At 55.2% G+C, this 43,988-nt stretch carries 43 protein-coding genes and 1 other RNA gene (1 of these 44 only partly in view); 24 read left to right on the top strand and 20 right to left on the bottom strand.

The window, feature by feature from the left end; all coding sequences use genetic code 11:
- Positions 1–189 precede the first annotated feature (189 nt).
- Genes mltC through mutY form a run of 3 tightly spaced genes read right to left on the bottom strand, consistent with a single transcriptional unit; the run spans position 190 to position 2,681 of the window.
- Entirely contained in the window at positions 190–1,269 is a 1,080-nt protein-coding gene (gene mltC / locus N1689_RS20650) for a membrane-bound lytic murein transglycosylase MltC (protein ID WP_161732666.1), read from the bottom strand.
- Positions 1,270–1,323: 54 nt separating this feature from the next.
- Positions 1,324–1,596 carry an oxidative damage protection protein gene (locus tag N1689_RS20645; RefSeq protein ID WP_003853409.1) on the bottom strand — a complete coding sequence of 91 codons (273 nt, stop codon included), beginning with the start codon at positions 1,594–1,596 and terminating at the stop codon, positions 1,324–1,326.
- The gene (mutY, locus tag N1689_RS20640) at positions 1,596–2,681 is read right to left on the bottom strand and encodes an A/G-specific adenine glycosylase (protein ID WP_260060056.1); all 1,086 of its coding nucleotides are present in this window, start codon (positions 2,679–2,681) and stop codon (positions 1,596–1,598) included. The genes N1689_RS20645 and mutY overlap by 1 nt, the downstream gene beginning before the upstream one ends.
- A gap of 154 nt (positions 2,682–2,835) precedes the next feature.
- Here mutY and trmB point away from each other — a divergent pair, with 154 nt between their 5' ends.
- The 3 genes from trmB (at position 2,836) to N1689_RS20625 (ending at position 4,663) form a co-directional block, all read left to right on the top strand.
- Positions 2,836–3,555 carry a tRNA (guanosine(46)-N7)-methyltransferase TrmB gene (gene trmB / locus N1689_RS20635; protein WP_150014222.1) on the top strand — a complete coding sequence of 240 codons (720 nt, stop codon included), beginning with the start codon at positions 2,836–2,838 and terminating at the stop codon, positions 3,553–3,555.
- Positions 3,555–3,881: a YggL family protein gene (locus N1689_RS20630; protein WP_003853403.1), complete on the top strand. Its 327-nt coding sequence runs from the start codon at positions 3,555–3,557 to the stop codon at positions 3,879–3,881. Before trmB ends, N1689_RS20630 begins: the two co-directional genes overlap by 1 nt.
- Positions 3,882–3,946: 65 nt before the next feature.
- The gene (locus tag N1689_RS20625; protein WP_253420000.1) at positions 3,947–4,663 is read left to right on the top strand and encodes a DUF2884 domain-containing protein; all 717 of its coding nucleotides are present in this window, start codon (positions 3,947–3,949) and stop codon (positions 4,661–4,663) included.
- 36 nt (positions 4,664–4,699) lie between these two features.
- On the opposite strand, the gene hemW is transcribed toward N1689_RS20625, so the two are convergent.
- From hemW to N1689_RS20605, 4 genes are read right to left on the bottom strand one after another with little or no spacing between them, the layout of a single operon-like run.
- Positions 4,700–5,839 (bottom strand): radical SAM family heme chaperone HemW, encoded by a 1,140-nt coding sequence (gene hemW / locus N1689_RS20620; RefSeq protein ID WP_253419998.1) that lies wholly within the window; start codon positions 5,837–5,839, stop codon positions 4,700–4,702.
- Entirely contained in the window at positions 5,832–6,425 is a 594-nt protein-coding gene (locus N1689_RS20615) for an XTP/dITP diphosphatase (RefSeq protein ID WP_161732654.1), read from the bottom strand. Before N1689_RS20615 ends, hemW begins: the two co-directional genes overlap by 8 nt.
- 21 nt (positions 6,426–6,446) lie before the next feature.
- Positions 6,447–7,001 (bottom strand): YggT family protein, encoded by a 555-nt coding sequence (locus N1689_RS20610; RefSeq protein ID WP_150014212.1) that lies wholly within the window; start codon positions 6,999–7,001, stop codon positions 6,447–6,449.
- A gap of 12 nt (positions 7,002–7,013) precedes the next feature.
- Complete coding sequence (locus tag N1689_RS20605) at positions 7,014–7,721, bottom strand: YggS family pyridoxal phosphate-dependent enzyme (RefSeq protein WP_161732652.1); 708 nt, start codon at positions 7,719–7,721, stop codon at positions 7,014–7,016.
- Positions 7,722–7,735: 14 nt separating this feature from the next.
- Between N1689_RS20605 and N1689_RS20600 the strand changes: the two genes are divergently transcribed.
- Positions 7,736–8,731: a type IV pilus twitching motility protein PilT gene (locus tag N1689_RS20600; protein ID WP_260060055.1), complete on the top strand. Its 996-nt coding sequence runs from the start codon at positions 7,736–7,738 to the stop codon at positions 8,729–8,731.
- 5 nt (positions 8,732–8,736) lie between these two features.
- Here the strand turns inward: N1689_RS20600 and ruvX are convergent, their stop codons facing one another.
- The 6 genes from ruvX to N1689_RS20570 form a co-directional block, all read right to left on the bottom strand.
- Positions 8,737–9,156 (bottom strand): Holliday junction resolvase RuvX, encoded by a 420-nt coding sequence (ruvX, locus tag N1689_RS20595; RefSeq protein ID WP_161732648.1) that lies wholly within the window; start codon positions 9,154–9,156, stop codon positions 8,737–8,739.
- Positions 9,156–9,719: a YqgE/AlgH family protein gene (locus N1689_RS20590; protein WP_161732646.1), complete on the bottom strand. Its 564-nt coding sequence runs from the start codon at positions 9,717–9,719 to the stop codon at positions 9,156–9,158. Before N1689_RS20590 ends, ruvX begins: the two co-directional genes overlap by 1 nt.
- Before the next feature lie 87 nt (positions 9,720–9,806).
- Positions 9,807–10,751, bottom strand: coding sequence for a glutathione synthase (gshB, locus tag N1689_RS20585; RefSeq protein WP_161732644.1), 945 nt, complete (start codon positions 10,749–10,751; stop codon positions 9,807–9,809).
- A gap of 106 nt (positions 10,752–10,857) precedes the next feature.
- Positions 10,858–11,589, bottom strand: a complete 732-nt coding sequence (rsmE, locus tag N1689_RS20580; protein ID WP_260060054.1) for a 16S rRNA (uracil(1498)-N(3))-methyltransferase — start codon at positions 11,587–11,589, stop codon at positions 10,858–10,860.
- 70 nt (positions 11,590–11,659) lie between these two features.
- Positions 11,660–12,364 carry a deoxyribonuclease I gene (gene endA, locus N1689_RS20575; protein WP_161732640.1) on the bottom strand — a complete coding sequence of 235 codons (705 nt, stop codon included), beginning with the start codon at positions 12,362–12,364 and terminating at the stop codon, positions 11,660–11,662.
- 76 nt (positions 12,365–12,440) lie between these two features.
- On the bottom strand, positions 12,441–12,953 hold the full coding sequence (locus tag N1689_RS20570; RefSeq protein ID WP_161732638.1) for a SprT family zinc-dependent metalloprotease: 513 nt from the start codon (positions 12,951–12,953) through the stop codon (positions 12,441–12,443).
- Between the two features lie 210 nt (positions 12,954–13,163).
- Here N1689_RS20570 and N1689_RS20565 point away from each other — a divergent pair, with 210 nt between their 5' ends.
- Both N1689_RS20565 and N1689_RS20560 read left to right on the top strand, forming a co-directional pair.
- Positions 13,164–14,309, top strand: a complete 1,146-nt coding sequence (locus tag N1689_RS20565; RefSeq protein WP_222925007.1) for a glycosyltransferase — start codon at positions 13,164–13,166, stop codon at positions 14,307–14,309.
- Complete coding sequence (locus N1689_RS20560) at positions 14,299–15,567, top strand: O-antigen ligase (RefSeq protein ID WP_237566680.1); 1,269 nt, start codon at positions 14,299–14,301, stop codon at positions 15,565–15,567. The genes N1689_RS20565 and N1689_RS20560 overlap by 11 nt, the downstream gene beginning before the upstream one ends.
- Before the next feature lie 79 nt (positions 15,568–15,646).
- On the opposite strand, the gene N1689_RS20555 is transcribed toward N1689_RS20560, so the two are convergent.
- The gene (locus N1689_RS20555) at positions 15,647–17,044 is read right to left on the bottom strand and encodes a sugar porter family MFS transporter (RefSeq protein WP_161732634.1); all 1,398 of its coding nucleotides are present in this window, start codon (positions 17,042–17,044) and stop codon (positions 15,647–15,649) included.
- A 532-nt stretch (positions 17,045–17,576) separates the two neighbouring features.
- The gene (gene metK / locus N1689_RS20550; protein WP_010248851.1) at positions 17,577–18,728 is read right to left on the bottom strand and encodes a methionine adenosyltransferase; all 1,152 of its coding nucleotides are present in this window, start codon (positions 18,726–18,728) and stop codon (positions 17,577–17,579) included.
- An 843-nt stretch (positions 18,729–19,571) separates the two neighbouring features.
- Here metK and speA point away from each other — a divergent pair.
- From speA to N1689_RS20535, 3 genes are all read left to right on the top strand, one after another.
- Positions 19,572–21,548, top strand: coding sequence for a biosynthetic arginine decarboxylase (speA, locus tag N1689_RS20545; protein ID WP_161732632.1), 1,977 nt, complete (start codon positions 19,572–19,574; stop codon positions 21,546–21,548).
- Positions 21,549–21,718: 170 nt separating this feature from the next.
- Entirely contained in the window at positions 21,719–22,639 is a 921-nt protein-coding gene (gene speB / locus N1689_RS20540) for an agmatinase (protein WP_161732630.1), read from the top strand.
- Between the two features lie 198 nt (positions 22,640–22,837).
- Positions 22,838–23,248: a YidB family protein gene (locus N1689_RS20535; RefSeq protein ID WP_161732628.1), complete on the top strand. Its 411-nt coding sequence runs from the start codon at positions 22,838–22,840 to the stop codon at positions 23,246–23,248.
- A 64-nt stretch (positions 23,249–23,312) separates the two neighbouring features.
- Here N1689_RS20535 and N1689_RS20530 read toward each other — a convergent pair whose 3' ends face one another.
- Positions 23,313–24,068, bottom strand: a complete 756-nt coding sequence (locus N1689_RS20530) for a M48 family metallopeptidase (RefSeq protein WP_161732626.1) — start codon at positions 24,066–24,068, stop codon at positions 23,313–23,315.
- 271 nt (positions 24,069–24,339) lie between these two features.
- On the opposite strand from N1689_RS20530, the gene tkt reads away from it, so the two are divergent.
- The 7 genes from tkt (at position 24,340) to N1689_RS20495 (ending at position 32,755) form a co-directional block, all read left to right on the top strand.
- Positions 24,340–26,334, top strand: coding sequence for a transketolase (gene tkt / locus N1689_RS20525; protein WP_161732624.1), 1,995 nt, complete (start codon positions 24,340–24,342; stop codon positions 26,332–26,334).
- 314 nt (positions 26,335–26,648) lie between these two features.
- A complete protein-coding gene (gene epd / locus N1689_RS20520) occupies positions 26,649–27,668 on the top strand; it encodes an erythrose-4-phosphate dehydrogenase (protein ID WP_260060053.1) in 1,020 nt (339 codons plus the stop codon).
- A 51-nt stretch (positions 27,669–27,719) separates the two neighbouring features.
- Complete coding sequence (gene pgk / locus N1689_RS20515; protein ID WP_033733685.1) at positions 27,720–28,883, top strand: phosphoglycerate kinase; 1,164 nt, start codon at positions 27,720–27,722, stop codon at positions 28,881–28,883.
- A gap of 104 nt (positions 28,884–28,987) precedes the next feature.
- Entirely contained in the window at positions 28,988–30,067 is a 1,080-nt protein-coding gene (gene fbaA / locus N1689_RS20510; RefSeq protein ID WP_013358958.1) for a class II fructose-bisphosphate aldolase, read from the top strand.
- 192 nt (positions 30,068–30,259) lie between these two features.
- On the top strand, positions 30,260–31,141 hold the full coding sequence (gene mscS, locus N1689_RS20505) for a small-conductance mechanosensitive channel MscS (protein WP_161732618.1): 882 nt from the start codon (positions 30,260–30,262) through the stop codon (positions 31,139–31,141).
- 124 nt (positions 31,142–31,265) lie between these two features.
- On the top strand, positions 31,266–31,889 hold the full coding sequence (argO, locus tag N1689_RS20500; RefSeq protein WP_260060052.1) for an arginine exporter ArgO: 624 nt from the start codon (positions 31,266–31,268) through the stop codon (positions 31,887–31,889).
- A 143-nt stretch (positions 31,890–32,032) separates the two neighbouring features.
- Positions 32,033–32,755 (top strand): oxidative stress defense protein, encoded by a 723-nt coding sequence (locus N1689_RS20495; RefSeq protein WP_150014177.1) that lies wholly within the window; start codon positions 32,033–32,035, stop codon positions 32,753–32,755.
- Positions 32,756–32,787: 32 nt separating this feature from the next.
- Here the strand turns inward: N1689_RS20495 and N1689_RS20490 are convergent, their stop codons facing one another.
- Positions 32,788–33,693, bottom strand: a complete 906-nt coding sequence (locus N1689_RS20490) for a LysR family transcriptional regulator ArgP (protein WP_010248822.1) — start codon at positions 33,691–33,693, stop codon at positions 32,788–32,790.
- 182 nt (positions 33,694–33,875) lie between these two features.
- On the opposite strand from N1689_RS20490, the gene rpiA reads away from it, so the two are divergent.
- On the top strand, positions 33,876–34,535 hold the full coding sequence (gene rpiA / locus N1689_RS20485) for a ribose-5-phosphate isomerase RpiA (protein ID WP_010248819.1): 660 nt from the start codon (positions 33,876–33,878) through the stop codon (positions 34,533–34,535).
- 279 nt (positions 34,536–34,814) lie between these two features.
- On the top strand, positions 34,815–36,053 hold the full coding sequence (serA, locus tag N1689_RS20480) for a phosphoglycerate dehydrogenase (protein WP_161732614.1): 1,239 nt from the start codon (positions 34,815–34,817) through the stop codon (positions 36,051–36,053).
- 344 nt (positions 36,054–36,397) lie between these two features.
- On the opposite strand, the gene N1689_RS20475 is transcribed toward serA, so the two are convergent.
- The 3 genes from N1689_RS20475 to zapA all read right to left on the bottom strand — a co-directional run bounded on the left by N1689_RS20475 (position 36,398) and on the right by zapA (position 37,634).
- Positions 36,398–36,991: a 5-formyltetrahydrofolate cyclo-ligase gene (locus tag N1689_RS20475; protein ID WP_260060057.1), complete on the bottom strand. Its 594-nt coding sequence runs from the start codon at positions 36,989–36,991 to the stop codon at positions 36,398–36,400.
- Between the two features lie 91 nt (positions 36,992–37,082).
- A non-coding RNA gene (ssrS, locus tag N1689_RS20470) (6S RNA) lies at positions 37,083–37,265 on the bottom strand.
- 39 nt (positions 37,266–37,304) lie between these two features.
- Positions 37,305–37,634, bottom strand: coding sequence for a cell division protein ZapA (zapA, locus tag N1689_RS20465; RefSeq protein WP_008925677.1), 330 nt, complete (start codon positions 37,632–37,634; stop codon positions 37,305–37,307).
- Between the two features lie 170 nt (positions 37,635–37,804).
- Between zapA and N1689_RS20460 the strand changes: the two genes are divergently transcribed.
- The 6 genes from N1689_RS20460 to gcvH all read left to right on the top strand — a co-directional run.
- On the top strand, positions 37,805–38,383 hold the full coding sequence (locus N1689_RS20460) for a YecA family protein (RefSeq protein WP_022623836.1): 579 nt from the start codon (positions 37,805–37,807) through the stop codon (positions 38,381–38,383).
- 46 nt (positions 38,384–38,429) lie between these two features.
- Positions 38,430–39,752 carry a Xaa-Pro aminopeptidase gene (gene pepP, locus N1689_RS20455; RefSeq protein ID WP_260060051.1) on the top strand — a complete coding sequence of 441 codons (1,323 nt, stop codon included), beginning with the start codon at positions 38,430–38,432 and terminating at the stop codon, positions 39,750–39,752.
- The gene (gene ubiH, locus N1689_RS20450) at positions 39,749–40,927 is read left to right on the top strand and encodes a 2-octaprenyl-6-methoxyphenyl hydroxylase (RefSeq protein ID WP_260060050.1); all 1,179 of its coding nucleotides are present in this window, start codon (positions 39,749–39,751) and stop codon (positions 40,925–40,927) included. Before pepP ends, ubiH begins: the two co-directional genes overlap by 4 nt.
- Positions 40,928–40,940: 13 nt before the next feature.
- Positions 40,941–42,143, top strand: coding sequence for an FAD-dependent 2-octaprenylphenol hydroxylase (ubiI, locus tag N1689_RS20445; RefSeq protein WP_260060049.1), 1,203 nt, complete (start codon positions 40,941–40,943; stop codon positions 42,141–42,143).
- A 432-nt stretch (positions 42,144–42,575) separates the two neighbouring features.
- Positions 42,576–43,673 (top strand): glycine cleavage system aminomethyltransferase GcvT, encoded by a 1,098-nt coding sequence (gene gcvT / locus N1689_RS20440; protein ID WP_161732606.1) that lies wholly within the window; start codon positions 42,576–42,578, stop codon positions 43,671–43,673.
- A gap of 23 nt (positions 43,674–43,696) precedes the next feature.
- Positions 43,697–43,988: the 5' portion of a glycine cleavage system protein GcvH gene (gene gcvH, locus N1689_RS20435; RefSeq protein ID WP_161732604.1), read on the top strand. The gene runs 95 nt beyond the window's last position; only the first 292 of its 387 coding nucleotides appear in the window; its start codon is at positions 43,697–43,699; the stop codon falls past the right edge of the window.

The following is a 43,988-nucleotide window of genomic DNA, read 5'->3' as shown; positions in this document are numbered from 1 at the left end:
GAGCCGGGGGTCAAGGGGCGCGGCGACTGGCGCCCCTTGTCGGTCGCCTGCAGAGGCGTGTCTGAAACTGCCCAACTAATCAGGCGAACGAAACCCCGCTCATAGCCCGTTCGCGCAGCGAACAAACCCCGGCTTCAGCGCCGCAAGCCCGTTCGCGCAGCGAACAACCCCCCGCTTCAGCGGCTTCGATCAGAATCCCCGATAACTCTTCTGAGCAGTGCTCACCTTATACAGATAACGACGCGACTCCGCCGACGGATGCTGGTTCGCCAGGGTCGAATAGACCTTGCCCGGTGACATGCCGTTAATCATCGAGAACGCGCGATCTTTATCGCTGGAGAAGACGCGCAGCACGCTGCCTGCACCACCGTTATAGGCGGTGATTACTGCATAGCGGCGTGATACCGGATCCTGAATGCCGCCCAGATAGCTGCGTTGCAACAGTGACAGATAAGCCGTACCGGCATCGATATTGTTCTCCGGATCCAGCAGATAGCTGCGGCTCGGCTTGCCCCATTTACCCTTCATGCGGAATACGTCAACACCGGCGGTATGCTGCACCACCTGCATCAGACCCAGCGCATCAGAATGGCTCACGGCGTAGGGGTTAAAGCTCGACTCCGTCTGCATAATCGCCAGGATCAACGAAGCGTCGACACCATACTGCTCGGCGGCTTTACGCACCATCGGCAGGTATTTGTGCGCTCGCTTGTCCAGGTGGTTCGGCACCATCGGAATCGAAATGCTGTAAATCACATGCAGACCCGAGGTGCGGCGCATCAATTTATTCTGAATCAGATAGTCAGCAAAGGCTTCCGCGCGGCCCTGCCAGCGAATCGGCTGACCGGTGTTATCCAGCACCTGACCATAGAGCAGCGGCTCTTTACTGATCTCGATGTCGTTGGCGTCAGAGTAGAGATCGACATTGCCCGGATCTTCGCCAATCAACAGCGTGGTCACGATCGCCTGACGCAGACTGGCCATCGGATCGGTACCAGAAATCGTCTCGATGGTCAGCTTACCGCTTTCAAAGTTGATGTGGCTGCGGGTGTAATAGTTGTCGCTATATTTGACGTAATCTTTAGGTCCGGCGATCAGGACCTCATTGATACCCCAGATATTCTCAATATTGTGAGCAAACTGGCCCATCAGAATATCAAAGCCGTTGGTGTCTTTAACCCACTCCTCGTGGGATTGCTGATTCTTTGACCCGGAACAGGAAACCAAAAGTGGGGCTATCACCAGCAGGGCGATTAATTTTTTATTCATTGGGAATGCAAGCCTGACCTGGATAACCGGCCTCAGCGATGAGGCCCGGAATGTTTACGCTTCTGGCGGTGTATAGCCTTCGATATGAACGTCTTTGCCTTCGAACAGGAAATTGATCATCTCCTTCTCCAGCACTTTACGATCTTCGGGATTCATCATGTTGAGCTTCTTCTCATTGATCAACATGGTCTGTTTCGCCATCCACTTCTGCCAGGCTTCTTTGGAGATGTCGTTGTAAATGCGTTTACCCAGGTCGCCCGGATAGAGCTGAAAATCCTGACCTTCCGCGTCGCGCTGTAAAAAAGTACAAAAAATGGTGCGGCTCATTACTCTTCCTCATTAATCTCACAACTGTCCAAAGCCAGTTGTCGGGGATGGCGCAGCTCGTGTAACAGGCGCTCAACGGGTGCAGCTAATCCCACAGATGGTGGCAGCGCTAAGTTATACCAGAGACCGCCTGCTTCATCCATCGCCGCCCCGGCAGAAGGCCACGACAGCCACATCGGCACGATATCGAGATGGAAATGGCTGAAGGTGTGACGAAACGCAGTAAGCTGCTGTGGTTTTGCATGGATGCCACGCGCTGCCAGCCAGTCATTCAGCGCCGCTTCGGTGGTGAACTGCGGAAAGCAGAACAGACCGCCCCACAGACCCACAGGCGGGCGCTGCTCCAGCCAGACATCATCGCCATCCTGCATCATCAGGAACCAGCCGCTGCGCTCTGGCAGCACCTGCTTAGGCTTCTTGCCGGGATAGCTCGCCCAGCTGTTGCTGGCGTACGCCTCACACCCGCTGTTCAGCGGGCAGATTTCACACTTCGGCTTAGAGCGGGTGCAGACAATCGCACCCAGATCCATCATAGCCTGATTAAACTGGCTGACGCCCTCGGCGGGTGTGACCTCTTCGCTGATCTGCCAGAGCCGTTTCTCGACCTCTTTTTTACCCGGCCAGCCGCTGACGGCATAGCAGCGGGCCAGCACGCGCTTGACGTTGCCATCCAGAATCGGGAAATGCTGACCCAGCGACAGCGACAGGATCGCGCCCGCCGTAGAGCGGCCAACGCCGGGCAGGGCTGAGACATCATCGAAATTACGTGGGAATTCGCCCCGATGAACCTCAACAATCTGCTTTGCGGCTTTATGGAGATTACGCGCCCGGGCGTAGTAGCCGAGGCCGGTCCAGAGATGCAGTACCTCATCCAGCGGCGCCGCAGCGAGATCGGTGACCGTAGGGAAGCGCGCCATAAAGCGTTCAAAATAGGGAATAACCGTGGCAACCTGGGTTTGCTGTAGCATCACTTCGGAGAGCCACACCTTATAAGGTGTTTTCTCCAGCTGCCACGGCAGGGTTTTGCGACCAAAGCGCTGATACCAGTCCAGCACCTGTTGCGCGAACTGCGGCGCTTGCATCATAAGAAGGAAATTTTCCGTGTTTACTCTACACTCAGGCAGGAATTCCAGCACATGCGCACCTGGGTGTAAACCGGAAGATTGCAAAGGCTTGCTTCTGCTTATGAACTTTGCATAATGCCCGTTTCCCGGAACAGGCTAACCAGCAGGCTTTTACATGATTAATGACGTCATCACCCCAGAATTTGATGAGAACGGGCGGCCATTGCGCCGGATCCGCAGCTTTGTGCGCCGCCAGGGTCGCTTAACGAAAGGCCAGCAGCAGGCGCTGGACACCCTGTGGCCGGTCATGGGGGTGGAATATCAGCCGGAGCCTGTCGATCTGCCCGCACTGTTTGGCCGCGAAGCTCCGGTCACGCTGGAGATTGGCTTTGGTATGGGCGCGTCCCTGGTGACCATGGCGCAGAACACACCGCATCAGAACTTCCTGGGTATTGAAGTGCACGCGCCGGGCGTGGGTGCCTGTCTCGCCGCCGCCAAAGAAGCCGATGTACAGAACCTGCGGGTGATGTGTCACGATGCGGTAGAAGTGCTGGAGAAGATGATTCCGGATAACTCACTGCGCATGGTTCAGCTTTTCTTCCCCGATCCGTGGCATAAAGCGCGTCACAATAAACGCCGTATCGTTCAGGTACCTTTCGCCGAGCTGGTGATGCGTAAACTGAAGCCGGGCGGCGTTTTCCATATGGCGACCGACTGGGAAGCCTACGCGGAGCATATGCTTGAAGTGATGAACAGCATCGATGGCTACCGCAACCAGTCAGAGCAACAGAATTACGTGCCGCGTCCTGAGACGCGTCCACTGACCAAGTTTGAGCAGCGCGGGCAGCGTTTAGGCCACGGCGTATGGGATTTAATGTTTGAGAGGGTGAAATAATGGCCACACAACGCAGCCGCCGTTTACGTAAAAAACTGCACATCGACGAGTTTCAGGAACTGGGCTTCTCCGTTGCCTGGCGCTTTCCGGAAGGCACCAGCGAAAGCGAAATCGATGAGACGCTGAACCAGTTCATCAATGAAGCGATCGATCCTAACGGCCTGGCCTTTGATGGCAGCGGCTACCTGGTGTGGGAAGGTCTGGTTTGCCTGCAGAAAACCGGCAAATGCACCGATGAGCATCGTGCGCTGGTCCGCAAATGGCTGGAAGACCGCAAGCTGCAGGATGTGCAGATGACGGAACTCTTTGACGTCTGGTGGGACTAAGTCGTCACACAGTGTCGGGCTGCGGCCCGATCGGAGGGTTTCAGACCCGATCTTAGGGAGTAGATATGATGCGTAAAGCGCTTCTTGCTGTGCTGCTGGTGGCAGCAACTCAGGCTCAGGCAGCCTACGAATGCAGCGTTAAGCCACAGGACGATGTGGTGATTAAACCGCAGAGCGTGCAGGTGGTCGGTGCCAGTGGCAATATGGAAATCTCGCCGCAGGGCGACGTGCAGTTCAACGGCCAGAAAGTTTCGCTGGATATCACTGAACGTCAGAAAGCGATCGACTATCAGAACGCGCTGCGTCGCGATCTGCCGTGGATCGATAGCGGAGCGACATCCCGTCTGGAAAAAGGACGTGCGGCACTGGATCGGGTCATCGTTGAAAAACTGGGCACCGACAGCAACGTGCGTAATCGCCTGACCACGCTGAATGGTCAGCTGAAACAGCAGATGAACCGCATCATTGAACATCGGGAAGACGGTCTGACGTTCCACCATCAGGCGATTGATCAGGTGCGCGCCGAAGGCGAACGGCTGGTGCAGTCAACGCTGGGCGGCGTGATGCAGGATAGTCTGAATGAGATGGGCAGTAAGCAGGGCAGCGGCGGCAGTAATCCGCTGCAGGCAATTATGGGCAATCTGGGCGGTCTGCAACAGTCGATTCAGGCTGAGTGGAGCAAGCAGGAGCAGGATTTCCAGAACTTCGGACACGAAGTATGTAATCGCGTTATTTCGCTGGAAGATCAGCGTAAACAGCTTACCCGCGCACTGAAAAAATAAGTTAACGCCTCAGCCTGCCGGGCTGAGGCGCTTTTGCTACTCTTCCGCTAAAAACAGCTCCAGCAGCGAATTCAGGAACAGCTTCCCTTTCTCCGTAATCTGCCACTGATCAGCGGTTTCCGTCACATAACCGGTGGCAATCGCGGCATCCATCTGCGGACGGATCACCTGCTCTGACAAACCGGTGTAGCGGCTGAACTCGTCGCGCGGCGCGGCCTCCAGCAGGCGAAAGCGGTTCATGAAATATTCAAACGGCTTGTCGCTATCGGCAACCTCATACTGCTTTTCGCGGTAGTTACCCTGCATGAAGCCACGCGGATGACGGGTTTTCACCGTGCGGACAATGCGGCCATCCGGCTGCGTCAGCTTGCCGTGTGCGCCACAGCCAATCCCCAGATAGTCGCCAAAGCGCCAGTAGTTGAGGTTGTGTTCACAGCGATAACCCGGCTTCGCGTAGGCGGAGGTTTCATACTGCTGATAACCCGCCGCCTGAAGTAGCCGATCACCCTGTTCGAAAATATCCCAAAGTGCATCATCATCTGGCAGCACCGGCGGGCGTGAGCCAAACAGCGTGTTGGGTTCGATGGTGAGCTGGTACCAGGAGAGATGCGGGGGGTTAAGCGCAATCGCCTGACGTAAATCGTCGAGCGCTTCCTCCAGAGACTGATCGGGCAGGCCATGCATCAGGTCGAGGTTAAAGCTGCGCAGCGACAGCGACTCTGCCAGTTCGGCGGCGCGTACGGCCTCTTCCGGGCCGTGAATACGGCCCAGACGCTGCAGCTTTTGCGGACTGAAACTCTGTACACCAATCGAAATACGGTTGATACCGGCGCGCTGATAGGCGCTGAACCGGTCCGCTTCCACGGTACCAGGATTTGCTTCCATGGTCACTTCCGCATCAGGGGAGAGCGTCAGACGCTCCCGCACGCCATCCATCAGCATCTGCATCGCGCTGCTGCTCAGCAGGCTGGGCGTGCCGCCACCAATGAAAATCGTGCGCACTTCCCGGTCGCCGATCAGCGGCAGGTCGATCTCCAGATCGCGCAGCAGGTGCTGCACATATTCAACGTGCGGCACCTCATCTTTCAGCGCGTGGGAGTTAAAATCACAGTAGGGGCACTTCTGTACGCACCACGGAATGTGGATGTAGAGACTTAACGGCGGCAGATTAGGCATTACGCATCGCTTCCAGCAACAGCGTCAATGCTTTACCCCGGTGAGAAACCGCACCTTTTTCCGCTTTGCTCAGCTCGGCCGCAGTTTTACCCAGCGCCGGGACAAAGAAAATCGGGTCGTAACCGAAGCCACCGGAACCCGCAGCGGAACGCGTAATTTCCCCCTGCCAGCTGCCGTGAAACACCAGCGGGGTCGGGTCTTCCGCATGACGCAGATAGACCAGTACGCAGTGGAACTGCGCCTGGCGCTGACCGTCAGGGACGTTTTCCAGCGCCTGTAATAGCTTCTCCAGGTTCTGCTGATCGCTGGCCTCTTCACCGGCGTAACGCGCCGAGTAGATGCCAGGCGCGCCGCCCAGCGCATCCACGGCCAGGCCGGAGTCATCGGCGATGGCCGGTAATCCGGTGATCTGTGCCGCGTGACGCGCTTTGAGAATCGCGTTCTCAATAAAGGTCAGGCCGGTCTCTTCTGCCGATTCAACCCCAAGGTCCGTCTGCGCGACGATATCCAGACCAAAGGCGGAGAGTAACTCCGCCAGTTCACGCACTTTGCCGGGATTGCCGGTTGCGAGCACAACTTTTTGCATAACAGTTCCAGTTTGATTCATTTACAGCAGATACCAGAGACCCGGAAACAGGTCCATGCCGAGAAAGTTCAGGGCATACAGCACCAGGATGACGATCATCGCAGAGAAATCGATGCCGCCCATCGCAGGCAGAATACGGCGAACAGGGGCCATCATCGGCTCGGTTAACTGCACCAGCAGATAATCGACCGGGCCACGTCCCTGGCTGATCCAGCTCATCAGAGAGCGTACGATAATGACCCAGAAGACCAGATAGCCGGCGGATTTCACCAGCGACAGCAGGCCGACCAGCAGGTTAGTCGGATCGACCGAGAACACGCCCACCTGAATCAGCAGCAGAATCGGGTATTTCAGCGTGGTCAGCACAAAGGCCAGCAGCAGCGAGGCGGTATCAATCGGCCCCAGCGCCGGCAGTATGCGGCGCAGTGGCTTAACAATTGGCTGTGTCACTTTTACGACAAACTGCGCCACTGGATTGTAAAAATCGCAGCGGGACCACTGCATCCAGATGCGTAACAGCAGCACCATGACGTAGAGATCGATCAGCGTTTTTACTAAAAACGTCAGTGTTAACATGAAGTTCCTCTGTTATTGTTGTGAGTTGTGCGCATAATCTCGTGCGCCAAAAATGGCGGTGCCGATACGCACCATCGTACTACCTGCGGCGATTGCCGCCTCCATGTCATCGCTCATTCCCAGCGAAAGCGTATCTATACCAGAATAGTGCTGTTGCAGCTGCCGGAAGGCTTCCGCCATCTGCTGACACACCGCCAGCTGCCGCTGGTAATCACTCTCCGCTGCCGGAATCGCCATCAATCCCCGCAGCCGCAGTTGCGGCAGGGCAGCGATCTGCTCCGCCAGCCCGGAAACGGCCTCCAGCATGATGCCAGATTTGCTGTTCTCGTCACTGATATTTACCTGAATTAACACATTCAGCGGTGGCAGCGAGGCGGGCCGCTGATCGTTGAGCCGCTGCGCAATGCGCTGGCGGTCAATGGTGTGACACCAGGCGAAATTTTCCGCCACCAGACGGCTTTTGTTGGACTGCAACGGGCCGATGAAGTGCCACGCCAGCTCAGGATGTGCGGCCAGTGCCTGAACTTTTTCAACCCCTTCCTGAACGTAATTTTCACCGAAGGCAATCTGGCCAGCGGCAAAGGCTTCTTCGACCGCGCTCGCAGGTTTGGTTTTACTGACTGCAAGCAGGGTAATTTCTTCTGGTGCGCGGCCGCAACGCGCGGCAGCGGCGGCGATTCGCTGCCGCACTTGCTGTAAGTTCTGCTGGATTGAAGTCATAGTCAGGAGAAATTATGAATCTGGATGAAATGGTGGGGCTTAGTGTAAAGCATAATGCCGCCGATCTGCACCTTTGCTGCGGACATTTGCCCTACTGGCGGCGGCAGGGAAAGCTGGAGGTCATTTCGCAGCAGGGCCCGCTTTCTGCCGCCTGGATGGCAGAGTTTATGACCCGCTGGCTCAGTGACCCGCAGCGGCAGGCGCTGGAACGCGCAAGGCAGCTCGACTTCGCTCTGAGCCTGGCTGGCGGTCAGCGTCTGCGTGCCAATCTGTTTATGCAGCGTAACGGCCTGTCACTGGCGCTGCGCATCATCGCCACGACGAGCCCGACGCTGGAGAGCCTGCAGCTGCCCGCCATTGTGCCGACGCTACTGGAGCAGCAGGATGGCCTGATTCTGGTGACCGGTGCGACCGGAAGTGGTAAATCGACCACGCTGGCGGCGCTGGTCGATGCGCTGAACCGCCAGCAGGCGCGCCATATCATTACGCTGGAAGATCCGATTGAATTTATCCATCACAGCCAGCAGTCGCTGATTCAGCAGCGCGAAATCGGCCTGCACTGCGATTCGTTCTCGCTGGGGATAAAGGCGGCGCTGCGTGAAGATCCCGACGTCATCCTGCTGGGTGAGCTGCGCGACAGCGACACCATCCGTCAGGCGCTGACGGCGGCGGAGACTGGCCATCTGGTACTGGCGACGCTGCATACTCGTGGCGCGGCGCAGGCGGTGGATCGGCTGGTGGATGTCTTCCCGGCGGAGGAGAAGCAGCTGGTGCGTACGCAACTCGCGGGCAGCCTGAAAGCAGTGATTGCACAGCGGCTGGTAACCTCAGTGGCTGGATCGCGGATTGGACTGTTTGAGGTACTGATCGCCACTCCGGGTATCACGAATCTGATCCGGGAAGGCAAGATGCATCAGATCCCCGCGCTGCTGCAGACCGGCGCACAGGCCGGTATGCAGACGTTTGAGCAGAGCCGGCTGGCGCGTCAGGCAGCCGGTCTGATTGAGTAAGCCGATCAGTAATGGTTTTCGAACCAGTCCTGCAAAATGATGGCAGCAGACTGTGAATCGACCGAGCCTTTGTTGAGGGCGCGATAACCGCCGCGCTCAAACAGGCCAGCACGCGCCTCTACCGTGCTGAGCCGTTCATCCTGCAGCTCTACCCGGATGCCAAAGCGACCGTGCAGGCGGTTGGCAAATTTACGCGCGCGGTCAGTCAGCGGCTGCTCGGTACCATCCATATTCAGCGGCAGGCCGACGACGACAAAATCGGGCTGCCACTCTTTCAGCAGCTTTTCGACCACCAGCCAGTCCGGGATACCATCCTGCGCTTTAATCGCGGTCAGCGGACGGGCACTGCCCGTGAGTTCCTGACCTACAGCGACACCAATACTTTTGGTGCCGAAGTCGAAACCTAACAGAGTCTGAGTTGACATCAGGCGTGTCCCGCGTCGCTGGCCATGTTGTGAATATCGACGCCAATACTGCGCGCCGCTTCGCGCCAGCGCTCTGAAATCGGCGTCTGGAACAGGATATTGCTGTTAGCAGGCGTGGTCAGCCAGGCATTTTCCATCAACTCATTTTCCAGCTGATCTTTTTCCCAGGCGCAGTAACCCAGCGCGACCAGCACATTGGTGGGCTGAGACGCGGTGCCAATCGACTCCAGCACGTCACGGGAGGTAGTGATAATCGTGTTATCTGAGACGCGAATGCTGGAGGTAAACGTGCGTTGTGCTGAGTGCAGAATAAAGCCACGATCTTCCGCCAGCGGACCGCCGGTAAACACCGGTTTATCCAGCCTGATGGCCGGGTCGCGATCGTCAGCAGGGATTTTCAGCTTCTTCAGAATGCCTTCAACCGTCAGGTTTTCCATGGGTTTATTGATGATCAGTCCCATTGCACCCTCTTCGTTATGTTCGCAGAGATAGACCACGGAACGTTTGAAGAAAGGATCCTGCAATGAAGGCATGGCAATCAAAAAGTGATGTTGTAAATTCATTCTCACACGATGTACCAAAAAAATAACCGGCACGCGACGGCCGCACCGGTATTGGGTTGATCACGGAGCCACGCCCCGGCTTCTTGCTCAGCCCAGGCGCTTCTCAATGGCATCCATCAACATGCCGGTGATGGAGATCGGGAACGCAGCCTCAATTTCACGAATGCAGGTTGGGCTGGTCACGTTAACTTCAGTCAGTTTATCACCGATGATGTCGAGACCGACAAAAATCAGTCCTTTTGCTTTCAGCGTTGGGCCTACACGGCGCGCAATTTCCCAGTCGCTTTCGCTCAGCGGACGCGCTTCACCGCGACCACCGGCGGCGAGATTACCACGCGTTTCACCACCCTGCGGGATACGCGCCAGGCAGTAAGGGACCGGTTCGCCATCTACAACTAGCACGCGTTTGTCGCCTTCTTTAATCGCCGCAATGTAGTTCTGTGCCATGCAGAAACGGCTCTCATGCTCGGTCAGGGTTTCGGTAATCACACCAAAGTTAGGATCGTCTTTCTTCACGCGGAAGATAGAGGCGCCACCCATGCCATCCAGCGGCTTCATGATGATGTCGCCATGCTCCTGCCAGAAGTCACGCAGCTGCGCTTTGCTGCGGGTCACCAGGGTGTCAGGCGTAAACTCGGCAAACCAGGCGGTGTAGAGCTTTTCGTTACAGTCACGCAGGCTCTGCGGTTTGTTCACGATCAGTGTACCCAGCTCTTCTGCGCGCTCCAGAATGTAGGTTGCATAGATGAACTCGGTATCGAATGGCGGATCTTTACGCATCAGCACCACGTTCAGGTCAGCCAGCGGGATCACCTGCTCGCTGCCGAATTGATACCAGTTGTCAGGATTCTGCTCGACGGTCAGCAGACGGGTGCGGGCAGAGGCCACGCCACCGCGCATGGAGAGATCGTGCATCTCCATGTAGTGAATTTCGTAACCGCGGCGCTGTGCTTCCAGCAGCATAGCGAAGCTGGAGTCTTTTTTAATATTGATGGACGAAACAGGGTCCATCACGATGCCAAGTTTAATCATTATTATCTCCTCGGTGAGGCGGTGTTTACCGCCTCGTCTGGTTCGGTCTGCAGTGGGCCGATCGGTCAGGACATCATGCCTGCGCTCTTTCCGCTGAAAGTATCGCTTAACCCAGGTCGCCAAACCTCACCTGAAGTGCCGTAATGGCCGTCAGCGCGGTGGTTTCGGTACGTAATACCCGTGGGCCAAGCAGAATGTCAGTAAAGTCGTGCTGGGCCGTCATCGCAATTTCGTCCGCAGACAAACCGCCTTCAGGGCCAATCAGCAGCCGTACCCGCTCAACAGGCTGTGGCAGCGTATTGATGCTGTGACTGGCGCGCGGATGCAGGTTGAGCTTCAGACCGCTGTCAGCCTCTGCACACCAGACTTCCAGCGTCATCGCTTCACGAATCTCCGGCACGCGATTACGGCCACACTGTTCGCAGGCGGCAATAGCAATTTTCTGCCACTGCTGGATCTTCTTCGCCAGACGTTCAGCATCAAGCTTTACGCCACAGCGCTCGGAAAACAAGGGTGTAATGACATTCACGCCCAGCTCGATCGATTTCTGGATAGTGAATTCCATTTTTTCACCGCGCGACATCACCTGACCTAAATGCAGATGCAAAGGTGACTCGCGATCGTCCGGCTGGCTCTCTGTGAGCGATACTTTTACACGCTTTTTATCAACATGCGTGATCTCTGCTGCAAAAGTCAGATTAGTGCCATCAAAGAGTTCCAGACGCTGGCCTGCCGTCATCCGGAGTACCCGGCCCACATGATTGGATGCATCTTCATCCAGGGTAATTTCACTGCCGATCTCTAATGGCCCGGCGTGATAGATGCGAGGTATGCGCATAAGGTTCCTGAAACCGGACGCCGCACTGCAGCGGCGTCATGGGAAAAAAAGCTAGTGTAGGGCAGGGATTTTAGCGCTGGCAAGCCTGCTGCACATAAGGATTGTGATTGCCCTGAACCTTTGCAATGCGCTGATCGCGTTCACACTCCCACTTTGTGACGGGATAGAGCTTGTCCCAGGCGGTAAACAGCTGCGTCTGCTGGCGCGAAATGCGCAGATGGTACTGATCGCGCATGTAGAAATAGGTTCGGGCAATAGCTCCCCGCGCCCGTGCGGGTGGCTCCGCCTGTTTGAGTTTAAAGTCGATCTTCATCTCACACTGGCCGTACTGCTTCTCGCTACCGTTCCATTGACTGTAGGCGAAGTTACCACGGTCACCATTCACTTCACCCACTGCAGGCTGAAGGTTATGCAAATCTGTTTCGATGCGGCGATAGTCGGGGTCCTTGCTGCAGTTTTTGCGGCCTCCGTCCTGCCAGCACTGACGCTGATGACCAAACTCCCAGGCCGGCATCACATGTTCCCACTCAATGCGCCCGGCGCGATTGGCGTTCCTGCGCACCTGATAACCACAGCTGTTGAGATCGGGAATGCCCTTTTTGCCCTGCCACTGAATCTTACAGCCACAGTAGAATGAACCCGGCGCATCGGCGTTAATCGCCGCCGCAAAGGTTTTAGCCTGCTGGAAGTTATTTTGATGATAGTTATTCAGATTAAGGGCGTCAGCGGCAGGTGCAAATAGCAGCGCAACCGCCAGACTTAGTATGCGAGACATATTCCGGATTTCTTCCTGGTACGAAAAAGGGCGGCAGGTTAACAGAATGTGGAATAGGGCGGAATGGGGATTGTTCTCAGGAAGCGACAAACTCGCCTGCGACCAGCAGGCTGCCACAGTGCACGCAGCGATATTCACTTTCTTTACGCAGAACACGATTGTGGCGGCGAACCGTCAGCTGATGCTGCTGGCACTGGCAGCGGTAAGCAAAGGTGTTACTGCGTACGGAGGCGATCTCAAACTGATGGGTGCGCCGTGCCGGAACGCCCAGAACCTGCTCCATCATCCACTTCCACTCTTTGCCGTGTGGTGCGACGCGGCCAAACTGTTTCCACACCAGCAGATGCGCCAGCTCATGCGGCACCACTTCATCGATAAATGTCTGCTGATTTTCCAGCAGCAGCACCGGATTGATGCGGATCTCCCAGGACGCCAGCCAGGCGGTGCCCGCCGCCGTACCGCGCTGCTGGTAAAGCAGCTTCGGTTCCGGATAATGGGTTTTCAGTGCCAGATTTGCACGCTCAAGCGACTGGCGCAATGAGCGCATTACGGCCTGCTGCAGGGCAATGGGGAGACGAGGTGTTTTCATGGCGCTCAGAATAATCGCCGTCGTCCAGGAACTCAACGTTACCCGTGAAAACGACAGCGCAGCGACTATACTCTTTCGCCAGTTTCGATCCATACGATCCACCGCGGGAGAGTGGCCAGGAGTGTCCCTGCTATTGGCTGAAATTTCTGGATTAAATATGGTTACGGCCTTTTTTAGAATATCCTGTTGCTAATGTTCACAGCAGAGTGAATGGATCAGAAGCGGAAAGCACAGTGTACGGACAACGCAATGAAAAATAATAACATCAGGAAACAGCGCATTGTGCTGGTTACCGATCTCATGGCTGGCCGCGGCGGTATGGAGAATGTGACCTGCCAGCTGATTACCGCCCTCAATAAGGAATCCGGAACGGAAGCGGGGCTGTTTATTATCAACAGCGGAGAGGAGAGCCTCTCCCGCGCCTGGACTGCCAACGCCGTTTTATCAGAGAGCGTCTGCACGCTGCGGAATAAGAAAATAAAAAATCTTATTCACACGCTGAGAATGGCCGCCTTCTTTCGTCGTTATCAGCCTGATCATGTTCTGACCCTCAACACCATTCCCTGTCTGATGACGCGCCGGGCCATTACGCTCTCAGGACGTAAAATTATGTTGTCGAGCTGGATGCACCTGCCACCGCGTGAACGCTATCGCCCACATTATCTGCTGCGGGCCGATCACCATTTTGCCATCAGTAAGCAGATTAAAGAGCAGTTGGTGGAGTTAGGTGCACGCGCCACTGACGTGGACGTTATCTACAACCCGATCAGGCGTAATGACGTGGTTATCGGCAGGCCGCAGGGGCTGAAGTTTCTCTATATCGGCCGCGTCCATTTTCAGCGGCAGAAACAGCTTAAAGATCTGTTTGATGCGTTAAAGCATCTGGATGCGCCGTGGACGCTGGAAATTGTCGGGGATGGGGAAGATCTGACGCAATGTCAGCATTACGTGTCGGAACTCGGCATTCAGGATCGTATCACCTGGCATGGCTGGCAGGAGAACGCCTGGGAGTATGTCATCCGCCATATCAGACAGGTCACCTGTCTGCTCATGACCTCGAACTTTGAAGGCTTCCCGCTGATCCTGCTGGAGGCGATGTCACGGGGCGTCTACTGCGTCTCATCCGACTGCATCAGTGGCCCGTCAGAAATTATTCAGAACGGTCTCAATGGTCAGCTCTACCCCACCAATGACAGCATGGCGCTTGCCGCTATTCTCAACGCCATGAGCCGGGATTACCCCTTTCCCGATCATCAGGTTATTAAAGCGAGCATCACCGGTTTTTATGAGGAAAATTATATGAAGCACCTGATGAGTGCATTTAACCGTCTGACTGAGGTTAAGCATGACAAATAAAAGCAGCCGTAATGGATTAACGTTAATGGTTAATGCCTCAGTTGTTGCGCTCTGTCTGGCGCTGTCACTGAATATGTTTGTTTCCGGCCTGCCGCAAAAAATATTTTATCTGGTCTCTTATCTCTCCGTCGCGTCTGTGTTGTATGGCGTAGTGCGCAAGCGAGTAGCGTTTAAAGAGAACGGTTTTTATGTCGTCCTGTTTGCTGTGCTGATTATCTTTGCTCTGATCCGTCTGTTCTGGGCAATACACACAAAGGGGATTGAGACCGCGCCCTCAAACGATGCCATGACCAATATCAGCAACTATCTGCTGGGGGCGAAGCGGCTGTTGCTGGGCGCCTTTGTGCTGCTTAGTCTGGCGATTTATGGCAATCGGGTCTCTGCAACCACGCTGCGTATTGGAAAGGTGTTAATTCTGGTCGGTCTGCTGATTACGCTGGGCTTTGGTATTCATGAGCATCTCTATACCGAGAATATCCGCATTAAGCTCACCACCGAAGCGGCCTCCATGTCCTCCTACATGATTCTGTTTATCTACTGCGCCTGGCTGTGGCTGAGCCGTTACGAGACGCACAGATACTGGAAGATTGCCGACATCGCCGTACTGGCGGTGACCTTTGCCTTGCTCTACCTATGCGGCACCCGCGTAACGCTGATTGCGCTGATTGCCGTGGGGCTGCTGTTCCTGTTGCAGACCTGGCGGCTGTCGCTGCTGACCAACTGGCGGATTAGCGCACTGTTAGTAGGCGTACTGGCGGTGCTGATCCTGATGACCAGTAACCGTTGGGTGGAAGGCGTGCAGGACATTGAGAACTACGGATCAAACAGCTCGACCTCTCTGGGCGCACGTGTCGCGATCTGGGGCGGGGCGGTCAACTTTATTGAGCATCATGGCAGTTTTGCGACGCCGGATGCGCGCACTACCGAGGCGCGTCAGTTCATCATGGCGCACTATCCACTGAATGTTGAAGGCTACACCAACGTTAAATACAACATGCACAATGAGTTTCTGGAAGTAACCACGCTACAGGGCTGGCTGGGTACGCTGTCGCTGGTGCTTCTCTATCTGACTGTGGCTGGCGGCATGCTGAAGAAGTGCGATCTGCGCGGCGTGGCGCTGCCAATGCTGGCACTGTTTATCTGCGGATTAACCGATTCGGTACTGCCGTATAATCAGACCGTCACCATTTTCATTATGGCGCTGGCGCTCTGCTGCATACGTCAGCCATTGCCGGCAGGGCGAGTTAACACGCTGTAATCCTGTATTGAACAAATAAAAACGGCGGGGTTTCCAGAGAAACCCCGCCGTTTTTTTTACCGCGTTTTATCCGGTAATGTTAATCGCGTGAACCGATGTCACGCAGTTTTTTACCTGCCATCAGGTTACGTTCGATGTGCTCCAGCGAGACGTTTTTGGTCTCCGGGATCAGCATCAGCGTCAGCAGAATAAAGAACAGGTTAAGCAGTGCGTAGACCCAGAAGGTGTTCGCGTTGCCCAGCGTATTCAGCATCGTAAGGAAGGTCGCACCCACGATCATGTTTGCGATCCAGTTGGTGGTTGTGGAAACCGTGATACCGAAGTCGCGGCCTTTCAGCGGCTGAATTTCGGAACAGAGTACCCAAATCAACGGACCGGCTGACATCGCAAAACCAACGATGAACATCAGCAGCATACCTACTGCGAAGTACTGCGCGCCCGCAGAGTGGATACCGAAATGCAGCATCGTACCCAGCACGCCCATACCGGCTGCCATCACCATAAAGCCCAGAATCAGCGTAGGTTTACGGCCCCAGCGATCCACCAGACCAATAGCGATGAAGGTGGCCAGTACGTTGACCAGACCCACAATCACCGTGCCCCACATCTGCTGGGTGGTGTTGGTAAAGCCCGCGATTTCGAAGATTTTTGGCGCGTAATACATGATAACGTTCATACCGGTAAACTGCTGCATAACCTGCAACAGGATGCCGAGATAGACCGCACGACGGAAGTGGCTGCTGCTGGTGAACAGACCCCAGCCAGACTGCTTGACCTTCAGACTTTCACGAATCTCTTCCAGCTCACGTTTTGCCTGCTCACTGGTATCACGCAGACGATCCAGTACACGTTGCGCATCGCGGAAGTTGCCTCGCGCCGCCAGCCAGCGTGGGCTGTTTGGCAGGAAGAAAACACCAACCAGCAGCAGCAGTGCCGGAATGGTGATAATGCCCAGCATCCAGCGCCAGTTGCCGGTAAAGCTGAAGGCGGTATCAGTAAGGTAAGCACCCAGAATACCGATGGTGATCATCAGCTGGTAAAGCGAAATCATACTGCCGCGAATTTTTTCCGGAGCGATCTCAGAAAGATAAAGCGGGGCAGTATAAGAGGCGATACCCACTGCCAGGCCCAGCAGAACGCGGGCGCTGATCAGCATTTCCGGGTTCGGCGACATTGCCGACCAGAGTGAACCGATAACGAACAGAATCGCACCGGCCATCAGGCTTTTTTTACGCCCCAGGCGGGAAGACATCCAGCCGCTGCCGATAGCACCGACCGCCGCACCAAACATCATGGAACTGACGATCCACTCCTGCTGATGAGGAGTAACGTTAAAGTCCTTTGCGATAAACGGCAGGGCACCGGCGATAACGCCGATATCCAGGCCGAACAGCAGTCCCGCAAGGGCCGCCAGAAAGCAGACAAATAAGGTCATCGCCTTATTTGAAGTTCTGCTTTTGTGTGTATTGCCAGGCATGGGAGCCTCCAGGTTTATCCATCATTGTTTTTATCAATGTTAAAAAACCTTTTGCGGGAAAAAAGTGAGTCTGATCACATCAGTGTAATCGCTTACACACGCTGAAACCCTGAAATTCAGCATATTTTTCCCGGAAAGATTAATTAACCAGTGAGGTATAGCACTCATTAAGTTTCTGACAATGCTCTATTTAGTGGCTATCAGACGACGCTGAAAATAACGCATTTTCAGCATAATAACTACGTGCGTTAATTCCTAAATATCAGAAAAACAAAGCATTTCAATTTGTAATCGTTAACATTTTGTCGTCAGAAAAAGCGAAAGGAAGTGTAGCTGAGAATGGAAAATTTGCTTCAGAGTGAAGGAGATGCCGGGCAGATTTATTTTTATAACGTCTGAAGGTCGCCGGGAACTGCGCGAATATGGCGTTCAGTCTGCGTGCGTGAGAAAAAATTCTCTGGTCAGCTGTGGGGCTGAAAAGGCGATAAAAAACCCCGCCGCAGGGGCAGGGTTTTATTAGCAGTCGCTGATCTTACAGGCCAGCTGCTTCACGCAGCAGGGCTGCTTTGTCGGTTTTTTCCCACGGGAAATGTTCGCGACCAAAGTGACCGTAAGCGGCGGTCTCTTTATAGATTGGGTGCAGCAGATCCAGCATCTGAATCAGACCATATGGACGCAGGTCGAAGAACTCACGTACCAGCAGCGTCAGCTGTTCGGTAGAGATTTTCTCAGTGCCGAAAGTTTCCACCATGATGGAGGTCGGTTCAGCCACGCCGATAGCGTAGGAGACCTGGATTTCACAACGGTCAGCCAGACCGGCAGCCACGATGTTTTTCGCCACGTAACGCGCTGCATAGGCTGCAGAGCGGTCAACTTTTGACGGATCTTTACCCGAGAACGCACCGCCACCGTGACGCGCCATGCCGCCGTAGGTGTCCACAATGATTTTACGACCGGTCAGACCGCAATCGCCCATCGGGCCGCCGATCACAAAGCGACCGGTTGGGTTGATGTGATATTTGGTTGAGGCGCTCAGCCATTCTGCTGGCAGAACCGGCTTGATGATCTCTTCCATCACCGCTTCCTGCAGATCTTTCTGGCTGATGGATTCTGCGTGCTGGGTAGAGAGCACGACGGCATCGATGCCGACGATTTTGCCATCGTCATACTGGAAAGTGACCTGGCTCTTGGCATCCGGACGCAGCCACGGCAATGTGCCGTTTTTACGCACTTCAGCCTGACGCTGCACCAGACGGTGCGCATAGGTCACCGGCGCAGGCATCAGCACATCTGTTTCGTTGGTGGCATAGCCGAACATCAGGCCCTGGTCGCCCGCGCCCTGTTCCAGTGGATCGGTACGGTCAACGCCCTGATTGATATCCTGAGACTGTTTACCAATCGCGCTTAATACCGCACAGGAGTTGGCATCAAAGCCCATATCGGAATGAACATAGCCGATTTCACGTACGGTTTTACGGGTGATCTCTTCGATATCGACCCAGGCGCTGGTGGTGATTTCACCGCCAACCAGCACCATACCGGTTTTAACGTAAGTTTCGCAGGCCACGCGCGCTTTCGGATCCTGTTCAAGGATTGCATCCAGCACAGCATCGGAGATCTGGTCGGCGATTTTATCGGGATGTCCTTCTGATACGGACTCGGACGTAAAAAGGTGTTTAGCCATTCTGTTCTTTACCTTAAATATGGTTTGAGTACGACTGCATAGCGCCAGTGAGGTTGTCTGACCTGACGCCCCTTCAGGCAAAGCCGCGAGCAGTGAGGTTGTGTCAGCACAGCGGGCCAACACCGCCTGGATAGTAACCTGTTTAGATGGAAAACCATCTGGACGGCTATTTTAGGATAGAGGGGAAACCAATTACCAGCCCTTTTTCTGTTTCAGCATTTAACCTGTTAGCGTTATCGACATAATTTGCTGACACTTCACGCAATTCCCGGATAATCTTTTTGCATTTTAGAGCCGTAAACGGTATAAAACGCCGCTGCTTCGAGAGCAGCAGCAAGAATGACGCTACTCTTTGCGTCGCGCCTGTCGGACTCTGATCTGGCTTTCACCCAGGTTGTTTTCCATGTGCCACTGGCATATGCGGAGGTGATACAAGTAATGAACCACGCTTTTTCTCTTTCCGGTTCTCTGCGCTGCGGCGTGGCGCTGGCTCTCTCCCGCTTCCCATCTGTTTCTCTTTTCTGCCGACACAACGTCCGATGCGGTAATTTTACCGACACAGGCGCCGGCTAATCTTTATCTCTGCTCAAGCGATTTTGTCTCTTCTCTGCGCCCGCGCAGCGGAACGACACAGATTATCCATGGTCAATAGTGATCGGTTAAATGTTCTCTGTTTCAACGGAGATGGCCAGGGTGTTTTACACTTAACTCTCATGCGTGAATCGCGCTGACGGCGATGTCAGGTGAACAGGACAGTGCATTTAATGTGGCAACAGGTTTTCAGATTAGCGGCCATAAAGCCGGTTAACAGTTCTATCTTTCAACGGAAAATTGAGGTTCGCGATGTCTGACGACATGAAGAATATCAAAGGTTCGTCAGCTGGCGAACAGGGTACACTCCGCTCCATGCAGGAGGTTGCAATGAACGATCAGGATGCGAGCAAAATGTTGCGTACGTACAACATCGCCTGGTGGGGCAACAACTATTACGACGTTAACGAACTGGGCCACATCAGTGTCTGCCCCGATCCGGATCGTCCGGATGTGCGCGTCGATTTAGCCCGCCTGGTGAAAGAGCGCGAAGCCCAGGGTCAGCGTCTGCCTGCCTTATTCTGCTTCCCGCAGATCCTGCAGCATCGTCTGCGTTCGATTAACGCCGCCTTTAAACGTGCACGTGAATCCTACGGTTACAAGGGCGACTACTTCCTGGTTTACCCGATTAAAGTTAACCAGCATAAACGCGTGATTGAGTCGCTGATCCACTGTGGCGAGCCGCTTGGGCTGGAAGCAGGTTCCAAAGCAGAGCTGATGGCGGTGCTGGCGCACGCCGGACAGACCCGCTCGGTGATCGTCTGTAACGGCTATAAAGACCGTGAATATATTCGTCTGGCGCTGATCGGCGAGAAGATGGGCCACAAGGTCTATCTGGTGCTTGAGAAGATGACAGAAGTACGGTTGGTGCTGGAAGAAGCGGAGCGTCTGAATGTGGTGCCGCGTCTCGGTATCCGTGCGCGTCTGGCTTCACAGGGCTCCGGTAAATGGCAGTCGAGCGGCGGCGAAAAGTCGAAGTTTGGTCTGTCCGCGACCCAGGTGCTGAAGCTGGTTGAGATCATGCGTGAAGCAGGTCGCATCGACAGCCTGCAGCTGCTGCACTTCCATCTGGGTTCGCAGATGTCCAACATCCGCGACATCGCCACCGGTGTGCGCGAGTCGGCGCGCTTCTACGTCGAACTGGCGAAGCTGGGCGTCAACATCAAATGTTTCGACGTCGGCGGCGGTCTGGGCGTCGATTACGAAGGCACACGCTCGCAGTCTGACTGCTCGGTCAACTATGGCCTGAATGAGTACGCTAACAATGTGATCTGGGCGATTGGCGCTGCCTGTGATGAGCACGGTCTGGACCATCCGACGGTGATCACTGAGTCCGGTCGTGCCGTGACCGCGCACCATACGGTGCTGGTCTCCAACATCATCGGTGTGGAGCGTAACGAGTTCAGCGAACCCGAAACGCCGGATGCGGATGCGCCGCGCCCGATCCTCAGCATGTGGGAAACCTGGCAGGAGATGCACGAGCCGGACACCCGTCGTTCGCTGCGTGAATGGCTGCATGACAGCCAGATGGATCTGTCTGATATTCACACAGGCTATGCGTCCGGCACTTACGATCTCAAACAGCGTTCATGGGCTGAGCAGCTCTATCTGAGCATCTGTCACTACATTCAGCAGCATCTTGATCCCAGCAACCGTGCGCACCGTCCGATCATTGACGAACTGCAGGAGCGGATGGCGGATAAGATCTACGTTAACTTCTCGCTGTTCCAGTCAATGCCGGATGCATGGGGTATCGATCAGCTGTTCCCGGTCCTGCCGCTGGAAGGGCTGAACAAGAAACCAGAGCGCCGCGCCGTGTTGCTCGACATCACCTGTGACTCTGATGGCACCATCGATCACTACGTCGATGGCGACGGTATCGCCACCACTATGCCGATGCCGCAATATGATGTTGATAACCCGCCGATGCTGGGCTTCTTTATGGTGGGTGCTTATCAGGAAATCCTGGGCAACATGCACAACCTGTTCGGTGACACCGAGGCGGTGGATGTTTACGCGCGCGAAAATGGCGAAGTAGAAGTGCAGCTTTCTGATGAAGGCGACACCGTGGCTGATATGCTGCGTTACGTGCAGCTGGATCCTAACGAGCTGATGGCGCTGTTCCGCAATCAGGTGCAGGCGTCCGATCTTGACGACGAGCTGCGCGCGCAGTTCCTGGAAGAGTTTGAGAGCGGCCTCTACGGATACACCTATTTGGAAGATGAGTAACCGGCCCCGGCAGCCCGTAATCGCATATTGCAGTTGCCGTTAACTATGTCGATAATCTGAACCACTCAATCCCTTCCTCGTCGGGCCTAACGACGCGGAGGGGATTTTTTTCATCTCAACCTTAATGGCTTGCGGGCCTGGCCCGACTTACGCACATAGAGAGAGCAATTATGTATAACACGCTTGGCAATCAGTACGACAACTCCCTGGTTTCTAACGCCTTTGGCTTCATGCGTTTTCCGCTGAATTTCCAGCCTTACGACAGCGACGCCGAGTGGGTTATCACCGGCGTGCCGTTTGATGCCGCCACTTCCGGTCGTCCGGGCAGCCGCCTCGGTCCGGGCGCAATCCGCCAGATCTCTACTAATCTGGCCTGGGAAGGCTGCCGCTGGCCGTGGGATTTCGATCTGCGTCAGCGTCTGAACGTCGTCGACTGTGGCGATTTGGTTTACGCCTTCGGCGACTCGCAGGATCTCTCAGACAAGTTACAGGCCCATGCTGAAAAACTGCTGGCCAATGGCAAGCGCATGATGACCTTTGGCGGTGACCACTACGTCACGCTGCCCCTGCTGCGCGCTCATGCAAAACACTTTGGCAAGATGGCGCTGGTGCATTTTGATGCCCATACCGACACCTACTCCAACGGCCCGACCTTTGACCACGGCACCATGTTCTTTACCGCGCCGAAAGAAGGCCTGATTGATCCACAGCATTCCGTGCAGATTGGTATCCGTACCGAGTTCGACAAGAGCCTGGGCTTCAACGTGCTGGATGCGGCACAGGTCAATGACCGCAGCGTTGACGATATCCTCGCCGAAGTAAAACGCACCGTCGGCGATCTGCCTGTTTATCTGACCTTCGATATCGACTGTCTGGACCCGGCCCATGCGCCTGGCACCGGCACACCGGTCATTGGCGGCCTGACCACTGATAAAGCGACCAAGCTGATTCGTGGCCTGCAGGGCATGAACATTGTTGGCATGGATCTGGTAGAAGTGGCACCGGGTTACGATCATGCGGATCTGACTGCACTGGCGGCGGCGACGCTGGCGCTGGATATGCTGCATGTTCAGGCTGCGAACAAAGGCTAATTCCGTCTCTGATAAGAGAAGCCTGCCGGGTTTGCCTGGCTGGCATTGCGCCGCTAAGTGAGGCGGCGCAATGCCAACAACTCTGCCCATCCGCTTTTCGCCTTCAGCTTGTCCCCCTTTGATAGCGCACGCACATCAGGCGTAACCGCGCATCAGCAACTAAACTGACGGATATCAATTCTCAACGTGGAGGCAATTATGGGCTTTCTGGATGAACTGGCGGGAGCGCTGCAGGGCAACCAGAGTGACGGGCATCTGCCCGGACAGTTGCAGGCGGTCTGGCACTGGGTACAGGAGCAGGGCGGCATCGAAGTGCTGCTGCAAAAATTCCAGCAGGGCGGGCTGGGTGAGGTATTTGGTTCGTGGATCGGCACCGGGACGAATCAGCCGGTAGAACACAGCGACATCCACACAGCGTTTGGTGAGGCGGAACTGCAGTCACTGGCAGATAAGCTGGGAACCGACGTGAAGGGCGCCGCAGGCACGCTGGCGGTTATTCTGCCGCAGCTGATCGATAAGATGTCACCTCAGGGGCACATGGATGAAGCATCGCTGCACGAGAACAAACTCGATTTAGGTTCGATGGTGGATCAGATATTCAAGCGTTAGGTCAGTGATGTTGACCTGATACGCCTTACAGGCGCATGCACCGTACATGCGCCTGACGTCTCTATTACTTCGCGTCAGCGGCAATACGCTCACGGATGTGCCCGGCGCGCGCTTCAGAAGCAGGGTGCGAGTCAAACATCGAACTCTGACGTCCCTGTTCCAGTTTCGCCAGTTTCTCAAAGCTGGTCACCAGGCCTTCCGGATTGATATTGCGCTTCTTCATCAAATCGTAGGAGTAGTCATCCGCCTGCGATTCCTGCGTCTGTGAGAACTGTGCATTTACCAGTTTTTCACCCATTTCACCCAGCTGCGACTGAGACAGTGAACCGATCACGCCGCCCACGGAGGCCGCTGCCGTGCGGGCTGCGGTCGTGGCATACGCCAGCTGCATTGCCTTGCGCGTATGACCTAACGCCACGTGACCCATCTCATGGCCCAGGACGCCTTCCACTTCATTATCGGTCATCATATCCATCAGGCCGCTGTAAACGCGGATACAGCCGTTTGCCATTGCCCAGGCGTTGACATCTTTGGTCTGATAAACCTTATAGTTCGCCGGAACGCCGTTGATGTTGTCGCCCAGCGCGGCGGCGATCTTGTTCAGGCGCTGCTGATACTCACTGCCTGCAGGCGCAACCTGATTATCTTTGTCCATCTGCTCACAGGATTTATCACTGAGCTGCTTAACCTGATCGTCGCTCAGGGAATAAGCCTGATACGCCTGCGCGCCCGACTGCATCAGCGCATTATTGTCTAAACCCTGACAGCCGCTGAGCAGCGTTGCCAGCCCAAGCGCTAACACCGTTTTCTGGATTTTCATGCTCTATCCCATTCATAACAAGGTAAGAAAAACAAACACCTGAAACTCACTCAGGTGAATAAACGATTTGGTTATAGCGTGCCAGTCTGCACTTTGCTAGCAGAGTTGGCCGGAAAAGCCATACGAAGCGGTTACATTTAGCGTTTTACAGCATGTACTTTTGCCCCGATTTTCATGTACATTGATGGGCAACTTTTTCCTTGTTTTGCCCACTAACTCATTAATAACAATGGGTTAAGGCGCGAAGCATTAATCCGACCTGGAGTAGAAAATGCCCTCTCGTAAAGAGCTTGCCAACGCCATTCGTGCGTTAAGTATGGATGCAGTACAGAAAGCGAAATCGGGACATCCGGGTGCCCCAATGGGCATGGCGGACATCGCTGAAGTACTCTGGCGCGGCTACCTGAACCACAACCCAACCAACCCGCTGTGGGCCGACCGCGACCGTTTCGTCCTCTCTAACGGCCACGGCTCCATGCTGATCTACAGCCTGCTGCACCTGACCGGCTACGATCTGCCACTGAGTGAACTGGAAAACTTCCGCCAGCTGCACTCAAAAACTCCAGGTCATCCGGAATATGGCTACACCGTGGGCGTTGAAACCACTACCGGCCCGCTGGGGCAGGGCATCGCAAACGCAGTCGGCTTCGCCATTGCAGAGCGCACGCTGGCCGCACAGTTCAACCGTCCGGGTCATGACATCGTAGACCACAACACCTATGTCTTCATGGGTGATGGCTGCATGATGGAAGGTATCTCGCACGAAGTCTGCTCGCTGGCGGGTACGCTGAAGCTGGGCAAACTGGTTGCGTTCTATGATGACAACGGCATCTCTATCGACGGTCACATTGATGGCTGGTTCACCGATGACACCGCGAAGCGCTTTGAAGCGTACGGCTGGCACGTGGTGCGCGGCGTTGATGGTCACGATGCGGATGCGATTGCTAAAGCGATCGACGAAGCGAAAAGCGTCAGCGACAAGCCTTCATTGCTGATGTGCAAAACCGTTATCGGCTTTGGTTCACCCAACAAAGCAGGTACGCATGATTCACACGGCGCACCGCTGGGTGATGATGAAGTGGCTCTGACCCGCAAACAGCTGGGCTGGAACCACGCACCATTCGTTATTCCTTCTGACATCTACGCTGAGTGGGACGCGAAAGAAGCGGGCCAGGCGAAAGAATCTGCATGGGATAAGAAATTCGCTGCGTATGCGCAGGCACATCCTGAACTGGCTGCCGAGTTTAAACGTCGCGTCAGCAACGAACTGCCCGCTAACTGGCAGGAAGAGTCGCAGAAGTTCGTTGAGCAGCTGCAGGCGAACCCGGCGAAGATCGCCAGCCGTAAAGCCTCACAGAACGCAATCGAAGCCTTTGGTAAAATTCTGCCGGAATACCTGGGTGGCTCAGCCGACCTGGCACCAAGTAACCTGACTATCTGGTCTGGCTCTAAGCCGATCAACGAAGATGCGGCGGGTAACTACATCCATTACGGTGTGCGCGAGTTCGGTATGACCGCTATCGCTAATGGCCTGGCGCTGCACGGCGGCTTCCTGCCGTATACCGCCACCTTCCTGATGTTCGTTGAATATGCGCGTAATGCAGCGCGTATGGCGGCACTGATGAAGATCCGTCAGATCATGGTCTACACGCACGACTCTATCGGTCTGGGCGAAGACGGTCCGACGCATCAGCCAGTGGAGCAGATGGCGAGCCTGCGTACCACACCAAACATGAGCCTGTGGCGTCCCTGTGACCAGGTTGAATCCGCCGTGGCGTGGAAATATGCCATTGAGCGTAAAGATGGCCCGACGGCACTGATTTTCTCTCGTCAGAACCTGGCGCAGCAGGAACGTGACGCTGCGCAGCTGGCTAACGTGGCACGTGGCGGTTATGTGCTGAAAGATTGCGACGGCACACCTGAGCTGATCCTGATCGCCACCGGTTCAGAAGTTGAACTGGCTGTCGGTGCATGGGACAAACTCACCAGCGAAGGCCGCAAAGTGCGCGTGGTCTCTATGCCGTCAACGGATGCTTTCGACAAGCAGAGCGATGAATACCGCGAATCTGTACTGCCGAAAGCGATCAGCGCGCGCGTCGCTATCGAAGCGGGCATTGCGGATTACTGGTTCAAATACACTGGCTTGAACGGCGCTATCGTGGGTATGACCAGCTTCGGCGAATCTGCGCCTGCGGATCAGCTGTTTGAACTGTTTGGCTTCACCGTTGACAACGTGGTCGCGAAAGCGAAGGCACTGCTGGCGTAAAAACCGCCCGGGCGGGTCTGTTCCCGTCTGGCAGCGAAATAAGAGGGACGAAATTTTCATCCCTCTTATTTATTATTCCTCCAGTAATAACTGACAATGGCTCGAATTTGTGACGCAGATCCAAATTTAAGCAGTCAGATTGATCACAATCATTCCTGTTATTCCTTCCTTCTATTATTGTGGCTGAACCGTTTCAGTTGCCGTGCAGACCGCCCTGATTTCGGACAATGCCGGGTAAGAATCTCCTGTACAAAATGCAGTGAAACGCTCAGGCTAACGGCACGTTTTTTTCAGTCTGACGTGGCAGGAGAGAAATGACGGTACGGGTAGCGATAAATGGTTTTGGCCGGATTGGACGCAACGTCCTGCGCGCGCTCTATGAAACGGGCCGACGTGCAGAGATTACTGTGGTCGCCATTAACGAGCTGGCAGAAGCCATCGGTATGGCACACCTGCTGAAGTACGATACCAGTCATGGCCGTTTTGCTTTCGATGTCCGTCAGGAGCGCGATGTGATGTGGGTGGGGGGGGATACCCTGCGTATTTTGCACCGTGCAGACATTACCGATTTGCCCTGGCGTGAACTCGACGTGGATGTGGTGCTGGACTGCACCGGCGTCTATGGCTCGCGGGCTGATGGCGAAGCGCATCTGCAGGCGGGCGCTAAAAAAGTGCTGTTCTCTCATCCCGGTGGCAACGATCTCGACGCCACGGTGGTGTATGGTGTTAACCAGCAGGCACTGACCGCCAGCGACCGCATCGTTTCCAACGCCTCCTGTACGACGAACTGCATTATTCCGGTGATTAAGCTGCTGGATGATGCGTTTGGAATCGAATCCGGTACCGTCACTACGATCCACTCGGCGATGCACGATCAGCAGGTGATCGACGCCTATCACAGCGATCTGCGCCGCACACGCGCAGCCAGTCAGTCGATCATTCCAGTGGATACGCGTCTGGCGGCCGGCATTACCCGTATTTTTCCGAAATTCAACGATCGCTTTGAGGCAATAGCCGTTCGCGTCCCGACGATTAACGTGACGGCCATTGATCTCAGCGTTTCTGTGCATAACGCGGTGACAGCGTGTGATGTTAACACCCTGTTGCGGAGCGCGGCAGAAGGGGCATTTCGTGGTATAGTTGACTATACGGAATTACCGTTAGTCTCAGTAGATTTTAACCATGATCCGCACAGTGCCATTGTGGATGGAACACAAACGCGGGTCAGCGGTCAACACCTTATCAAGACCCTGGTCTGGTGTGACAACGAATGGGGCTTTGCTAACCGAATGCTCGACACGACGTTAGCGATGGCCGCAAGCGGTTTCAGGTAAGACGCGGTTTGCGTCTGGCAAAACTTATGAGAATCAACGAGAGGGTTCACCATGTCTGTAATTAAGATGACCGATCTGGATCTGGCTGGCAAACGCGTTCTGATCCGTGCCGATCTGAACGTACCAGTTAAAGAAGGTAAAGTGACGTCTGATGCACGTATCCGTGCTTCTCTGCCAACCATTGAAGCGGCGTTGAAACAGGGCGCGAAAGTAATGGTTACCTCCCACCTGGGTCGTCCGACCGAAGGTGAGTACAACGAAGAGTTCTCGCTGCTGCCGGTAGTTAACTACCTGAAAGAGAAGCTGAGCGGCACCAATGTGACCCTGGCAAAAGATTACCTCGATGGTGTTGAAGTCGGCGCTGGCGAACTGGTGGTGCTGGAAAACGTTCGCTTTAACAAAGGCGAAAAGAAAGACGACGAAGCGCTGTCTAAAAAATATGCTGCGCTGTGCGACGTATTTGTGATGGACGCCTTTGGTACTGCGCACCGTGCGCAGGCGTCTACCCACGGCGTCGGCAAATTTGCCCCTATCGCCTGTGCTGGCCCGCTGCTCTCTGCGGAACTGGAAGCGCTGGGTAAAGTCATGAGCAACCCGGAGCGTCCGCTGGTGGCTGTCGTTGGCGGTTCTAAAGTCTCTACCAAATTTGACGTGCTGCAGTCTCTGGTCAAAATCGCGGACACCGTGATTGTGGGCGGCGGCATCGCGAACACCTTCGTTGCTATCGACAACAAAGTCGGTAAATCACTCTATGAACCCGACTTCGTTGAAGCAGCCAAAGGCCTGCGTGATCAGCACGGCATCCCGGTTCCGACTGACTCACGCGTCGGCACAGAATTCTCTGAAACTGCGCCAGCGACCGTGAAAAAGGTTTCGGAAGTGGCGGATAACGAAGAGATTATGGACTTCGGTGACGAAACTGCACAGGCAATGGCTGCTATCCTGAAGGATGCTAAAACCATTCTGTGGAACGGCCCGGTGGGCGTATTTGAGTTCCCTAACTTCCGTAAAGGCACCGAGATCGTGGCTAACGCCATTGCAGACAGCGATGCCTTCTCTGTTGCTGGCGGCGGCGATACCTTAGCGGCTATCGACCTGTTCGGCATTGAAGACAAAATTTCCTACATCTCTACCGGCGGCGGCGCGTTCCTTGAGTTCGTGGAAGGCAAAAAACTGCCTGCAGTTGCTATGCTGGAAGAGCGTGCTAAGCAGTAATCCTTTGGGGGCGATGCCCGTGGCATCGCCTGAAGTCTTGCCCGTCTGGGCGTTTAAATCGACGTTCCTCAAGGGGAACAACGGTCACGAAACAGGACACAATCATGTCTAAAATTTTTGATTTCGTAAAACCCGGCGTTGTCACTGGTGATGACGTACAGAAGATCTTCAAAGTTGCGAAAGAGAACAAATTCGCACTGCCAGCCGTAAACTGCGTCGGCACCGACTCTATCAATGCCGCACTGGAAGCCGCTGCGAAAGTTAAAGCGCCAATCATTATCCAGTTCTCTAACGGCGGTGCTGCATTTATCGCGGGTAAAGGCTTCAAGACTGATAAACCACAGGGCGCGGCCATTTTCGGCGCTATCGCGGGTGCACACCATGTTCACCTGATGGCTGAGCAGTATGGTGTGCCGGTTATCCTGCACACTGACCACTGTGCCAAGAAACTGCTGCCATGGATCGACGGTCTGCTGGACGCAGGTGAAGAGTATTTCCAGAAAAACGGTAAACCACTGTTCTCTTCTCATATGATCGATCTGTCAGAAGAGTCTCTGGAAGAGAACATCGAGATCAGCAGCAAATACCTGGCGCGCATGGCGAAACTGGACATGACGCTGGAAATCGAACTGGGCTGCACCGGTGGTGAAGAAGATGGCGTGGATAACAGCCACATGGACGCATCTGCGCTCTACACCCAGCCAGAAGATGTAAACTACGCGTACGAAAAACTGCATGCGATTAGCCCGCGCTTCACCATTGCGGCCTCATTCGGTAACGTGCACGGCGTTTACAAACCAGGTAACGTGAAACTGACCCCAACCATTCTGCGTGATTCGCAGAAATATGTGTGTGAAAAACATGGCCTGCCGCACAACGCGCTGGACTTCGTTTTCCACGGCGGTTCAGGTTCTTCAGCTGCAGAAATTGAAGAGTCTATCAGCTACGGCGTGATCAAGATGAACATCGATACCGACACCCAGTGGGCAACCTGGGACGGCATCCTGCAGTACTACAAAAAGAACGAAGGCTATCTGCAGTCGCAGCTGGGTAACCCGGAAGGCGACGACAAGCCAAACAAAAAATACTACGACCCACGCGTCTGGCTGCGTTCTGCCCAGGCCTCTATGGTCGTGCGTCTGGAGCAGGCTTTCAAAGAGCTGAACGCTGTCGACGTGCTGTAACTGACATACAGTTATCGTACAAAAAAGGCCCGAAAGGGCCTTTTTTTTGACCTTTTTTTGTCAGGTTTGTGTCAAAAGCCATGCAGGTTTGGCACACCGCCATTTATTGTTTACCCTTTTGTCAGGGATTGTCAGAGCGGTTCTGACAATGTGTTGTTATTTCCCCGGGAAATTTGATTACAGGATGGTTCCATGCAGGATACGGGTATGTTTGATGAGCTCAACAACGCGGGTAACTGGATAGTACGCAATCAGGAGCTGCTGATTAGCTATGCGGTAAACATTGTCGCAGCTATTGCGATTATCTTTGTGGGGATGATGATTGCACGCATCATCTCTAACACCGTTAATCGTCTGCTGCGCGCGCGTCATATTGATACGACCGTTGCTGATTTTCTGTCGGCGCTGGTGCGCTACGGTATTATCGCCTTCACGCTTATCGCGGCACTTGGGCGCATTGGTGTCCAGACAACCTCGGTCATCGCCATCCTTGGTGCAGCCGGTCTGGCTGTCGGTCTGGCATTAAAAGACTCCCTGTCAAACCTTGCTGCGGGCGTACTGCTGGTGATTTTCCGTCACTTCCGTGCCGGTGAGTTCGTTGATCTGGGTGGGATCATGGGTACGGTAATGAACGTGCAGATCTTCTCCACCACGCTCAAATCAGCCGACGGCAAGCGAGTGGTGGTGCCTAACGGTAAAATTCTTGCCGGAAACATCGTTAACTTCTCGCGTGAGCCGGTTCGCCGTAATGAATTTATCATTGGCGTCTCTTACGATGCTGATGTTGATGAGGTTCTGACGCTGTTGCGTGAAGTGGTCGACGCTGACAGTCGTGTATTGCAGGATAAAGGCGTGCAGGTTGGTCTGAATGAGCTGGCCGCTTCCTCCATGAACTTTGTGGTGCGCTGCTGGAGCAACAGCGGCGATCTGCAGGACGTCTACTGGGACCTGCTGAAGAACTTTAAGCGTGCGCTGGATGGCAAAGGGATTGGTATTCCTTATCCGCAGATGGATGTGCATCTGCACCGTGTCAGACAGTCAGACGCAACTACGCCAGAGACTCAGCCACAGTAATCTTTCAGTGGGCGGCTTCTGTCGCCCATTCATTTTGCTAATCGCAGATTAATTCTTTCAATTTCCGCTAATCATCCTCTCTCTTTATACTTCTCCTCCTCTAACGATGTGAGGAAATAATCCTGTGTTATCTCTCTATTTTCAGGGGCTTGCCCTTGGCGCCGCGCTGATTCTGCCGCTGGGCCCGCAGAACGCTTTTGTGATGAATCAGGGGGTAAAGCGTCAGTATCATCTGATGACGGCAGCCCTCTGCTCGCTGAGTGATATTCTGCTGATCTGCGGTGGGATCTTTGGCGGCAGCGCCTTGCTGAGCCAGTCTCCACTGCTGCTGATGGTGATCACCTGGGCGGGTGTAGCCTTTCTGTTGTGGTATGGCTGGGGCGCATTGCGTAACGCTTTTCGCAGCGACGCCGATCTGTCGGATGGTGAGCCATTAAAGCAGAGCAGGGGACGCATTATCGCGACGCTGCTGGCAGTGACCTGGCTCAATCCGCACGTCTATCTCGATACCTTTGTGGTGCTGGGCAGTCTTGGCGGTCAGTTGCCGACCACCACCGCGCGTCAGTGGTTTGCGCTGGGCACCATCAGTGCGTCGATCCTGTGGTTCTTTGGTCTGGCGCTGCTGGCCGCCTGGCTGTCACCACGCCTGCGCACCGCCAAAGCCCAGCGCATCATTAACCTGCTGGTGGGCGCGGTGATGTGGTTTATCGCCCTGCAACTGGCGCGCCAGGGCATTGCCGGATTTTGATCCCAGCGTCGATCCGGTGCGGTTATTGCCGCGCGGAGGCCGAACTTTTGCCATAATGACCACTCAAAGCATGGCGCATACCGATGCGCTGTTGGGCTTCGCCGGTTGGAAGCCGTCATAGTACCTTTTCAAGGAGGACTTTCATGAAACTGAAAGCATTGGCTCTGGCCGCAATCATGAGCGCCGGGGCATTGCCTGGCGTCTACGCTGATGAGTTACCGAACGGACCGCACGTGGTGACCTCAGGCAAGGCAACGGTCGATGCCCGTCCCGATATTGCGACGCTCTCTATCGTGGTGAACGTGTCGTCTAAAGATGCCGCAGATGCGAAAAAGCAGGCGGATAGCCGGGTTGCGCAATATTTCGATTTTCTGCAGAAAAACGGCATTGAGAAGAAAGATATCGATGCAGCTAACCTGAGCACACAGCCTGAGTACGATTACACCAAAGAGGGTAAATCGGTACTGAAAGGCTACCGCGCGGTGCGTCAGGTACAGGTCACCCTGCGTCAGCTGGATAAGCTGAACGATCTGCTGGACGGGGCGCTGAAGTCCGGTCTGAATGAGGTACGCAGCGTCGAGTTAGGCGTGGCAAACCCGGAAAGTTACAAAGAGCAGGCGCGTAAAGCCGCGATTAAAAACGCGACTCAGCAGGCATCACAGCTGGCTGAAGGCTTCAACGCGAAGCTGGGATCCATCTACAGCATTCGTTATCAGGTTGCCAACTATCAGCCGATGCCAATGAACCGCATGTATAAAGCGGCTGCCGCGGCGGATACGTCGGCGCAGGAAACCTATGATCAGCAGAGCATCAACTTTGACGATCAGGTGGATGTGGTGTTTGAGCTCAAGCCCAACACGCCATAATGCAAAACGGGGCTGATGCCCCGTTTTTGTTTTCAGGCTGCCACGTCATCCTGCCGCAGCACCCGATGTCCATGCGCAATCAGCGCATCGGTCACCCGACGCATTAACCGGCTTTCCGGCGCAAACCGATGCCAGTAGAGCATCCGCCGCTGACACAGACCCGGCGTCAAATCGATTAACTCACCGCTTGCCAGCTCACGCTCAATCTGAAGATGTGGGATCATACAGCAGGTCGAACCCTGTCGCGCCATCTGCACAAAAGCTTCAGAGGAGTTCACAATGTGACAGGGCACGCTGCCCGGTGAGAGATCAAAGTTCTGCTGCAGGAAGGCCTGATGCATATCATCAAGATGGTCAAACGCTACCGCAGGCGCTTTCAGCAGGGCAGAGCGAGTGACGCCGTTTGGGAAGAAGCGATCGGCAAAGTCGCGTGACGCCACAAACAGATAGTCGAGCGCACCGAGCTGATCCACCAGGCAACTTGGCAGCGGCTGCGGCTGAATACTCACCGCACCCACCACTTCACCCCGACGCAGACGCTCCTGAGTGCGGGTTTCATCTTCGACCTGCAGATTCAGACGCACAGGTGAATCCGCCAGTACATCTTTCAGTGCGGGCAGCAGCCAGGTCGCCAGACTGTCGGCATTGACCGCCAGCGACAGCAGCAGCGGCGTGGTGCCACTGTTCTCGTCGCCCAGCCACTCCTCTTCCAGCAATTCTACCTGATGCAGCAACGCCAGCAGTTTTTGCCCCTGTTCAGTCGGACGCGGTGGCACGGTACGTACCAGCAGCGGCTGACCAAACAGGTTCTCCAGCTGCTTGATACGCTGTGAAACCGCCGACTGGGTGATACATAACTTTTGTGCGGCACGCTCAAAGCCGCGTTCGCGGATCACTGAATCCAGCGCCTGAAGCGTTCGATAATCCGGGCGTTTCATTCTTCTTCTCTCTCCTTCAGGGTGGACGTCACTATGCCACAAAAGTGTCACCTGTGATGGCTCTCTTATTTTTTGTGGGCTGGCTTCCAAAGCGATAAATCCACGTCGGACAGCCGAGCATTTTCAGCAAGCCTTGTTTTATACTACGCGCACTTCGTTGTCGCACAGGTTTTAAACATACCATGACCCAGGATGAACTGAAAAAAGCCGTTGGCTGGGCTGCACTTGAGTACGTGCAGCCGGGCACCGTTGTTGGCGTAGGCACCGGATCCACCGCTGCCCACTTTATTGATGCGCTGGCCACAGTCAGGCATCAGATTGAAGGTGCTGTCTCCAGCTCGGATGCCTCAACCCAGAAGCTTAAGAGCCTGGGTATTCAGGTGTTCGATCTGAACGAGATTGACCTGCTGTCGGTATACGTTGATGGCGCGGATGAGATCAACCCACAGATGCAGATGATCAAAGGCGGTGGCGCAGCGCTGACGCGCGAAAAGATCGTGGCCGCAGTGGCAGAGACGTTTATCTGCATCGCTGACGCCTCAAAAGAGGTCGATGTGCTGGGGCGTTTCCCTCTGCCGGTCGAAGTGATTCCGATGGCGCGCAGTTACGTGGCGCGTCAGCTGGTGAAAATGGGTGGCTTACCTGAGTATCGTCAGAACGTGGTCACGGATAACGGCAACATTATTCTTGATGTGCATAATCTCCGCATTCTCGATCCGATTGAGCTGGAAAAAACCATCAATGCTTTGCCTGGCGTCGTGACCGTTGGCCTTTTTGCCGCGCGCGGTGCCGATATCGCATTGATCGGCGGTCCTGATGGCGTGAAAACCATCAAAAAATGATCTGTCTGACGCTGTAAAGGCGCCGGTTATTTCTGCCTGCAAATCATCTTTTCTCGCGTCGGTGAAATTTGGTGACTTATGTCACATAACCGTCATCGACAGTAGGTTCGTTCTCTCTTCATCGCTGACCTCATGATTTTGTCCGGCAATGTGCTGCTGCCAGCCATTGCCATGCTGGCTGGCGGGCAATCGTTTGTATTGCCGGACGCGATTTTTTTGATATTTTGACAGAAGGCTGGCTTATGGTAGTCCTCATTGAATGCTGAATAGGATCGGGAAATGGCAAAGGTATCACTGGAAAAAGATAAGATTAAGTTCCTGCTGGTGGAAGGTGTCCATCAGAGCGCGCTGGAAAACCTGCGGGCTGCAGGCTATACCAACATCGAATTCCACAAGGGCGCACTGGACTCCGACGCGTTAAAAGCATCGATCCGCGATGCGCACTTCATTGGTATCCGTTCCCGCTCCCAGCTCACTGAAGAGATTTTTGCGGCGGCTGAAAAGCTGGTCGCCGTGGGCTGTTTCTGTATCGGCACCAACCAGGTTGATCTGCAGGCGGCTGCCCGCCGGGGTATCCCGGTGTTCAATGCGCCTTTCTCGAATACCCGCTCGGTGGCGGAGCTGGTCATTGGTGAGATGCTGCTGATGTTGCGTGGCATCCCGGAAGCAAACGCGAAAGCACACCGTGGCATCTGGAATAAGATTGCCAAAGGCTCATTTGAAGCGCGTGGCAAAAAGCTGGGCATCATCGGTTACGGTCATATCGGTATGCAGCTGGGCGTGCTGGCAGAAAGTCTGGGCATGCATGTTTTCTTCTACGACATTGAAAACAAGCTGCCGCTGGGTAATGCCACGCAGGTACGCCATCTTGCAGACCTGCTCAACATGAGCGACGTTGTCAGCCTGCACGTGCCGGAAACGGCCTCTACACAGGATATGATCGGTGCAGAGCAGCTGGCGCAGATGAAACCCGGTGCGCTGCTGATTAACGCCTCACGCGGTACAGTCGTGGATATTCCCGCGCTGTGTGATGCCCTGGCCAGCAAGCATGTGGGTGGTGCAGCCATCGACGTCTTCCCGACCGAGCCAGCCACCAACAGCGAGCCGTTTATCTCTCCATTGAGTGAGTTCGACAATGTGATCCTGACGCCGCACATTGGCGGATCGACAGAAGAAGCGCAGGAGAATATCGGGATTGAAGTGGCGGGCAAGCTGGCAAAATATTCCGATAACGGCTCGACTCTCTCAGCGGTCAACTTCCCGGAAGTATCACTGCCGATTCACGGTATCAGCGCCAGTCGTCTGCTGCATATCCATGAGAACCGTCCTGGCGTGCTGACGGCCATCAACCAGATTTTTGCCGAGCAGGGTATCAACATCGCCGCCCAGTATCTGCAAACTTCACCGTTCATGGGCTATGTGGTGATCGACATTGATGCAGAGCCGGAAGTGGCCGAGAACGCGCTGCAGCTGATGAAGGCGATTCCGGGTACTATCCGCGCGCGTCTGCTCTACTAAGCGCTACCAACCTGAACAGGCGCTTAGTCGCGTCTCTTCAGGTAGGTAATACAGGCTGTCGCGATTTACTGTAAGATCGAGACTGCGAAGAGAACACGGTCAGATCGGAAAGACGCAAAATCCGCCATCCCTGGCATGCCCGGCCCGCGCGATTAGGCACCTCATCCCTGAGGTGCGCCCGTAAACGGGCCAACGCTTTGCGTTGTTCAAAAACGCTCCCGGCGTTTTTGTCCCTTGCGCGGGACGCTTTCCTCTTCTGACCATGTTCCCTGCGCGTTAAGCTTTTCCATTGCTGCCAGATGCGCCCAGGTATGGGTTTTCACTTGTCTGCAAAAGCGACGCTTCTACTCCCACTGCCAGAGTTTTGATGGCGTCATTACCGCCGGCAAAGGCACATCCCATTCTGCCACCGGCAGGCTATCGACCTGCTGACAATCGTGTGCCAGGCCCACCGGCAAAAAACCGTGCTGCCGCCAGTTCTGCAGGGTACGATCGTAGAAGCCGCCGCCCATCCCCAGACGCTGTCCATGCTGATCAAATGCCACCAGCGGCACCATCATCAGATCCAGTTGGTCAAGGGTGATCAACTGCCGGATATCCAGCGGTGGTTCAGGAATGCGCAGCTTATTTTTGAGCAATGGGGTATCGGGCGAGTAGCGCAGAAACAACAAATTACCGGGGGAGAAGGGGTGTAAAACCGGCAGACAGACCGTTTTCTTCAGATGCCAGAGGCGGGCAATCAGCGGACGGGTATTCAGTTCGCCATCCACCGACAGAAAAAGGGCGATATTGCGCGCTTCAGTCACCGGGGCGTAGTTGAGCGCATGTTCAGCGAGCTGCTCAGCGGCCTGCGTTTGCTGCTCATCGGTGAGTGCCCGTCGCAGATGTCGCACATGCTGGCGAATCACCTGACGCTGGGTCATTGAAGGTTCAGACATGGAAGGTTCAGACATGATTTCCCCGCCGGATAAGTCGCTGTTGAGCGACTATAACATGTCAGTCAGGGGAAAAAGCAGGACTACAGGAAGAGAGATCTCCGAGATGCCGCCGTAGGCTGTAACCCTTGAACCCTTGGTTCAAGGTGAACATGCCGTCATAACCATCAGGCTTCTCGGACGAACCGAGCATGCACACAGGTTACGAGCGTCACATTCTGTTTTTTCGAAATATCGGCTCAGGGGACTGGCCCACATGCAAACATCTCAGAGAAGATTTACCTCACCGTTACTTAAGTATAGCAACCATGAAGTTTTATTCGAATTTCGCACCCTCACGCTCAGAGATGCGACCCTGCTCAACTAATGCCTGTTCAATCGTCTGCTGCAACATACGGATACGTTGTTCCATATTAGCAGCATAATCGCGCGTTTTCACTTTCTCTTGCGCCAGCTCGTGGCAGACGTTTAACGCGGCGATGAACACCAGTTGTTCTGTATTGGTGACTCTAGTGCGAACTTTTAGATCTTGCAACCGTTGATTGAGATCTTCAGCCGCGCTATTGAGCGCATCTTGCTGCTCTGGCGGACAATTTACTCTCAACGAACGACCAAAAATTTGTAAATCTACCGGTTGTGCAGACATGCCACCTTCCTGACTGATTACTTCGCTCGCAACTCCCTTAGCAGTCAATGGCTTGGGAGGCGGGCAACTATATAGACCCACGAAATAAGATACAACCCCTTTTCTGGAAACCTTGAGGCAGCTAGTGGTAGCATAACACGAACTTATTCTGCCAACGACGATGAAAACTTATGTCCTTACAGAACGCAACCCCCGATTACAACGCGCTCGCGGCGGTGCTCTCACAGCAGGGTGTTGGAATGACGCCCGCGGAAATGCATGGCCTGTTGAGCGGGATCCTCTGCGGTGGTAACCAGGACACCAGCTGGAAGACGCTGGTACACGATCTGGCTAACGAAGGCATGGCGTTTTCACACACTCTTGCCGTGCCGCTGGCGGAGCTACACGAGCATACGGCGACTACGCTGGAAGATGAAGGCTTCCTGTTTCAGCTACTGCTGCCTGCTGACGACGACATCACCGTATTTGACCGTGCCGACGCGCTGGCGGGCTGGGTTAACCATTTTCTGCTCGGCCTGGGCGTAACACAGCCTAAACTGGATAAGGTCACCGGCGAAACCGGCGAAGCAATCGACGATCTGCGTACTATCGCCCAGCTCGGTTACGAAGAAGATGAAGACCAGGAGGAGCTGGAGCAGTCGCTGGAAGAGGTGATTGAGTATGTACGTGTCGCCGCACTGCTGTGCCACGATACGTTTACCCGTCCACAGCCTACTGCGCCAGAAGTGCAAAAACCGACGCTACACTAATTTCAGGTCAACGCGTTTAACCGGTCAGTTTACAGGGAGTGCAGAGATGATTTCACTGGAACGATACCTGCAGCGTCGTCAGGCGCTGCTGGCAAAGATGGCGCCTGGCAGCGCAGCGCTGATTTTTGCTGCGCCCGAAGTGACGCGCAGTAATGACACGGAATATCCGTTTCGTCAGAGCAGCGACTTCAGCTATTTCACCGGCTTTAACGAGCCGCAGGCACTGCTGGTACTGATCAAAAGCGATGAAAATCACAACCACAGCGTGCTGTTTAACCGCGTTCGCGACCCGGCAGCGGAAGTCTGGTCTGGCCGTCGGCTGGGCCAGGAGGCGGCTCCCGAAAAACTGGGCGTCGATCGTGCCCTCCCCTGGAGCGATATCAACGAACAGCTGCACCTGCTGCTGAATGGCCTTGACGTCATTTATCATGCGCAGGGCGAATATGCCCATGCGGATACGCTGGTGTTCAGCGCGCTGGACAAGCTGCGTCGCGGTTTCCGCCAGAATCTAAGCGCGCCTGCCACCGTCACTGACTGGCGTCCGTGGGTGCATGAGATGCGTCTGTTTAAAGATGCGGATGAAATTGAGTTGTTACGTCGCGCCGGGATAATCAGCGCACTGGCGCATACCCGTGCCATGCAAACCTGCCAGCCAGGCATGTTCGAATATCAGCTGGAAGGGGAAATTCTTCACGAGTTTACCCGTCACGGCGCGCGTTTTCCCTCCTATAACACCATTGTGGGTGCTGGTGAGAACGGCTGCATTCTGCACTACACCGAAAATGAAAGTGAAATGCGCGACGGCGATCTGGTGCTGATCGATGCAGGCTGTGAATTCTACGGCTACGCTGGCGATATCACCCGCACCTTCCCGGTTAATGGCAAATTCAGCCCGGCGCAGCGCGCGATTTATGACATCGTACTGGCTTCGCTGAACCGATCGCTTGAGCTGTTCCGGCCCGGCATCAGCATTCGTGAAGTGAATGATGAAGTGGTGCGCATTATGGTGACGGGCCTGGTTGATCTGGGCATCCTTGAAGGCGACGTTGATACCCTGATCGCTGAAGAAGCACATCGCCAGTTTTACATGCATGGCCTGGGGCACTGGCTGGGGCTGGATGTTCATGATGTCGGTCACTATGGTACCCCCAGCCGCGACCGCGTATTGGAGCCGGGCATGGTGTTAACCATTGAGCCGGGCCTTTATATCGCCCCGGATGCGGATGTGCCCGCACAGTATCGCGGCATCGGTATCCGAATCGAAGATGACATTGTGATCACTGAAGATGGTATTGAAAATCTTACCGATAGCGTCGTGAAAGAGGCGGATGAGATTGAAGCACTGATGGCGGCGGCAAAACAGGCATGACGATTCTGATTGCCGGCGGCGGCATGACCGGGGCGACGCTGGCGCTGGCGCTCTCCCATCTCACTCAGGGTACCCTGCCGGTGACGCTGATTGAAAGCAGTGAGCCGGGCAGTCGGGCGCACCCCGGTTTCGATGGCCGCGCGATTGCGCTCTCTGCCGGCACCTGCCAGCAGCTGGCGGACATCAATCTGTGGCAGCGCATCGCCAGCTGTGCCACCCCGATTACCGACATCCATGTCTCCGACCGCGGGCACGCTGGCTTTGTGTCGCTGGCAGCGGCGGATTACGCTATTCCGGCGCTGGGACAGGTGGTTGAACTGTTTGACGTCGGTCAGCGGCTGTTTGCGGAACTGAAAAAAGCGCCAGGCGTGACGCTGCGCTGTCCGGCGCGCGTTGCGCATGCCCAACGCAGCGAGCAGCAGGTGGAGGTGACGCTGGACAGTGGCGAGCAACTCAGTGGCAAACTGCTGGTGGCGGCGGATGGCACGCGCTCTGCGCTGGCCGCCTCGTGCGGTATCCAGTGGCAACGGGACGACTATCAACAACTCGCCGTGATTGCCAATGTCACCACTGCGCTGCCTCATCAGAGCCGGGCATTCGAGCGTTTCACCCAACATGGCCCGCTGGCGCTGCTGCCGATGTCCGGCAACCGTCTGTCGCTGGTCTGGTGTCATCCGCTGTCGCAGCGTGAACAGATTGAGGCGTGGAGCGAGGCTGAATTTCTCAGCCAGTTGCAGCGTGCCTTTGGCTGGCGCCTGGGCAAATTCACCCACACCGGTCAGCGTGAATATTACCCGCTGGCGCTGCACCGGGCGATGTCGCCCGTGACGCATCGCGTGGCGGTGGTGGGCAATGCGGCGCAGACGTTGCATCCGATTGCTGGTCAGGGCTTCAATCTTGGCCTGCGTGATGTGATGTCGCTGGCTGAAACCCTGGCCGCCGCCCATCGCCAGCAGCAGGACCCCGGCAGTTATGCAGTGCTTAACCATTACCAGCAGCGTCGTCAGCCCGATCGCGCCGCGACTATCGGTATTACCGACGGGCTGGTTCGCGTCTTTGCGAATCGCTATGGCCCGATGGTAGCCGGTCGCAACCTGGGCCTGCTGGCGATGGATCATCTGCCGTGGCTACGAAATCAACTGGCTGAGCGTACGCTTGGCTGGGTTAAGCGTTAATAAAGAGGCTCAGATGCAAACTTTTGATGTGGTGATTGCCGGTGGCGGTATGGTGGGACTGGCGGTGGCCTGCGGCTTGCAGGGCAGCGGACTGCGCATCGCCGTCCTGGAAAAATCACCGGAGCCACCGCTGGCGATGAGTGCGCCACCGTCCATTCGCGTGTCGGCGATCAACGCCGCCAGTGAACGGCTGTTGCAGAAGCTGGATGTCTGGTCGACCATTCTCTCGCTGCGTTCCAGCGCTTATCACGGCATGGAAGTGTGGGATAAGGATAGTTTCGGTGCCATCGCCTTTGATGATGAGCATCAGGGCCTGTCGCATCTGGGCCATATCATCGAAAACCCGGTGATCCATAACGCGCTCTGGCAACGCGCCAGTGCCTGCAGTGACGTAACGCTGATGGCACCCTCGCAGTTACAGCAGGTGGCATTTGGCGACAACGAAGCCTTTATTACCCTGCAGGATGGCAGCATGTTAAGCGCGCGATTAATGATTGCCGCCGACGGTGCCAATTCCTGGCTGCGTAATAAAGCCGATATTCCGCTGACCTTCTGGGATTACGATCACCATGCGTTAGTGGCTAACGTCCGCACTGAGAAGCCGCACGACGCAGTAGCGCGCCAGGTGTTCCACGGCGACGGCATTCTGGCTTTCCTGCCGATGCAGGATCCCCATCTCAGTTCCATCGTCTGGTCGCTCTCGCCGCAGGAAGCGAGCCGTCTGGAAACCATGCCGGAAGCGCTGTTCAATCAGCAGCTCTCGGTGGCGTTTGATATGCGGCTCGGCCTGTGCCAGCTGGAAAGCGAGCGCAAATCGTTTCCGCTGGTGGCGCGCTATGCCCGCAACTTCGCGGCACACCGTCTGGCGCTGGTGGGCGATGCGGCTCACACCATTCATCCGCTGGCGGGTCAGGGCGTTAACCTTGGGTTTATGGATGCCGCCGAGCTGATCGGTGAGATTCGCCGCCTGCATCAGCAGGGCAAAGATATTGGTCAGCACCTCTATCTGCGTCGCTATGAGCGCAGCCGTAAGCACAGCGCCGCCATGATGCTGGCGGGAATGCAGGGCTTCCGTGAGATGTTCGCTGGTAATAATCCGGCGAAGAAACTGCTGCGCGACGTGGGTCTGAAGCTGGCGGATCGCCTGCCAGGGGTAAAACCGATGATGCTTAAGCAGGCGATGGGCCTGAATGATTTGCCCGCCTGGCTACGCTAAATCCACGCCTCCTGATAAGCCAGCATCTGCTGGCTTTTTTTATATCTGAACCCCTCTGCACCACCAAAAGGCAACGCTGCACCATCAGGGATCTTCGTTTGATTTATTCTAATTTTGCGGCTGAATTCGCATTACTTTTTCTCATTCATCTCCTGGCGAGCTGCGGGATTTTTTTAACATCCTGAATGCCATCTCGCATAAATTTGCTGCGTATATTTATAATAACTGCATTTATTGCGCGATTAATCACAAAATTGCAGTTTTTTATCCTGTTGGTGGTCGTTCCTGGTTAGGCTGTGCATCTGCTTTCGACCCCGGTTTGCTTATGGTTAATCGTCAGATTCGGTGGTAACGTCAGCCGTAAGAGAACGTTTGCGTCGGCACTGAATTCCGGCGCACTTTTGCACTCAACCGCTTCTGCACAGGATGGTTATGACTCAGCAAACACCTCTGTTTGAACAGCATCAGGCCTGCGGTGCCCGCATGGTGGATTTTCATGGCTGGATGATGCCGCTGCACTATGGCTCCCAGATGGATGAACATCATCTGGTGCGCAGCGATGCCGGTATGTTTGATGTCTCTCACATGACCATTGTTGACCTGACAGGTCAGCGGACCCGCGAATTCCTGCGCTACCTGCTGGCAAATGATGTGGCAAAACTGACGCAGCCGGGTAAAGCGCTCTACACCGGCATGCTGAATGCATCGGGTGGCGTCATTGATGATTTGATTGTTTACTTTATGAGCGAAACGTTCTTCAGACTGGTGGTGAACTCTGCCACCCGTGAGAAGGACCTCGCCTGGATCATCCAACACGCAGAGGGCTATGGCATTACGCTTACCGAACGTGATGACCTGGCGCTGATTGCCGTGCAGGGGCCGCAGGCGCAGCAGAAAGCTCAGACGCTGTTCAGCGAAGAACAGCGTCAGGCTGTCGCTGGCATGAAGCCGTTTTTCGGCGTGCAGTCAGGTGACCTGTTTATCGCCACGACCGGTTATACCGGCGAAGCGGGCTATGAGATTGCTATGCCTGCAGAGGAGGCGGCCGGTTTCTGGCAGCGTCTGCTGGCCGCAGGCGTAAAACCTGCTGGCCTTGGCGCGCGCGACACGCTGCGTCTGGAGGCGGGTATGAATCTTTATGGTCAGGAGATGGATGAAGGCGTTTCACCGCTGGCCGCCAACATGGGATGGACCATCTGCTGGGAACCCGCTGACCGCGATTTTATCGGCCGGGAAGCGCTGGAACTGCAGCGTGAACGCGGCACCGAAAAGCTGGTGGGACTCATCCTCACAGAAAAAGGGGTGCTGCGTAACGGCCTGCCGGTGCGTTTCACCGATGACCAGGGGCAGTTGCAGGAAGGGATCATTACCAGTGGTTCTTTCTCACCAACGCTGGGTTGCAGCATCGCCCTTGCGCGTGTTCCGGCCTCTATCGGCAGCACTGCCATCGTTGAGATCCGTAACCGTCAGATGCCGGTTCAGGTTACCCGTCCCGTTTTTGTCCGCGCCGGTAAGCCGGTCGCCCAGTAAATTTTATTCAGGAGAAATGGCCAATGAGCAATGTGCCGAATACGTTGAAGTACCGCGACAGCCACGAATGGGTGCGCAAAGAAGCCGATGGCAGTTACACCGTGGGAATTACGGAACATGCGCAGGAGTTACTGGGCGACATGGTGTTTGTCGATCTGCCGGAAGTGGGCGCGACGTTTGCCGCTGGTGAAGAGTGCGCGGTCGCAGAATCCGTTAAAGCGGCTTCAGATATCTATGCGCCGATCAGCGGTGAGATTGTGGCGGTCAACGAAGCACTGACTGACTCACCGGAGCAGGTCAACAGCGAGCCTTATG

This window comes from Pantoea sp. XY16 (assembly GCF_025153065.1).
Classification (GTDB): Bacteria; Pseudomonadota; Gammaproteobacteria; order Enterobacterales; family Enterobacteriaceae; genus Pantoea; species Pantoea alfalfae.
The sequence above is the reverse complement of the archived record's forward strand: the minus strand, read 5'-3'. Positions and strand labels throughout refer to the sequence as shown.

What these genes read in the sequence shown, in the direction of transcription:
- rsmE (WP_260060054.1), bottom strand. Translation starts at nt 11,589, where the DNA reads ATGCGCATACCTCGCATCTATCACGCCGGGCCATTAGAGATCGGCAGT.
- epd (WP_260060053.1), top strand. Translation starts at nt 26,649, where the DNA reads ATGACGGTACGGGTAGCGATAAATGGTTTTGGCCGGATTGGACGCAAC.
- N1689_RS20555 (WP_161732634.1), bottom strand. Translation starts at nt 17,044, where the DNA reads ATGCCTGGCAATACACACAAAAGCAGAACTTCAAATAAGGCGATGACC.
- N1689_RS20600 (WP_260060055.1), top strand. Translation starts at nt 7,736, where the DNA reads ATGAATCTGGATGAAATGGTGGGGCTTAGTGTAAAGCATAATGCCGCC.
- N1689_RS20630 (WP_003853403.1), top strand. Translation starts at nt 3,555, where the DNA reads ATGGCCACACAACGCAGCCGCCGTTTACGTAAAAAACTGCACATCGAC.
- tkt (WP_161732624.1), top strand. Translation starts at nt 24,340, where the DNA reads ATGCCCTCTCGTAAAGAGCTTGCCAACGCCATTCGTGCGTTAAGTATG.
- N1689_RS20560 (WP_237566680.1), top strand. Translation starts at nt 14,299, where the DNA reads ATGACAAATAAAAGCAGCCGTAATGGATTAACGTTAATGGTTAATGCC.
- N1689_RS20535 (WP_161732628.1), top strand. Translation starts at nt 22,838, where the DNA reads ATGGGCTTTCTGGATGAACTGGCGGGAGCGCTGCAGGGCAACCAGAGT.
- trmB (WP_150014222.1), top strand. Translation starts at nt 2,836, where the DNA reads ATGATTAATGACGTCATCACCCCAGAATTTGATGAGAACGGGCGGCCA.
- gshB (WP_161732644.1), bottom strand. Translation starts at nt 10,751, where the DNA reads ATGATTAAACTTGGCATCGTGATGGACCCTGTTTCGTCCATCAATATT.
- gcvT (WP_161732606.1), top strand. Translation starts at nt 42,576, where the DNA reads ATGACTCAGCAAACACCTCTGTTTGAACAGCATCAGGCCTGCGGTGCC.
- ubiI (WP_260060049.1), top strand. Translation starts at nt 40,941, where the DNA reads ATGCAAACTTTTGATGTGGTGATTGCCGGTGGCGGTATGGTGGGACTG.
- N1689_RS20490 (WP_010248822.1), bottom strand. Translation starts at nt 33,693, where the DNA reads ATGAAACGCCCGGATTATCGAACGCTTCAGGCGCTGGATTCAGTGATC.
- N1689_RS20605 (WP_161732652.1), bottom strand. Translation starts at nt 7,721, where the DNA reads ATGACTTCAATCCAGCAGAACTTACAGCAAGTGCGGCAGCGAATCGCC.
- pepP (WP_260060051.1), top strand. Translation starts at nt 38,430, where the DNA reads ATGATTTCACTGGAACGATACCTGCAGCGTCGTCAGGCGCTGCTGGCA.
- fbaA (WP_013358958.1), top strand. Translation starts at nt 28,988, where the DNA reads ATGTCTAAAATTTTTGATTTCGTAAAACCCGGCGTTGTCACTGGTGAT.
- endA (WP_161732640.1), bottom strand. Translation starts at nt 12,364, where the DNA reads ATGTCTCGCATACTAAGTCTGGCGGTTGCGCTGCTATTTGCACCTGCC.
- N1689_RS20590 (WP_161732646.1), bottom strand. Translation starts at nt 9,719, where the DNA reads ATGAATTTACAACATCACTTTTTGATTGCCATGCCTTCATTGCAGGAT.
- hemW (WP_253419998.1), bottom strand. Translation starts at nt 5,839, where the DNA reads ATGCCTAATCTGCCGCCGTTAAGTCTCTACATCCACATTCCGTGGTGC.
- mscS (WP_161732618.1), top strand. Translation starts at nt 30,260, where the DNA reads ATGCAGGATACGGGTATGTTTGATGAGCTCAACAACGCGGGTAACTGG.
- N1689_RS20530 (WP_161732626.1), bottom strand. Translation starts at nt 24,068, where the DNA reads ATGAAAATCCAGAAAACGGTGTTAGCGCTTGGGCTGGCAACGCTGCTC.
- N1689_RS20495 (WP_150014177.1), top strand. Translation starts at nt 32,033, where the DNA reads ATGAAACTGAAAGCATTGGCTCTGGCCGCAATCATGAGCGCCGGGGCA.
- N1689_RS20610 (WP_150014212.1), bottom strand. Translation starts at nt 7,001, where the DNA reads ATGTTAACACTGACGTTTTTAGTAAAAACGCTGATCGATCTCTACGTC.
- metK (WP_010248851.1), bottom strand. Translation starts at nt 18,728, where the DNA reads ATGGCTAAACACCTTTTTACGTCCGAGTCCGTATCAGAAGGACATCCC.
- mutY (WP_260060056.1), bottom strand. Translation starts at nt 2,681, where the DNA reads ATGATGCAAGCGCCGCAGTTCGCGCAACAGGTGCTGGACTGGTATCAG.
- speB (WP_161732630.1), top strand. Translation starts at nt 21,719, where the DNA reads ATGTATAACACGCTTGGCAATCAGTACGACAACTCCCTGGTTTCTAAC.
- mltC (WP_161732666.1), bottom strand. Translation starts at nt 1,269, where the DNA reads ATGAATAAAAAATTAATCGCCCTGCTGGTGATAGCCCCACTTTTGGTT.
- pgk (WP_033733685.1), top strand. Translation starts at nt 27,720, where the DNA reads ATGTCTGTAATTAAGATGACCGATCTGGATCTGGCTGGCAAACGCGTT.
- serA (WP_161732614.1), top strand. Translation starts at nt 34,815, where the DNA reads ATGGCAAAGGTATCACTGGAAAAAGATAAGATTAAGTTCCTGCTGGTG.
- zapA (WP_008925677.1), bottom strand. Translation starts at nt 37,634, where the DNA reads ATGTCTGCACAACCGGTAGATTTACAAATTTTTGGTCGTTCGTTGAGA.
- N1689_RS20615 (WP_161732654.1), bottom strand. Translation starts at nt 6,425, where the DNA reads ATGCAAAAAGTTGTGCTCGCAACCGGCAATCCCGGCAAAGTGCGTGAA.
- ruvX (WP_161732648.1), bottom strand. Translation starts at nt 9,156, where the DNA reads ATGTCAACTCAGACTCTGTTAGGTTTCGACTTCGGCACCAAAAGTATT.
- rpiA (WP_010248819.1), top strand. Translation starts at nt 33,876, where the DNA reads ATGACCCAGGATGAACTGAAAAAAGCCGTTGGCTGGGCTGCACTTGAG.
- N1689_RS20645 (WP_003853409.1), bottom strand. Translation starts at nt 1,596, where the DNA reads ATGAGCCGCACCATTTTTTGTACTTTTTTACAGCGCGACGCGGAAGGT.
- N1689_RS20570 (WP_161732638.1), bottom strand. Translation starts at nt 12,953, where the DNA reads ATGAAAACACCTCGTCTCCCCATTGCCCTGCAGCAGGCCGTAATGCGC.
- N1689_RS20565 (WP_222925007.1), top strand. Translation starts at nt 13,164, where the DNA reads ATGGATCAGAAGCGGAAAGCACAGTGTACGGACAACGCAATGAAAAAT.
- N1689_RS20625 (WP_253420000.1), top strand. Translation starts at nt 3,947, where the DNA reads ATGATGCGTAAAGCGCTTCTTGCTGTGCTGCTGGTGGCAGCAACTCAG.
- N1689_RS20475 (WP_260060057.1), bottom strand. Translation starts at nt 36,991, where the DNA reads ATGTCTGAACCTTCAATGACCCAGCGTCAGGTGATTCGCCAGCATGTG.
- N1689_RS20460 (WP_022623836.1), top strand. Translation starts at nt 37,805, where the DNA reads ATGTCCTTACAGAACGCAACCCCCGATTACAACGCGCTCGCGGCGGTG.
- ubiH (WP_260060050.1), top strand. Translation starts at nt 39,749, where the DNA reads ATGACGATTCTGATTGCCGGCGGCGGCATGACCGGGGCGACGCTGGCG.
- speA (WP_161732632.1), top strand. Translation starts at nt 19,572, where the DNA reads ATGTCTGACGACATGAAGAATATCAAAGGTTCGTCAGCTGGCGAACAG.